This is a genomic window from Methylobacterium sp. J-070, assembly GCF_022829385.1.
Lineage (GTDB): Bacteria > Pseudomonadota > Alphaproteobacteria > Rhizobiales > Beijerinckiaceae > Methylobacterium.
Genome location: NZ_JAKSXX010000208.1, coordinates 55,716 through 111,874 on the forward strand (window position 1 = coordinate 55,716; position 56,159 = coordinate 111,874).

General features: G+C 69.9%; 52 protein-coding genes and 3 tRNA genes (1 of these 55 only partly in view). 30 read left to right on the forward strand and 25 right to left on the reverse strand.

Going from position 1 to position 56,159, the window contains the following annotated elements; genetic code table 11:
- On the forward strand, window positions 1-1,265 hold the final stretch of the coding sequence (locus tag MKL01_RS22430; RefSeq protein WP_243907396.1) for an EAL domain-containing protein. The gene continues 1,597 nt to the left of window position 1, outside the view; the window shows 1,265 of its 2,862 coding nt (coding positions 1,598-2,862); the start codon falls outside the window, past its left edge; it ends in the stop codon at window positions 1,263-1,265.
- 1,025 nt (window positions 1,266-2,290) lie between these two features.
- Here MKL01_RS22430 and MKL01_RS22435 read toward each other — a convergent pair.
- The 3 genes from MKL01_RS22435 to MKL01_RS22445 all read right to left on the reverse strand — a co-directional run bounded on the left by MKL01_RS22435 (window position 2,291) and on the right by MKL01_RS22445 (window position 5,015).
- Window positions 2,291-3,703 carry a hypothetical protein gene (locus MKL01_RS22435; protein WP_243907397.1) on the reverse strand — a complete coding sequence of 471 codons (1,413 nt, stop codon included), beginning with the start codon at window positions 3,701-3,703 and terminating at the stop codon, window positions 2,291-2,293.
- Between the two features lie 178 nt (window positions 3,704-3,881).
- Entirely contained in the window at window positions 3,882-4,310 is a 429-nt protein-coding gene (locus MKL01_RS22440; protein WP_243907398.1) for a hypothetical protein, read from the reverse strand.
- Window positions 4,311-4,941: 631 nt separating this feature from the next.
- Window positions 4,942-5,015 (reverse strand) — tRNA-Gln (locus MKL01_RS22445).
- Window positions 5,016-5,191: 176 nt separating this feature from the next.
- On the opposite strand from MKL01_RS22445, the gene MKL01_RS22450 reads away from it, so the two are divergent.
- A tRNA-Ser gene (locus tag MKL01_RS22450) sits at window positions 5,192-5,281 on the forward strand.
- Between the two features lie 64 nt (window positions 5,282-5,345).
- Here the strand turns inward: MKL01_RS22450 and MKL01_RS22455 are convergent.
- On the reverse strand, window positions 5,346-6,242 hold the full coding sequence (locus tag MKL01_RS22455) for a LysR family transcriptional regulator (RefSeq protein ID WP_243907399.1): 897 nt from the start codon (window positions 6,240-6,242) through the stop codon (window positions 5,346-5,348).
- Window positions 6,243-6,360: 118 nt separating this feature from the next.
- On the opposite strand from MKL01_RS22455, the gene MKL01_RS22460 reads away from it, so the two are divergent.
- The 7 genes from MKL01_RS22460 (at window position 6,361) to MKL01_RS22490 (ending at window position 14,580) form a co-directional block, all read left to right on the forward strand.
- Entirely contained in the window at window positions 6,361-7,311 is a 951-nt protein-coding gene (locus MKL01_RS22460; protein ID WP_243907400.1) for an ABC transporter substrate-binding protein, read from the forward strand.
- A complete protein-coding gene (locus tag MKL01_RS22465; RefSeq protein WP_243907401.1) occupies window positions 7,308-8,171 on the forward strand; it encodes an ABC transporter permease in 864 nt (287 codons plus the stop codon). Before MKL01_RS22460 ends, MKL01_RS22465 begins: the two co-directional genes overlap by 4 nt.
- Window positions 8,172-8,176: 5 nt before the next feature.
- Window positions 8,177-8,959 carry an ABC transporter ATP-binding protein gene (locus MKL01_RS22470; RefSeq protein WP_243907402.1) on the forward strand — a complete coding sequence of 261 codons (783 nt, stop codon included), beginning with the start codon at window positions 8,177-8,179 and terminating at the stop codon, window positions 8,957-8,959.
- A complete protein-coding gene (locus tag MKL01_RS22475; protein ID WP_243907403.1) occupies window positions 8,959-9,873 on the forward strand; it encodes a polysaccharide deacetylase family protein in 915 nt (304 codons plus the stop codon). Before MKL01_RS22470 ends, MKL01_RS22475 begins: the two co-directional genes overlap by 1 nt.
- A 31-nt stretch (window positions 9,874-9,904) precedes the next feature.
- Window positions 9,905-11,707 (forward strand): allophanate hydrolase, encoded by a 1,803-nt coding sequence (atzF, locus tag MKL01_RS22480; protein ID WP_243907404.1) that lies wholly within the window; start codon window positions 9,905-9,907, stop codon window positions 11,705-11,707.
- Window positions 11,708-11,847: 140 nt separating this feature from the next.
- The gene (locus tag MKL01_RS22485) at window positions 11,848-12,717 is read left to right on the forward strand and encodes an alpha/beta hydrolase (RefSeq protein ID WP_243907405.1); all 870 of its coding nucleotides are present in this window, start codon (window positions 11,848-11,850) and stop codon (window positions 12,715-12,717) included.
- A gap of 237 nt (window positions 12,718-12,954) precedes the next feature.
- Window positions 12,955-14,580 (forward strand): long-chain-fatty-acid--CoA ligase, encoded by a 1,626-nt coding sequence (locus MKL01_RS22490; protein WP_243907406.1) that lies wholly within the window; start codon window positions 12,955-12,957, stop codon window positions 14,578-14,580.
- A 108-nt stretch (window positions 14,581-14,688) separates the two neighbouring features.
- Here MKL01_RS22490 and MKL01_RS22495 read toward each other — a convergent pair whose 3' ends face one another.
- Window positions 14,689-15,654 (reverse strand): ABC transporter substrate-binding protein, encoded by a 966-nt coding sequence (locus MKL01_RS22495; RefSeq protein WP_243907407.1) that lies wholly within the window; start codon window positions 15,652-15,654, stop codon window positions 14,689-14,691.
- 283 nt (window positions 15,655-15,937) lie between these two features.
- Here MKL01_RS22495 and MKL01_RS22500 point away from each other — a divergent pair, with 283 nt between their 5' ends.
- The 5 genes from MKL01_RS22500 (at window position 15,938) to MKL01_RS22520 (ending at window position 21,689) form a co-directional block, all read left to right on the forward strand.
- On the forward strand, window positions 15,938-16,915 hold the full coding sequence (locus MKL01_RS22500) for an ABC transporter substrate-binding protein (protein WP_243907408.1): 978 nt from the start codon (window positions 15,938-15,940) through the stop codon (window positions 16,913-16,915).
- Window positions 16,912-18,942: an ATP-binding protein gene (locus MKL01_RS22505; protein WP_243907409.1), complete on the forward strand. Its 2,031-nt coding sequence runs from the start codon at window positions 16,912-16,914 to the stop codon at window positions 18,940-18,942. The genes MKL01_RS22500 and MKL01_RS22505 overlap by 4 nt, the downstream gene beginning before the upstream one ends.
- The gene (locus MKL01_RS22510) at window positions 18,939-19,337 is read left to right on the forward strand and encodes a response regulator (protein ID WP_243907410.1); all 399 of its coding nucleotides are present in this window, start codon (window positions 18,939-18,941) and stop codon (window positions 19,335-19,337) included. Before MKL01_RS22505 ends, MKL01_RS22510 begins: the two co-directional genes overlap by 4 nt.
- Window positions 19,334-20,599 (forward strand): adenylate/guanylate cyclase domain-containing protein, encoded by a 1,266-nt coding sequence (locus MKL01_RS22515; RefSeq protein ID WP_243907411.1) that lies wholly within the window; start codon window positions 19,334-19,336, stop codon window positions 20,597-20,599. Before MKL01_RS22510 ends, MKL01_RS22515 begins: the two co-directional genes overlap by 4 nt.
- Window positions 20,600-20,702: 103 nt before the next feature.
- Window positions 20,703-21,689 (forward strand): ABC transporter substrate-binding protein, encoded by a 987-nt coding sequence (locus MKL01_RS22520; protein ID WP_243907412.1) that lies wholly within the window; start codon window positions 20,703-20,705, stop codon window positions 21,687-21,689.
- Between the two features lie 297 nt (window positions 21,690-21,986).
- Here MKL01_RS22520 and MKL01_RS22525 read toward each other — a convergent pair whose 3' ends face one another.
- The 3 genes from MKL01_RS22525 to MKL01_RS22535 form a co-directional block, all read right to left on the reverse strand.
- On the reverse strand, window positions 21,987-23,417 hold the full coding sequence (locus MKL01_RS22525; protein ID WP_243907413.1) for a TAXI family TRAP transporter solute-binding subunit: 1,431 nt from the start codon (window positions 23,415-23,417) through the stop codon (window positions 21,987-21,989).
- Between the two features lie 706 nt (window positions 23,418-24,123).
- Window positions 24,124-24,783 (reverse strand): carboxymuconolactone decarboxylase family protein, encoded by a 660-nt coding sequence (locus tag MKL01_RS22530; protein WP_243907414.1) that lies wholly within the window; start codon window positions 24,781-24,783, stop codon window positions 24,124-24,126.
- A gap of 289 nt (window positions 24,784-25,072) precedes the next feature.
- Window positions 25,073-25,148, reverse strand: a tRNA-Glu gene (locus MKL01_RS22535).
- A 152-nt stretch (window positions 25,149-25,300) separates the two neighbouring features.
- Between MKL01_RS22535 and MKL01_RS22540 the strand changes: the two genes are divergently transcribed.
- The gene (locus MKL01_RS22540) at window positions 25,301-26,254 is read left to right on the forward strand and encodes an RluA family pseudouridine synthase (protein WP_243907447.1); all 954 of its coding nucleotides are present in this window, start codon (window positions 25,301-25,303) and stop codon (window positions 26,252-26,254) included.
- A 236-nt stretch (window positions 26,255-26,490) separates the two neighbouring features.
- Window positions 26,491-27,384, forward strand: coding sequence for an RNA polymerase sigma factor RpoH (gene rpoH / locus MKL01_RS22545; protein WP_243907415.1), 894 nt, complete (start codon window positions 26,491-26,493; stop codon window positions 27,382-27,384).
- Between the two features lie 56 nt (window positions 27,385-27,440).
- Here rpoH and MKL01_RS22550 read toward each other — a convergent pair whose 3' ends face one another.
- The 9 genes from MKL01_RS22550 to hemB form a co-directional block, all read right to left on the reverse strand.
- The gene (locus MKL01_RS22550) at window positions 27,441-28,850 is read right to left on the reverse strand and encodes a histidine kinase (protein ID WP_243907416.1); all 1,410 of its coding nucleotides are present in this window, start codon (window positions 28,848-28,850) and stop codon (window positions 27,441-27,443) included.
- Between the two features lie 338 nt (window positions 28,851-29,188).
- Complete coding sequence (locus MKL01_RS22555; RefSeq protein ID WP_243907417.1) at window positions 29,189-30,481, reverse strand: adenylosuccinate synthase; 1,293 nt, start codon at window positions 30,479-30,481, stop codon at window positions 29,189-29,191.
- A 143-nt stretch (window positions 30,482-30,624) separates the two neighbouring features.
- On the reverse strand, window positions 30,625-30,930 hold the full coding sequence (locus tag MKL01_RS22560; protein WP_243907418.1) for a hypothetical protein: 306 nt from the start codon (window positions 30,928-30,930) through the stop codon (window positions 30,625-30,627).
- Window positions 30,931-31,053: 123 nt separating this feature from the next.
- Window positions 31,054-31,911, reverse strand: a complete 858-nt coding sequence (locus MKL01_RS22565) for a D-amino-acid transaminase (RefSeq protein WP_243907419.1) — start codon at window positions 31,909-31,911, stop codon at window positions 31,054-31,056.
- Between the two features lie 52 nt (window positions 31,912-31,963).
- Window positions 31,964-33,271 carry an adenylosuccinate lyase gene (purB, locus tag MKL01_RS22570; RefSeq protein ID WP_243907420.1) on the reverse strand — a complete coding sequence of 436 codons (1,308 nt, stop codon included), beginning with the start codon at window positions 33,269-33,271 and terminating at the stop codon, window positions 31,964-31,966.
- 104 nt (window positions 33,272-33,375) lie between these two features.
- A complete protein-coding gene (locus MKL01_RS22575; protein ID WP_243907421.1) occupies window positions 33,376-34,122 on the reverse strand; it encodes an arginyltransferase in 747 nt (248 codons plus the stop codon).
- A 122-nt stretch (window positions 34,123-34,244) separates the two neighbouring features.
- Window positions 34,245-34,733: an RDD family protein gene (locus MKL01_RS22580; protein ID WP_243907422.1), complete on the reverse strand. Its 489-nt coding sequence runs from the start codon at window positions 34,731-34,733 to the stop codon at window positions 34,245-34,247.
- An 86-nt stretch (window positions 34,734-34,819) separates the two neighbouring features.
- Window positions 34,820-35,188, reverse strand: coding sequence for a hypothetical protein (locus tag MKL01_RS22585; RefSeq protein WP_243907423.1), 369 nt, complete (start codon window positions 35,186-35,188; stop codon window positions 34,820-34,822).
- Window positions 35,185-36,243, reverse strand: a complete 1,059-nt coding sequence (hemB, locus tag MKL01_RS22590; protein ID WP_243907424.1) for a porphobilinogen synthase — start codon at window positions 36,241-36,243, stop codon at window positions 35,185-35,187. Before hemB ends, MKL01_RS22585 begins: the two co-directional genes overlap by 4 nt.
- A gap of 207 nt (window positions 36,244-36,450) precedes the next feature.
- On the opposite strand from hemB, the gene MKL01_RS22595 reads away from it, so the two are divergent.
- Window positions 36,451-36,909 (forward strand): DUF6163 family protein, encoded by a 459-nt coding sequence (locus MKL01_RS22595; RefSeq protein WP_409566307.1) that lies wholly within the window; start codon window positions 36,451-36,453, stop codon window positions 36,907-36,909.
- A 161-nt stretch (window positions 36,910-37,070) separates the two neighbouring features.
- Window positions 37,071-37,583, forward strand: a complete 513-nt coding sequence (gene ldtR, locus MKL01_RS22600) for a transcriptional regulator LdtR (RefSeq protein ID WP_243907425.1) — start codon at window positions 37,071-37,073, stop codon at window positions 37,581-37,583.
- A 69-nt stretch (window positions 37,584-37,652) separates the two neighbouring features.
- Here the strand turns inward: ldtR and MKL01_RS22605 are convergent, their stop codons facing one another.
- A complete protein-coding gene (locus MKL01_RS22605) occupies window positions 37,653-38,255 on the reverse strand; it encodes an exopolysaccharide biosynthesis protein (RefSeq protein WP_279604798.1) in 603 nt (200 codons plus the stop codon).
- A 295-nt stretch (window positions 38,256-38,550) separates the two neighbouring features.
- On the opposite strand from MKL01_RS22605, the gene bcsS reads away from it, so the two are divergent.
- Window positions 38,551-39,276 carry a cellulose biosynthesis protein BcsS gene (gene bcsS, locus MKL01_RS22610; protein ID WP_243907427.1) on the forward strand — a complete coding sequence of 242 codons (726 nt, stop codon included), beginning with the start codon at window positions 38,551-38,553 and terminating at the stop codon, window positions 39,274-39,276.
- Here bcsS and MKL01_RS22615 read toward each other — a convergent pair.
- Window positions 39,256-40,845, reverse strand: a complete 1,590-nt coding sequence (locus MKL01_RS22615) for a cryptochrome/photolyase family protein (protein ID WP_243907428.1) — start codon at window positions 40,843-40,845, stop codon at window positions 39,256-39,258. The genes bcsS and MKL01_RS22615 overlap by 21 nt on opposite strands.
- Before the next feature lie 4 nt (window positions 40,846-40,849).
- On the reverse strand, window positions 40,850-41,584 hold the full coding sequence (locus MKL01_RS22620) for an SDR family NAD(P)-dependent oxidoreductase (protein ID WP_243907429.1): 735 nt from the start codon (window positions 41,582-41,584) through the stop codon (window positions 40,850-40,852).
- A 112-nt stretch (window positions 41,585-41,696) separates the two neighbouring features.
- Here MKL01_RS22620 and MKL01_RS22625 point away from each other — a divergent pair, with 112 nt between their 5' ends.
- The gene (locus tag MKL01_RS22625; RefSeq protein WP_243907430.1) at window positions 41,697-42,560 is read left to right on the forward strand and encodes a formyltransferase family protein; all 864 of its coding nucleotides are present in this window, start codon (window positions 41,697-41,699) and stop codon (window positions 42,558-42,560) included.
- 69 nt (window positions 42,561-42,629) lie between these two features.
- Window positions 42,630-42,971 carry a hypothetical protein gene (locus tag MKL01_RS22630; protein WP_243907431.1) on the forward strand — a complete coding sequence of 114 codons (342 nt, stop codon included), beginning with the start codon at window positions 42,630-42,632 and terminating at the stop codon, window positions 42,969-42,971.
- A gap of 80 nt (window positions 42,972-43,051) precedes the next feature.
- Here the strand turns inward: MKL01_RS22630 and MKL01_RS22635 are convergent, their stop codons facing one another.
- Window positions 43,052-44,098: a hypothetical protein gene (locus MKL01_RS22635; protein ID WP_243907432.1), complete on the reverse strand. Its 1,047-nt coding sequence runs from the start codon at window positions 44,096-44,098 to the stop codon at window positions 43,052-43,054.
- A gap of 391 nt (window positions 44,099-44,489) precedes the next feature.
- Between MKL01_RS22635 and MKL01_RS22640 the strand changes: the two genes are divergently transcribed.
- Entirely contained in the window at window positions 44,490-44,780 is a 291-nt protein-coding gene (locus MKL01_RS22640; protein WP_243907433.1) for a PilZ domain-containing protein, read from the forward strand.
- An 18-nt stretch (window positions 44,781-44,798) separates the two neighbouring features.
- Here MKL01_RS22640 and MKL01_RS22645 read toward each other — a convergent pair whose 3' ends face one another.
- On the reverse strand, window positions 44,799-44,978 hold the full coding sequence (locus MKL01_RS22645; protein ID WP_243907434.1) for a hypothetical protein: 180 nt from the start codon (window positions 44,976-44,978) through the stop codon (window positions 44,799-44,801).
- Window positions 44,979-45,209: 231 nt separating this feature from the next.
- Here MKL01_RS22645 and MKL01_RS22650 point away from each other — a divergent pair, with 231 nt between their 5' ends.
- The gene (locus MKL01_RS22650; RefSeq protein WP_243907435.1) at window positions 45,210-46,166 is read left to right on the forward strand and encodes an alginate O-acetyltransferase AlgX-related protein; all 957 of its coding nucleotides are present in this window, start codon (window positions 45,210-45,212) and stop codon (window positions 46,164-46,166) included.
- Between the two features lie 95 nt (window positions 46,167-46,261).
- Window positions 46,262-46,513: a hypothetical protein gene (locus MKL01_RS22655; RefSeq protein WP_243907436.1), complete on the forward strand. Its 252-nt coding sequence runs from the start codon at window positions 46,262-46,264 to the stop codon at window positions 46,511-46,513.
- Between the two features lie 247 nt (window positions 46,514-46,760).
- On the opposite strand, the gene MKL01_RS22660 is transcribed toward MKL01_RS22655, so the two are convergent.
- A complete protein-coding gene (locus tag MKL01_RS22660) occupies window positions 46,761-47,405 on the reverse strand; it encodes a peptidase inhibitor family I36 protein (RefSeq protein WP_243907437.1) in 645 nt (214 codons plus the stop codon).
- A gap of 493 nt (window positions 47,406-47,898) precedes the next feature.
- Here MKL01_RS22660 and MKL01_RS22665 point away from each other — a divergent pair, with 493 nt between their 5' ends.
- On the forward strand, window positions 47,899-48,063 hold the full coding sequence (locus MKL01_RS22665; protein WP_243907438.1) for a hypothetical protein: 165 nt from the start codon (window positions 47,899-47,901) through the stop codon (window positions 48,061-48,063).
- A gap of 13 nt (window positions 48,064-48,076) precedes the next feature.
- Here the strand turns inward: MKL01_RS22665 and MKL01_RS22670 are convergent, their stop codons facing one another.
- The gene (locus MKL01_RS22670) at window positions 48,077-48,289 is read right to left on the reverse strand and encodes a hypothetical protein (RefSeq protein WP_243907439.1); all 213 of its coding nucleotides are present in this window, start codon (window positions 48,287-48,289) and stop codon (window positions 48,077-48,079) included.
- 479 nt (window positions 48,290-48,768) lie between these two features.
- Between MKL01_RS22670 and MKL01_RS22675 the strand changes: the two genes are divergently transcribed.
- From MKL01_RS22675 to MKL01_RS22695, 5 genes are all read left to right on the forward strand, one after another.
- The gene (locus MKL01_RS22675) at window positions 48,769-49,188 is read left to right on the forward strand and encodes an enoyl-CoA hydratase/isomerase family protein (protein WP_243907440.1); all 420 of its coding nucleotides are present in this window, start codon (window positions 48,769-48,771) and stop codon (window positions 49,186-49,188) included.
- A gap of 504 nt (window positions 49,189-49,692) precedes the next feature.
- The gene (locus MKL01_RS22680; protein ID WP_243907441.1) at window positions 49,693-51,264 is read left to right on the forward strand and encodes an ABC transporter substrate-binding protein; all 1,572 of its coding nucleotides are present in this window, start codon (window positions 49,693-49,695) and stop codon (window positions 51,262-51,264) included.
- Window positions 51,265-51,278: 14 nt separating this feature from the next.
- Complete coding sequence (locus MKL01_RS22685) at window positions 51,279-52,781, forward strand: M81 family metallopeptidase (RefSeq protein ID WP_243907442.1); 1,503 nt, start codon at window positions 51,279-51,281, stop codon at window positions 52,779-52,781.
- A gap of 514 nt (window positions 52,782-53,295) precedes the next feature.
- Window positions 53,296-54,456 (forward strand): serine hydrolase domain-containing protein, encoded by a 1,161-nt coding sequence (locus tag MKL01_RS22690; RefSeq protein ID WP_243907443.1) that lies wholly within the window; start codon window positions 53,296-53,298, stop codon window positions 54,454-54,456.
- 97 nt (window positions 54,457-54,553) lie between these two features.
- Window positions 54,554-55,672, forward strand: coding sequence for a M20/M25/M40 family metallo-hydrolase (locus MKL01_RS22695; RefSeq protein ID WP_243907444.1), 1,119 nt, complete (start codon window positions 54,554-54,556; stop codon window positions 55,670-55,672).
- A gap of 317 nt (window positions 55,673-55,989) precedes the next feature.
- On the opposite strand, the gene MKL01_RS22700 is transcribed toward MKL01_RS22695, so the two are convergent.
- A partial coding sequence (locus tag MKL01_RS22700; RefSeq protein WP_243907449.1) for a helix-turn-helix domain-containing protein occupies window positions 55,990-56,159 on the reverse strand: 170 nt, incomplete at its 5' end.

Below are 56,159 nucleotides of genomic sequence, written 5' to 3' on the forward strand. Positions count from 1 at the left end.
TGCCGAATCGCGCGCTGCTGGCGGAGCGCCTGACCGCGGCTTTCTCGGAACACGCGCAGGGCGGCCGCGCGGTGGCGGTGATCTGCCTCGACCTCGACGACTTCAAGGGCGTGAACGACACGCTCGGCCATCCCGCGGGCGACGACCTCCTCCGGCAGGTCGGCGGCCGCCTGAAGGCGCTGAGCCCGCCCGGTTGCACGGTCGCACGGCTCGGCGGTGACGAGTTCGCCCTGGTCCTGTCCGGCTCCGATCTGCCGGACGGCGCGCTCCGTCTCGCGGAGGAGGCTCTGGTCCAGCTGAGGCGCCCGTTCCTGATCGCCGACCAGTTCGTCTCCGCCGACGCGAGCCTCGGGATCGCGGTCTCGTCCGCGGTCGACACCGACGGCGACGACCTGCTCCGCCGCGCCGACCTCGCCCTCTACGTCGCCAAGGCCGACGACAGCCGCCGGGTGCGCGCCTTCGAGCCCGAGATGGAGGAGCGCCAGAACCAGCGGCGCTGGCTGGAGCGCGAGCTGCGGATCGCGATCGAGAGCGAGCAGATCGAGCTGCATTACCAGCCGCTCTTCGACCTCGCGACGAACGCGGTGACCGGCTTCGAAGCGCTGGCGCGCTGGAACCATCCGGAGCGGGGCATGATCTCGCCGGGTGAATTCGTCCCCGTCGCAGAGGCCACCGGCCTCATCGACGCGCTCGGCGTCTACGTCCTGCGGACCGCCTGTGCGGCCGCGATGACGTGGCCCGGCAGCCTGCGCATCGCCGTCAACATCTCCCCGGCGCAGTTCCGCGAGGGCAAGCTCGACCAGCTCGTCGAGGAGGTTCTGCGCGACACGCAGCTGCAGAGCCAGCGGCTCGAACTCGAGATCACCGAGTCGGTGATCCTGAGCCAGGACCAGACGACCTACGACATGCTGACACGCCTGCGCCGCCTCGGCGTGCGGTTCTCGATGGACGATTTCGGAACGGGATACTCCTCGCTCAGCTCGCTCAACAGCTTCCGCTTCGACAAGATCAAGCTCGACCAGTCCTTCGTCCGGAACCTGATGGATCGCGACGAGGCCGCCGCCATCGTCCACGTCGTGGCCGAGCTCGGTCGCAGCCTGAAGATCACGACCACCGCCGAGGGCGTCGAGACCGCGGAGCAGCTCGCCCGGTTGCGGGCGAGCGGGTTCTCCGAAGTGCAGGGCTACCTGCTGAGCCGGCCGATCCCGGCCGCCGGTGTCGCGGCCTTCATCCTCGCCCAGAGCAATGTCAGCGCCGCGGCCTGACACCCGACAACGCGCAACCACCGACCGCAACCCGGAAAGGATCTCGCCGATCGACGCGGCCGAACGCCAAAGGCGTGCGGGCGGAGCTGGATGCCGTCTCCGCCCGCGGCAGAAGCACGGATCACCGAGCCGCGAGCAGGCGCAACCGCTCGGCGGACGGGCCGAGGCGCGCCTTGAGCATCTTCGGTTTGACTTGGATCACGCGCCTGCCGGACTGGGCGCGCATCCCCGCCCTCTTGCGGAGAGGGGTCAGGGGTGGGGGTTGGTGCTAAATGTGGCTCGGCGGCGCCTTCTGAACCACCCCCACCGCCAACTCATCCGCGCAAGGGGGAGGAGCGCGCATCGCCCTTCGTGATTCACACCAGAGAGAAAAAGCCCTCGGGCTGATTTGTTGCTGATCGGACACAACCGGGTCCGCGTGTGCCCCGGTGGGCCCGTGTTCGACTTTCCGCTTCAGAAAACTCTGGCATCCGGATCGAAATCTATCTATCGATCTGATTTCAGGGTTCGACCCGAATATATCTAGGTCTGTCGACGCGAATGTTTTTCACCAGTCTTATTTGTATCGTATTCGGTGTCGTCATAGCGCAGAATTCGGCGCGCTGGCCCGCGCGCGTTGTTGTATTGGAGATGGTCGGCGGAGGCCTTCTCGTACTCGGTCTCGGCCTCATCGGGTGTTGTCTTCCGGCCTTTCGCTGAAGTGCCCAACGGAAATGCGCCAGATCAAAGCGTTGCTTGCGGTCGAGCCGCGACCCTGAAAACCACGGCGTGCGGGATCTCGGGCGCCGGCAACGCACGCGGGTCGCAAACGCAAGCGGCCGCCTAGGCACCCGGTCCGATCGGGGACGGCCTTTGCCCGTGCGATCACGGCCGGAAGACCTGGGCTCCATGGGGGCCCTCGCTGTCATCCAGGCTCGGTGTCGAAGGTGTCCGCGACGGCCGGCTTCGCGGTTCCGACCGACTTCGCCCCTGCGTCGGAGAGGGCGGCGCCGGCGAAGGGCCGGATATCCGGTCTCGCACGAGCCTCAATAGAGAGAGGATGGACGCCTCGCGCGCAGGTACAGGGTCGCATTCGCCCCGTTGACATCCTTCTTGACCAGTACGATCGGCGATCCGGGGTCCGGCGCATCGAGGAATTCGTCGAACGAGTCGCCGGTCAGGGATCGTCCCGTGATCCGGATATTCGATTCATCGAGCGGGACGACGATCGGCGTCGGCTTTCCGTAATAGAGCTTCACGAACGAACTCGTGATCAGATCCGAGATCGGCATCCACTGCTCGCGCTTGACGACCAAGCGGTAGGCCTGGGGTTGAGCCGTCGCCTCGACACGACACGTCGCGCGCCGCCCGGAATCCGAGACGACGACGGGCGTCTGACCGCCGGTCGCGCTGCCGGGCGCGATCGGCCCGCAGGTCGCGCTGACGATCCGCACGTCACCGCCGACGCGCGGTGTCCTGTCACCGCCAGGGGCCGTCAGCGACAGGTCGCGGGGTGCCCCGGCCGGCTCGCCGCAGCCGTTCGCGCAGGCCGCGGCATCCGGTTGAGACGTGGTCGTGCTGTCGTCCGGGATCGATTTCCACCCGTAAGCCGGAGCGCTGATGATCAGCTTCGCCTCACCCGCATAGGACGGGTACAGGACGAGATGGACCTTCGCGGTGACACTCTGCCGTTTCTCGCTGGCGAAAAAGAAGAGCGTCTTGCCGGGGATCACGGTCTCGGCAATGAGCTCCGCGTCCACGATCGCCAGCGCGTCGGCGTTGAACAACGGCTTCAGAACGTCGTTCGGAATGGACAGCGACGCGACGTGGGCCTCCATCGGACTGACCGTGAGACCGGTCACCTCCCGGTCGGCAATCCTGAGCTTGAGGCTGGTCCTGGGTCCGTCGCCCAACGTTCCCACATACGATCCGACCACCAGCATCTGGTAGGCGCCGTCCTTCTCCAATTGCGTGAGGCCGACGATCCGCTGTATCGCGAACCGCTCCTGCGAGAAGGCGACCTGACCGAGAATGCCGGCGACATCGAGGGTCGCGGTGTCCTTCGCGGTATAGATCCTGTCGGCCAGTCGCGGTGCGGTCGTCTGCGCGCCGGCGATCCCTTCGAGCAGCAGGCGCTCCGGCTCCTTGAGCTTTTCCAGCGTGACGTCGAGACGGTCCGAAAAGACGGCGCTCGCGTCGAGGACGGCAACAGCGAGCTCGTCCGCTCCGCGCACCATCAGACCATTGCCGGTTTTCCGTCCGTCTTCCAGCAAGGTCGAGGCCGTCAGCCGCGCGCCGGTCAGGATGTCCCTGACCCGCTTCTTCATCAGCACCGGGCCCGCCACGGCCGAGATGGCGCCCAGCCCTTCCACGACCTGCGCCCGTGCCGGCACGTTTCCGAGCACCACGCAGCACGCGAGTGCCGCCGCCGATCCCGCTCCCAAGGCCCGACGAATCATTATTTGTATTTCCTCGTTGCAGAACGAATCTTGCCGAGATCAGCGTCGAACATCAACAGCCTTTGACGATCCGACGGGGCGAAGTCGACTTCGCTGCGTCAAGGGCGTTAAGAACTTTTGATCCGCCTCGACGGGACGCTCGATGCGGCGGATCGGGACGGCGCGGCCGAGGCTCCGGTCAGCACCCGGACCGGCACTGGACCCGGTCGACGTAGGGCGGAACGTCTGCGCTGAAGGTCCGGATCTCGATGAGGGCGCCGCCGCGCCGCCAGATCATACCGCAGCTCGCCAATCCGAATTCGTGACAGGTCTCGGCCTCGGGATAGGCCTCGCAGCGACCGGCGGATCCGTGGGCGCACCGATCATAGCAGCCGTTCGCGTCGCAATGCTGCGTGGCCTGCGCCACCGGCGCCCAGCCCAGCGAGACCAGGCTCGACCGTGCTTGATCGTAGGATGTGTTCTTGGAGAAGATCGGCAGCCGCTCCGCGGCAGTGGCGGATGCGGCAAGGAGCGGTGCACAGAGGGCGATCACGCTGCAGACGGCCCGGATGCCACGTGCCGAGGCGCGTCCCGCGGTGTTCGGGCCCCTGATGCGACCGGCACTCATAGCGCACGCCTTCAATTAACTTCGTTTCACTACCCAGGCCGTGCCTGCTGTGTAGTGATCTTGGAGACCTCTCGGATGATTTAAGTCAATATATGTATTGCGTTCTGTAACACCGCAGCCCAGAGGTCCTTCAACGGATGAATTGCCGCCCGCGTACGCAATTTCCTCTCGCGTCCGCCGTCTCGGCCGCACATTATCTGAGGCATCCAAGCAATATAAAATATCGACACGTTATCGTGAGCAATATTCGCAGAGTTGTGGCAGGCGTGCCCGGCGCGCGAAACTGCCTGGCCTCATCGTGAACGTTCGCCCAAGCGTCCGGTCGTCCTACGAAGCCGCCGCGCGCAACGTCAGCGACTCATGGACAGCCGGCTTCTACCATCGATCCGGTCCGGGAACGGCGGCGATCCGGACGCGACCTGCCATCCCGGGGCGGCCCAACTGCCGTGTCTGACTGATCGTCGGCTTTCGGGGGCGAGGCGATACGCCGGTGCCTCATCGGGTCCGGTCAAACCGATTTCAGGGCACACACTCGACTGGGCGCATCGCGCTAAGCCGGGGATAAGTCCCAACGGCAATCGAGGAGCGGGATATGTTCGGGCTTAGACGAGGTAACGGCAGATCAGAAAGGTGGCTGGGGGACCTGGATTCGAACCAGGACTAGAGGAGTCAGAGTCCACCGTTCTACCGTTAAACTATCCCCCAATCAGCTCTCGCGCAGAGCCGTCCGGTATGCTGTCGGCCTTGCGGGCCGACGCAGCGTGAGCGGCTTCTGGCGTGGGCGGTGGGATAGGCGGAATGTTCCGGCAGGTCAACCGCCCGTTCCACGGTTGACGCCAGGAGAGAAGCGGCCGAAACCGTGCCGTCGCGGATGCTGTCCGGGAAGGGTGGCCGAGTGGTTTAAGGCAGCGGTCTTGAAAACCGCCGTGGGGGCAACTCCACCGTGGGTTCGAATCCCACCCCTTCCGCCAGTGTCCATCGCATCCCGGGACGAATCGCGCGACCTGCGATGCTCCGACGCCGCGGCGCGGCTTCTCAGACCTGGTCCCGATTCAGCCGCAGGACGAGCTGGTCGGCGAACTTGGCGGCGGCCACCGAGAGCGACCGGCCCCGCAACTGGGCCAGGACCAGCGTCATCGGCGTGAGGTCGCGGGCGTCGATCGGCCGGCTGCGCAGGCGGGGATCGTCCGGGATGCCGCTGGGGATCTGCAGACTGATCACATCCTCGCGCAGGGTGAGGTTGCGCAGGAATTCCAGCGAGCCCGACTGGACGACCGGCCGGAGTTCGACGCCCCGCCGGGCGAGGGCGAGCTCGATGTGGTGTCGGATCGCCAGGGAGTGGTCGGGCAGCGCCATGGCGTGGGCGAGGCAGTCGCGGAGCCGGACCGGGCCCGTCCCGGCCGCCAGGGCGTGGCCCGTGCGCATCAGCGCGCACAGGGTCTGGTCACCCGAATAGAGCAGGTGCAGTTCCGCGGAGGGCGGCGGCTGCAGGATCAGCGCCAGGTCGGCCTCGAAGTTCGCCAGGGCGGTGACCGCCTGGGCATGGTCGCGCACCTGAACGGTGAAGCCCACCTGCGGGAAGCGGGCCCGATAGATCTCGACCTCCTCCGGCACCACCTGGGTGACGAAGGCCTGGCTGCAGGCCAGCGCCACCCGCCCCCGTCGCACCCCCGACAGGTCGGCGATCTGCGAGCGCACGCGCTCGAGATCCGCCGCCTGATCCCGGATGTGCCGGGCGAAGAGTTCGCCGGCCGCGTTGAGCCGCATGCCCTGCGGAAGGCGCTCGAAGATCGGCGTGCCGAGCTCGTATTCGAGGTCCTGGATCTGCCGCGTCAGCGCCGAGGGCGTCAGGTTCAGCCGTTCGGCCGCGCGCCGGATCGAGCCGGACCGGGCGACCTCGGCGACATACGTGACGGCGCGCAAATGCTTCACGGACGCATCCTGCACGCTGTTGCCGAAAACGCAACGACACGCTCGTGAAATAGCACTTCCTCGCAACAGCGGGGCGACCTAGCGTTTGCGGTGCCGAGACCGTCCGAGGAGCCGTTCGATGATCCGCCGCCGCACCCTTCTGGCCGGGCTCGGAGCCGGCCTCGCCCTCGGGCGGTCGTCCGGCGCGTACGCTCAGGGCGCCCCCGTCACGATCCGGATGGGGTCCCTCAAGCTCATCCACTCGATCGCGCCGAGCTTCTACGAGCGCTTCACCCCGGCGGGGGTGCGGGTCGAGGTGGTGCCCTTCGAGAGCCCGACGGAGTGCAAGAACGCCGTCGTGACCAAGTCGGTCGATTTCGGCACCTTCGGCATCGCCGCCGCGACGCTGGGAGCCGCCGCGGGCGAGCCCCTCGTGGTGATCGCCTCCACCTGCAACCGCGGGATGGCGGTGATCGCCAAGAAGGACTCCGACATCCACGCCATCCGGGACCTGCGGGGCAAGCGGGTCGCGATCTGGCCGGGCAGCACCCAGGAGGTGTTCGTCCTGGAGCGGATGCGCATGGAGGGCCTGTCGGTGAAGGACATCACCCCCGTGCGGGTCTCCTTCTCGGAGATGCACATCGCCCTCGCGCGGGGCGACGTCGATGCCTATGTCGGCGCCGAGCCCGGACCCGGCGTCAGCCTCGCCTCGGGCGTCGGACAGCTGGTGGAATACCCGTACGGCACCGAGATGGGCGCCCTGAACATGGTGTTCGGGGCCCATCGCGACACGCTGTCCGAGCGGCCCGACCTGGTCCGGACCATGCTGGAGATCCACCGCAAGGCCACGGATTTCGCCGCCGGCGACCGCGACGCGATGGTCGCCATGGCGGTGGCCAAGCTCGGCCAGAAGCGCGAGGCGCTGGAACTGTCGGCGCCGAACGTCGAGCTGACGTGGCGCCTCGGGCCGGACGAGGTCCGGCAGGCCGGGGCCTATGCCCAGCACATGCTCGCCCTCAAGCAGATCAAGCGCCTGCCCGCGCCCGGCTTCATCGACACCCGCTTCGTCGACGCGATGGGGCGGGCGTGAGCTCCGGGATCGAGACCGGCAGCCTGCCGGCGGCGGCGCCCGCGGCGCCCGCCCGCCGGGCCGACGGGGCCGGCCTCGGTCTCGCCCGCCTGCGCCGGCTGGCCCTGGCCTGCGTCGTGCCGGCCGTGCTGCTCGCCGTCTGGCAGCTCGCCACAGCCGGCCGATCCTACAGCCTGATCCCGCCGCCCGCCGAGGTCTGGGCGGAGCTGCGCGACCTCGCGGTCGGCGGCGTCAACGACGACGCCTTCAGCGGCACCCTGTGGACCCATCTGGCGGCCTCGCTCGGGCGCGTCTACGGCGGCTTCGCCCTCGCGGCGGCGGCCGCCCTGCCCCTCGGCCTGCTGATCGGCCGCGTCCCGCTGATCCGCGCGCTCCTCGACCCCGTCCTGCAGATCCTGCGGCCCGTACCGGTCACCGCGTGGCTGCCGCTGGCGATGATCCTGTTCGGCCTCGGGCCGCGCTCGGCCTTCTTCCTGGTGTTCCTCGGGGCGTTCTACCCGATCCTGGTCAACACCGTGTTCGGGGTGCGCTCGGTGGAGCCGCGCCTGTTCGAGGCGGCCGCGATGCTGGGCTGCACCGGGCCTGCGCAGTTCGTCCGGGTGGTGCTGCCGGCCTCCCTGCCGTCGATCTTCACCGGCCTCCGGCTCGGCCTGGGCTTCGCCTGGGTGGTGATCGTGGTCGGCGAGATGACCGGGGTCCAGACCGGCCTCGGCGCCATCATCATGGAGGCGCGCCAGCTCTCGCGCACCGAGATCGTGATCTGCGGGATGGCGGTGATCGGGGTCGCGGGCTTCATCTCGGACTGGCTGGTCATGCTGCTCGGCCGCCGCCTGCTCGCCTGGAGCCCGACCCATGGATGACGCCGATGGCTGAGCCCGCGCTGCCGATTCTCGACATGCGCGCGGTCTCGAAGACCTACGCGGCGGGCGGGCGCACGACGGAGGCCCTGCGCGAGGCCAACCTCGCCGTCGCCCGCGGCGCCTTCGTCTGCCTTCTCGGCGCCTCAGGCTGCGGGAAGTCGACGCTGCTGCGCGTCGCCGCCGGCTTCGAGGCGCCGAGCTCCGGCGAGGCGCTGATGTGGGGCAAGCCCATCGCCGGCCCCGGTCCGAGCCGCGGCATGGTCTTCCAGGATTACGGCCTGTTCCCGTGGCTCACCGTCCGTGACAACATCGGCTTCGGCCCGAAGGCGCGCGGGCGGCCCGCCGCGGAGGTCCGCGATATCGCCGAGCGCTACATCGCGCTGGTCGGCCTGCAGGCCTTCGCCGACGCCTATCCGCACCAGCTCTCGGGCGGGATGAAGCAGCGGGTCGCCATCGCCCGGGTGCTCGCCAACGAGGCCGAGGTGGTGCTGATGGACGAGCCGTTCGGGGCGCTCGACGCCATGACCCGGGAGCGCCTACAGGACGAACTGCTCGATCTGTGGTCCCGCACCGGCCTGACGATCCTGTTCGTCACCCACGCCATCGAGGAGGCGATCTTCCTGGCCGACCGCATCGTGATGATGTCGCCGGGTCCCGGACGGATCGAGGCCGTGCATGAGGTCGACCTCCCGCGGCGGCGCGACGTGTCGAGCCCGGCCTTCAACGACCTGCGCCGGATGCTGGCGGCGCAGCTCCACAGCCACCACGCCCCGCGGGCGGCCGCCTGATGGACATCGCCTCCGACGATCCCCGCCGGCCCGAGAACCGTGTCGCCTACCGCGCCGCCGTCGACCGGCCGGCGCTGACCCTGCCCGCGGGCAAGCACGTCGCCGTCTGGCCCGTGGTCAACGTCGAGCACTGGCTGATCGACCATCCGATGCCCCGCCAGATCCTGGTGCCGCCCACCGCCGCGGGCCTCCTGCCCGACCTGCCGAACTGGGCTTGGCACGAGTACGGCATGCGCGTCGGCTTCTGGCGCTTCCTCGACGCCTTCGCCACGCGCGGCATTCGGCCGACCCTGTCGATCAACGGCTCCGTCTGCACCGCCTATCCGCGGATCGCCCGCGCCGCCCACGAGGCCGGCTGGGAGTTCATGGCCCACGGCTTCCATCAGGTCCCGACACACCGGATCGAGGACCAGCCCGGGATGATCATGCGAACGGTGGCGGCGATCGCCGAGGTCACCGGCCGCGCCCCCCGCGGCTGGCTCGGGCCGGGCCTCACCGAGACCCTCGACACGCCCGACCACCTCCACGCCGCCGGCATCGCGTATGTCGGCGACTTCGTGGTCGACGACCGCCCCTGCCGGGTCGCGACGCGCACGGGCGACCTCGTGGCGCTCCCCTACTCGGTCGAGCTGAACGACATCCCGCTGCTCGCGATCCAGCACCACCGCGCCGACGAGTTCGTGGAGCGGGCGCTCGCCCATCTCGACCGGCTCGCCGCCGAGGCCGCCGGCCCCGGCCCGCTCGGGGGTGCCAGGGTGATGAGTTTCGCGATCCACCCCTACATCACCGGCGTCCCGCACCGCATCGGCCTTCTCGAACGCCTGCTCGACGCCCTGTCGGCGCGCAGCGAGGTGGTCTTCATGCAGGGTGGCGAGCTTCTCGACTGGTATCTCGCCACCGGCGACGCGTCCTGATCACCGAGCCGGCCCGAGCCGAGGAGCTGCCGTGCCCCCCTTCCCGACGATCCCGCTCCTGCATGCGGCCTACGCCGCTGGCCTCGACCCGCGCGACGTCGTGGCCGAGGCCTACCGCCGGCTGGCAGCGGTCGACGATCCCGGCATCTTCCTCGCGCTGGTGCCGCAGGACGCGGCGCAGCGGGCCGCAGCGGCGCTGCCGCCGTTCGATCCCGCTTCCCATCCGCTCTGGGGCGTGCCCTTCGCGGTCAAGGACAACATCGACGTGGCCGGCCTGCCGACCACAGCCGCCTGCCCGGATTTCGCCTACGTGCCGACCGAGACCGCGCCCGCGGTGGCGCGGCTGCTGGCGGCCGGGGCGATCCTGATCGGCAAGACCAACCTCGACCAGTTCGCCACAGGCCTCGTCGGCCTGCGCACGCCCTATCCGGCCCCGCGCAACGCCATCGACCCGGCCTACGTGCCCGGGGGCTCCAGCAGCGGCTCGGCGGTGGCGGTCGCCCACGGGATCGTCGCCTTCGCCCTCGGCACCGACACGGCGGGCTCGGGCCGGGTGCCGGCGGCGCTCAACAACGTCGTCGGCCTCAAGCCGTCCCTCGGGGCGATCTCCAGCCGCGGCATGCTGCCGGCCTGCCGGACGCTCGACACGCTGTCGGTCTTCGCCGGAACGGTCGCCGACGCCGACGCGGCCTTCCGCGTGATGGTGAGCCCCGACAGCGCCGATCCCTTCTCGCGCGCGCTGCCGGTGGGCGCGGTCCCCGCCGGTCTCCCGCCCGGTCTGCGGCTGGGCCTGCCGGATGCGGCGAGCCTGCGTTTCGGCGGCGACGATCTCTCGCGGACGGCTTTCGGCGCGACCGTCGCGGACCTGGAGGCGCTCGCCGGCGCGGCCGCGCCGATCGACTTCACGCCGATGTTCGCCGTCGCGGCCCTGCTCTACGACGGACCGTGGGTTGCCGAACGCTACGCGGCGATCAGTGCGGTGATGAAGTCGCGCCCCGGGATCCTGCATCCCACCACGCGGGCGGTGATCGGCGCCGCCGAACGCCACACCGCCGCGGACGCCTTCGCGGGGCTCTATCGCCTGGCGGAACTGCGCCGGGTCGCGGAGGCGGTCTGGGACCGCGTGGACGTGCTCGTCGTGCCGACCTACCCGCGCCCGCAGACCTGCGCCGCCGTGGCGGCCGACCCGATCGGGCCGAACAGCGAGCTCGGGACCTACACCAACTTCGTCAACCTGCTCGACTGGTGCGCCCTCGCGGTTCCGGGGCGGGCCCGCGCCGACGGGTTCCCCGCCGGCATCACCCTGCTGGCGCCGCGGGGATCCGACGGACTTCTCGCGGCGCTGGGCGCCCGCCTCCACGCGGCCTCCGCCACCCGGATCGGCGCCGGGACGATGCCGGTCCCGGCGGCGGAGCCGGGCCCGGCCCGCGCCCAGCCCGGAGAGATCGAGCTGGCGGTCGTGGGCGCGCACCTGTCGGGACTGCCGCTCAACCGCGAATTGGTCGAGCGGGGTGCGCGGTACCTGCGGACCGTGCCCACGGTCCCGGACTACCGCCTCTACGCGTTGGCGGGCGGACCGCCGCAGCGCCCGGGACTGCTCCGCGTCGCCACGGGCGGAGCTTCGATCGAGACGGAGGTCTGGGCGCTCGCGCCGGCGGCCTTCGGCGATTTCGTCTCCGGGATCCCGGCCCCGCTCGGGATCGGCACCCTGCGCCTCGCCGACGGGTCGACCCCGAAGGGGTTCCTGGTCGAGGCGGCCGGGCTGGAGGGGAGCGCCGACATCACGCGCCATGGAGGCTGGCGCGCCTACATCGCCCGATCGGCGGCGGCGTAGGGTTCCCGCGGCGGCGGCGTTCCGATCCGACCGGGCCTCCACACGGACCGGTTCAGCTGGCATACGCGGCCAGCGAAGCGGCCGCGCTGCGAAGCCGACCGCGACCCCGCCGCGGACCAACACGACCCGAGATGGCGTCCATGCCCAGCTTCATCCTCGACGACCCGACGCCGGCGGATCCGCGCCGCCATTGGGACAGGCTCGACACGGCCGCCCGCGGCGCCTGCTACGACAACACCGCGGCCGTGCCCGACAGCGCCGCCCAGGTCGCGGCCCGCAACGCGGCCTCGGCCCTGTACCGGGCCGCGCATCCGGCCGGCCTCGACATCGCCTACGCGGACGGGGCGCGAACGGGCTTCGACCTCTACCCGGCCCGCGAGGCGCACGCGCCCTGCCTGGTCTTCATCCATGGCGGATACTGGCAGCGGAACGCGCGGGCCGACTTCGCCTGCCTCGCGGAGGGCCCGAACGCCGCCGGATGGTCGGTGGCGATGCCGGGCTACACCCTGGCACCCGAGGCCGGCCTCGCCGGCATCGCCGCCGAGATCGGCGCCGCCCTGGATTGGCTCGCGGCCTACGGGCCGGCCCACGGGATCGCCGGCCCCGTCGTGCTCGCCGGATGGTCGGCGGGGGCGCAGCTCGCGGCCCTTCACCTCGGCCATCCCGCGGTGGCGGCGGGGCTGGCGATCTCGGGGGTCTACGACCTCGCTCCGATCCGCGAGACCTATCTGAACGAGAAGCTCGCGCTGACCGACCCCGAGATCGAGACCCTGTCGCCGTTGCGGCTCCCCGGGATCGGGAAGCCCATGACGCTCGCCTATGGCAGCCGGGAACTCCCCGCCCTCGTCCACGACGCGCGCAACCTCCACGCGCTGCGCAGCGCCGCCCACCTGCCGGGCGCGCTGCTGCCGGTTCCCGACGCCGACCACTTCTCGATCCTCGACGGGTTCCGCCGGTCGGACGGACTTCTGGTCCGGGCCGCCCAGGCGTGTCTGGGCGGCCTCCGGTAGGCCGAGTTCCGATCCGATCCGGACGGTGCGTCGGCGACCCGGCGGCGGTCGCCTGACCGGACCCGGTCGTGAACCCGGACGTCCGGCTCGGCTTGAGAGGCGAGCCCGATTGCCATCGCCGTCCCCTCCCCGGCCGCCCGAACTGCCTTAGACTCGCTGCCGGCGGCCCCGCCGCCCGACTGCGCTCCGGCACGAAGACCGGACGCCCGCGACAGGAACGGGAAGGAGCGGCACGCCATGATCGGCCTGATGCAGGACTGGCCTCTGCTCATCCACCGCATCCTCGACTACGCCCGGACGCAGCATCCGAACCGCCCGGTCATCTCGCGCTCGGTCGAGGGGCCGCTGCATCGCACGACCTACGCGGCGATCCACGAGCGGGCGCGGCGGCTGGCGAAGCGGCTGGATCGCGACGGCATCCGGGTCGGCGACCGCGTGGCGACGCTCGCGTGGAACACGTGGCGGCATTTGGAGGCGTGGTACGGGATCACCGGCGTCGGCGCGGTCTACCACACCGTCAATCCCCGCCTGAGCGCGCATCAGATCGCCTACATCGTCAACCACGCCGGCGACCGGATCCTCCTCCTCGACCTGACCTTCGTGGCGCTCGTCGAGCAGATGGCCGAGACGCTCCCGACCGTCGAGCGCTTCGTCATCCTCACCGATGCGGCGCACATGCCGGAGACGAGCCTGCGCAACGCGGTCGCCTACGAGACGTGGATCGCGGAGGCGGATGCGGACTTCGCCTGGGCGCGCCTGGACGAGAAGGCGGCCGCGGGCCTGTGCTACACCTCCGGGACCACCGGCAACCCGAAGGGCGTGCTCTACTCGCACCGCTCCAACGTGCTGCACGCCCTGGTGAACAACAGCCCGGACTACCTCGGGCTCAAGAGCAGCGACGTGGCGATGCCGGTGGTGCCGCTGTTCCACGCCAACAGCTGGTCGCTGGCGTTCCTCGCCCCGATGTCGGGCGCGGCCCTGGTGCTGCCCGGCCCCCATCTCGACGGCGCCTCCCTCCACGCATTGCTCGAGGAGACCCGCGTCACCCTGACGGCGGCGGTGCCGACCGTCTGGCTCGGGCTGCTCCAGCACCTCGACGCCACGGGTGCGAAGCTCCACCACCTCCGGCGGGTCCTCATCGGCGGCTCTGCCTGCCCGCGGGCCATGATCGAGCGCTTCGAGCGCGATTTCGGGGTCACGGTGATGCATGCCTGGGGCATGACCGAGATGAGCCCGATCGGCTCCTTCTGCGCGCCCAAGCCCGAGGTCGCCGGGCTGGAGGGCGACGCCCGCCTCGACCTCATGACGAAGCAGGGCTACCCGCCCTTCGGGGTGGAGTTCCGCCTCACCGACGATGCCGGCCGCGACCTGTCCTGGGACGGCACCACCTTCGGGCACCTCAGGGTGGCCGGGCCGGCGGTGGCGAGCGCCTATTTCGGCGACGATGCGCCGATCCTCGACGAGAACGGCTTCTTCGACACCGGCGACATCGCCACCATCGATCCGCACGGCTACATGACCGTCACGGACCGCGCGAAGGACGTCATCAAGTCGGGCGGCGAGTGGATCTCATCGATCGAGCTTGAGAATCTCGCGGTCGGGCACCCCGACGTCGCGGAGGCGGCGGTGATCGGCATCGACCATCCGAAATGGGACGAGCGCCCGCTCCTCGTCGTCGTGCCGAAGGCCGGCCGCACACCCGACAAGGCCGGCCTCCTCGCCTTCCTGCGACCGCGGATCGCCAAATGGTGCCTGCCGGACGACATCGTCATCGTGGAGGAAATCCCGCACACCGCGACGGGCAAGATCCAGAAGACGGCGCTGCGGGAACAGTTTCGCGATTACCGTTGGCCGACAGGCTAAGCGTCTTCCAGTTGACGCGGATCACGAAGCGCGCTCCCCTCCCCCTCGCTGGGAGGGGTTTGGCGCCCGGACCAATAAGTCAGTTATCCAATAGAACCCGAAAATAATCTAATCGAGCACTTCGTCGGCCATGGCGATCAGGTTCCGACTGAATTCGAAATCGATCGCCTTCGCAGCCGCCATGTTGATCACGAAGCGAAAGCGTTTCGGCTGATAGATCGGCAGGTCCCCGGGTTTGTCGCCCTTGAAGATCCCGACGATCTGATCCGCCACCCGGTTCCAGATGTCGGTCAGATCGATGTCGTGCGCCATCAGGCCGCCTTCCACGACATAGTTCCGATACGGAAACAGAGCCGGCAATCTGCTCGCTTCAGCCAGTTTGACGATCTGCGGTCCAAAGGTCCGGTTCTCGGCGGCACTGCTCACCAGCACGGCTTCGGCGCGGTCGGCCACGCCGAAGAACGCTTTGGCATAGTCGGTCTCGTGATGCGGGTTCTCGACCGGGGGACCGACCAGCTCGACACCGATCGTGCCCGCCGCGGCCCTGACACTCCTGCCGACCGACGTGGTCCAGGTCGTGTCCGGCGCGACGAAGAAGACCCGCTTCAATTCGGGAACGGCTTCCTTGAGGAGCGCCATGCGTTTGACCCAGATGTCGATGCCGGGATCGACGGAGGCCCCGGTCACGTTGCCGCCCGGATGGGACAGCGAGGAGACGACGCCGTAGGCAACGGGATCGCTCATCACGCCGACGATCGGGACCGTGTCGGTGAGGCGCTTCAACTCGGACACCGTCTTGCCGCTGATGGCAAGGATCACGTCGGGATGGGACTGGACGGCGGCTGCGGCGAGCGTGCGCAACATATCGGTCGAGCCCAGAGCGCAGTATCGCTCGATTTCGAGGGTCTGGCCCTCGACGAATCCGGATTTCTCGAGACGTCTCAGGGTATTGCCGACGAGGTTGCCGTTGGCGCGCGTCAGATTTTGCGGCGGTTCGGACGGGTGGACGATGGCGAGGCGGCGATTTGCCGATCCTGGCGCGCCCCACGCAGCTTTGCCGGAGACTGTCACCATGAGGCCAGACGCTATGAAATGTCGCCTCAACATCGTCTGACAGCCTGGGCCAGCCATTCATCCGCGTGAGATCTATCACGATGCGGGCAACGTTTCGCTCGCGTCGGCCGAGAGCGGTGCGCCGCTCAACGCGAAATCCGCGATAACCGCGATTCAAGCCCGGCGTGGTGAGGCGGTCGAGCTTGCGGTAAGCTCGCCATCCGGTTCGGCGGGTCGCGTCGGACGTCGGCGGCCAGAACCGCGCGGCATGGCGTCGTGGTGGTCGAACGGACTCGGTGATGGGATGAGGCGGCGGACCGTCATCGCAGGGTTGCCGTTGGTGCTGGCCGGCACGCCGTTGCCGGCGCTGGCGCAGGTGCCGGGCCGGGTGGCCGCCCTCTGGCCCTACACCCAGGAGAACGCCGAGGGGCAGGCGCTCTCGACCGCCTTCCGCGCGGCCCTGCGCGGACTCGGGCAGGACGATGGTCAGGTCGATGATCGCTGGGGGGAATCCGACGGCGATCGAACGCGCGCGGTCGCCGTCGATCTGATCGCCGCTAAGCCCCAGGTCATCCTCACGTATCTCAACGCGCAACTGAACGCCGTGTCCACGTTGACCCGCGAGATCCCGATCGTCTTCGTGGGCGCATCCGACCCGGTGGGCTTCGGATACGTGGCGAGCCTCCAGCGCCCGGGCGGCAACATCACCGGGTTCACCCTCTACGAGCCGCCGCTGGGCGGGAAATGGCTGGCGACCCTCAAGGAAGCCATCCCGTCGCTCCGGCGCGTCACCCTCCTGTCGAACTCGAGTTCCGGTACGGGGCGTCGCAACTTCTACGCGGAGTCCTTCCACGGCACTGCGGCCGCCCTCGGGATCGAGGCCGCCGTCGCGATGGTCGAGGACGCCGCCGCGATCGAGCCGGTGATCGCGGACCTCGCGCGCCAGGGGGATGCGGGCCTCATCGTGGCGCCAGGCACCTTCAGCGAGGCCAACGGGGATCGCATCGTCTCGCTGACCGGGATCCATCGGATCCCCGCGCTCTTCGCCATCCGGCGCTTCGCCTATCGGGGGGGACTGATGTCGTATGGTCCCGATCCGCTCGAGGCGGTCCGCCGGGCGGCGGGCTACGTCGATCGCATCCTGCGCGGGGACAAACCCGCGACGCTGCCGGTCCAGACGCCCATGAAGTTCGACTTCATCGTGAATCTCAAGACCGTGCGCAGCCTCGGCGTCACCATCTCGTCGGCGCTCCTCGCTCAAGCGGACGAGATCGTCGAGTGACCACGTCCCGCATCCTGGCCGCCCCGACAGGCGCGAAGAGCGCGCCCGGATGGCTGCGCCTGCGACTGTCGGGGAAATTCGCGGTCGCCTTCGTCGGGCTCGTGACGCTGGTCCTGCTCATCAACGGCGCCGTCGACCTGTCGCTCAACTTCGAGGAAGCCAAACGGACGGCGATCGAGGTGCAGCGCGAGAAGGCCAGGGCGGCCGCCGAGCGCGTCGAGGCGTTCCTCTCGGAGATCGAGAGCCAGATCGGCTGGACGACGCGGGCCGAGTGGCGGCGCGTCTCCCCGGAGCAGCAGCGCTACGACTTCATCCGGCTCCTGCGTCAGGCGCCCGCCATCACGGAGGTCGCCTATCTCGACCCGAGCGGCAAGGAACAGCTCCGGGTCTCGCGGCTGGAACCCGACGTCGTCGCCAGCGGCAAGGACTTCGCGGCGTCGCCCCGCTTCACCCAGGCGCTCAAGGACAAGACCTGGTTCGGCCCGGTCTACTTCCGGCGCGGGTCCGAGCCGTACATGACCGTGTCGGTGGCGCATGCCGGGCGGGAACCGGGGGTGACCGTGGCGGAGGTCAACCTGAAGCTGATCTGGGACGTGGTCAGCGCGATCCGGATCGGCGCGAACGGCTACGCCTTCGTGACCACCGAGACCGGCCGCCTGATCGCCCATCCGGATCTCAGCCTCGTCCTGCGCGACACCGACCTGTCCGCCCTGCCCGAGGTCGCCGCAGCGCTGCCGGGGAAGGCGCAGGACAAGGATTACGGGATCACCACCGGGCTCGACGGCGGGCTCGTGCTGGCGGCCCATGCGGTCATCCCCCGGGTCAACTGGATCGTGTTCGTGCAGCTGTCGCTGCGGGAGGCGATGGAGTCGCTGATCGAGTCCGTCATCCAGACAATCTCGCTGATGGGTCTCGGCGTGCTGCTGGCGACGGTGGCGGGGACCTTCCTGGCCCGCCGCATGGTCGTGCCGATCCGTCAGTTGCAGGACGGCGCGGAGCGGTTCGGCGCCGGCGACCTGTCGGAACGCATCGAGATCCGCACGGGTGACGAGATCGAGACGCTCGCGCGGCGCTTCAACCTCATGGCGAGCCGCGTGCAGGAATCCTACGAGACCCTCGAAGCGAAGGTCGAGGAGCGGACCCGCGATCTCAACAGGTCGCTCGACGATCTTCAGAAGGCGCAGAGCCGGCTTGTCCAGTCCGAGAAGCTCGCCTCGCTCGGCCAGCTGACCGCCGGCATCGCCCACGAGATCAAGAACCCGCTGAACTTCGTGAACAACTTCGCCTCGCTGTCGCACGAGCTCGTGGTCGAGTTGCAGGAGGCGCTCAAACCCGCTTCGCTTCCGCCGGACACGCGCCAGGAGGTCGACGAACTTGCCGACCTGCTGAAGAGCAACCTCGATAAGGTGGTGCAGCACGGGAAACGCGCCGACTCGATCGTCAAGAACATGCTTCTGCACTCGCGCACCGGATCGGGCGAGCATCGCCCCGTCGAGATCAACGCCCTCGTCGAGGAGAGCCTCAACCTCGCCTATCACGGCGCCCGCGCGGCGAAGCCCGGCTTCAACGTGACCCTCGTCCGCGACTTCGATCCCGCGGCCGGCATGGCCGACATCTATCCGCAGGAGGTGACGCGGGTGCTCCTGAATCTGATGTCGAACGGGTTCTACGCGACGGAGGAACGGGCCGGCAGTGCCGAACCGAGCTACGCGCCCACCCTCTCGGTGGCCACCCTGGACCGGGGCGACAGCGTCGAGATCCGCGTCCGCGACAATGGAACCGGGATCCCCGACAGCGCCAAGGCCAAGATGTTCGATCCGTTCTTCACCACGAAGCCGGCCGGCGAAGGGACCGGGCTCGGCCTCTCGCTGAGCCACGACATCCTGGTGAAGCAGCACGGGGGAACCATCGAGGTCGCGACGGAACTGAACCGCTTCACCGAATTCACGATCACACTGCCCCGTCGGGATGCGCGGGCGGCCGAGCCCGCGCATGCATCCCCGACCGAGTCGAAGAGCCCGCCATGAGCGTCCTGATCCTCGTCGTCGACGACGAACCCGATGTCACCGATCTGTTCCGGCAACAGTTCCGCCGCGAGCTGCGCGCCGGCCGCTTCGAGATGGCCTTCGCCCATTCGGCTCCGGAGGCCCTGACCTGCATCAACGCCTCGAACGGCCCGAACCTGATCCTGCTGTTCTCGGACATCAACATGCCCGGCATGACCGGTCTTGAACTGCTGCCGCTGGTGCGCGCCGCCCGGCCCGACCTGACGGTCATCATGATCACGGCCTATGGCGACGCGGAAACCCGGGACCGGGTCCTGGCCGCCGGCGCCACCGGCCTGATCACCAAGCCCATCGATTTCACGCAGCTGAAGGCGGAGATCGAGCATCGCCTGTCCGCGATCGCGGGGACGGAATGATCCCCGGCCTTCCGAGCGCCAAGATCCTCGTGGTCGACGACGAACCGGACCTCGAGGCCCTGATCGTCCAGAAATTCCGCCGGCAGATCCGCCAGGACCTCGTCACGTTCGTCTTCGCCCATGACGGGCAGGAGGCGCTGGACTGTCTCGCCGCGCATCCCGATGTCGACCTGGTGGTGTCGGACATCAACATGCCGCGCATGGACGGCCTGACCCTGCTCGCCAAGCTCCAGGACCTCGCCGACCGGCCGTCGACCATCATCGTCTCCGCCTACGGCGACATGGCCAATATCCGGACGGCGATGAACCGGGGCGCCTTCGACTTCCTGACGAAGCCGATCGACTTCGCCGACCTGGAAACCACGATCGAGCGGACCCTGCGGCACGTGGAGGCGCTGCGGGACGGGCGACGGCGGCAATCGCTCGCCGAGCGGGCGCACGCGTCCCTGGCGCGCTACTTCTCGCCGAACCTCGCCGAGCAGTTGGCCGGGGACGCCTCGGGCCTCGAACTCGGCGGCCACCGGCGCGACGTGGCGTCCCTGTTCACCGACATCGCGGGCTTCACGAGCCTGGTGGAGAGCCTCGATCCGGCGCTCCTCGCCGAGATCCTGAACGGCTACTTCGCCGAGATGACCGACGTGGTGTTCGCCCATGAGGGGACGGTCGCCAAGATCGTCGGCGACGCGGTCCACGTCCTGTTCGGGGCTCCGGGGGATCAGCCCGACCACGCCGCCCGGTCGGTGGCCTGCGCGCTGGCGCTGGACGGGGCCGCGGAGGGGTTCCGGGCGCGCTGGCGCGAGCGGGGGATCGAGATCGGCGCCACGCGGATCGGCGTGCATGCGGGACCGGCGATCGTCGGCAATTTCGGCGGCGGCCGGTATTTCGACTACACCGCGTATGGCGACACCATCAACACGGCGGCCCGGCTGGAGAACGCCAACAAGGCCTTCGGGACCCGGATCTGCGTCAGCGAGAGCGTGGTGATCCGCACCGGACAATTTCGCGGCCGCCCGCTGGGCGATCTCCTCCTGCGCGGCAAGCAGGAGGCGCTGCGGGCTTACGAGCCCCTGACCGAGACCGCCTATGACGACGCCGCGCTGAGCCGCTATCAGGTGGCGTTCGACCAGCTTGAGGCCGGTCAGGCCGGCGCGCTCGCGGCCTTCGCGGGCTTGGTCGGATTGCGTCCCGACGACGGGGTGGCGGCGTTCCACCTGAAGCGCCTCCTCAACGGGTCGGGCGGAACGCGGATCGAAGTCCGCTGAGCCGGCGGCCCTTCGATCCGCCGGCTGCCGAGACCGCAACGCGCCGGTTCCGGCGGAGACCTCCGGGCCGGCGGCCCGGACCAGCATGGGCAGGAGGCCCGGCATGAGGCGGCGCGACATCATCGCGGGCCTGGGCGGCGCAGCGGCGTGGCCGGCGACCGGCTGGACGCAGGCGGGTCGGCAGCGCCGGCTCGGCATCCTGCTGGTCTACGGCGCGAGCCATCCCGACACCCCGGTCATCGTCGAAACCTTGAAGGAGAGCCTGCAGCAGGCCGGCTGGACCTGGGACCAGAACCTCGCGGTCGACCTGCGCTTCGGCGACGGCGACGCCGTCAAGATGCGCCGGGAGGCGGACGAGATCCTCGCGCGCAAGCCGGATGTCGTCCTGGCGCAGGGTGTCGTCGGCGCCACCGCGCTCCAGCGGGCGACCACGACCACGCCGGTCGTGTTCATGATGCTTCAGGATCCGGTGGGCGCCGGATTCGTGACCAGCCTGGCCCGCCCGGGCGGCAATCTCACCGGCGTCACCAACTTCGAGTTCACGCTGGTGGGGAAATGGCTGCAGCTCCTGAAGGAGCTGAGCCCCGGCGTCACGCGGGCGATCGCCCTGCTCAACCCCGATTACGCCGCCCGGCTCGCGGGCTACACGGCCGAAATCGCCCGGATCGGGCCCGAGCTCGGCGTGGACCTGCGGATCGCCGGCGTGCACGACGCCGGCGAGATCGAGCGCACGATCGTCGCCTTCGCCGAGCTGCCGCAGGGCGGGCTGATCGCGCTGCCCGACGCCGTGACCAGCGTCTACGGCGCGCGGATCGTCGATCTGGCCGCGACCTACCGGATGCCGTCGGTCTACGCCTACGCGGCGCAGGTGCGGCTCGGAGGGCTCGCCGCCTACACCACCAGCGTGGAACAGGACGTCGAGCGGGCGGCCGACTACATCGACCGGATCCTGCGCGGAGCCGTCGTCGGCGACCTGCCCGTCCAGGCGAGCGAGCGGTTCTTCACCGTGATCAACCTGCGGACGGCGGCCGCCCTGAATCTGACGATCTCCCCCGCGCTCCTGGCCTCGGCCGACGAGCTGGTCGAGTAGGTCTCCTCGTCCGCCGGACGGGGGGCGACCCGGCGCGCGTCGATGCGGGTCGTCAATGGCGAGCGCGGTCTCCGTCGGGCCGATGGTGGCCGCGCCCGGCTCCGGCAGGACGGGCGTGCCGCATCCCCGTTGTTGACGCCGAGCCGGTCGGCGATCGCGTCGCCGTCCCCCTGCCCCGGCCACGGCCGGCAGGCCGCCGGCGCCGCCATCGCCGGGCAGCCCTGGCGCGCCGCGTCCGCCTTCCCGCGTCCGGGCTCATCGGCCCGGCCGATCCGGCGGTCGGCCGCCGCGGCTCCTTCACTCCGCGGTCGCGGAGGTCTTCGCGCCTGAGATCGTCGCGGCGACCGAATCTTCGGCTGCCGGCGAGGCCGCGTCGGCGCGCCGGCCGGCCGCGAAGGCGCGCTTGACCGTCGAACGGGCCGCGTCGATGGCGATGGCCGCGGCCGACATGGTCTTGGCCTCGGTCGGCCGTTCCAGGGCATGCTTGGCGATATCGCCGGCGAGGTCGTCGATTTCCCGAGCCAGGCCGCCGAGCCGCTCCAGATCGTGGGTGGTCTGCGCCTCGCGCCGGATCGCCAGGAGGCGATCGGTCGCCTCCTCGATCCGCTCGCGGCGCAGGCGGGACAGGCGCTGGCCGATCCAGGCGACGGCCGAGCCGAGGCCGCCGCCCATGAACGCGACCAGGTAGATCCAGGTCTCGTAGCGCTCGACGACGCTCTGCTGCTCGCGCTCGAAATAGTCGACGGCACCCGGATGGATCGGAAGCCGGGCGCTCGTCGCGCCGACCGTGCTGTCGTAGGCCGGGGCCTGGACGTAGTCGGCGGCCGGGGTCGTATTCGCCATCCCGCTGCGCAGCTCGAACAGGTGCTGCGTCACGTCGGCCGCCACCGGCCGCGCGAGGTTCGACCGCGCCATCAGGCGGTACGAGGCGCCGACGGTGCGGACGTCGGCGGCGGGGACCTTCGGGCTGCCGCCGAAGGTCTCGGCCGGCATGGTCACGACCTGCAGCCGCGGCATGCGCGCCACGAAGGCGTCCGCGTTCTCCATGTCGACGAACGAGACCTTGCGGTTCCGGCTCGCCGCCTGGACGATGCCGACGATGCGCTGGGCTGTCGGCGCGGTCGGCGCGGTGACGGAGATCACGGCATCGACGCGCTTGCGGGCGAAGGCGGCCGCGAGGTCGGCCTCGGCCATCTCCACCAGGGCCACGTGGCGGGGCGGCACCGGGGCGTCCGGATCGGTGGTGATCAGGGTCAGGCCATAATGATCGAGCAGGGCGCGGATCAGCGCCTCGTCGGCGTCCCGATGCGCGAGGATCGCCAGCCGTTTGCGGTCGAGATCGGGAAACCGGTCGATCCCGGAGGCCTCCGGCGCGGCGATGATCATGGCTTGGTCGCGCAGGATCGCGAGGGTCAGGCCGTTGTCGGGCAGGTCCACGTCCGGACGCACCACCGCGAGATCGGCACGGCCCTCGCGCAGGGCCTCGGCGCTGTCCCGGACATCGTCGAACGGCAGGATCCGCAGCCGGATCTCCTTGTGGCGCTTCGCCAGCGCATCCGCGTAGGCCTGGATCAGGGCCGGTTCGGTCCCGTCCCGCGGCGCGACCGCGACCGTCAGCACCGTGGCGCGCGAGGCCCAGTAGGCCACCGCGGCGCCGGCGCCCAGCAGGATCGCCAGGACCAGGAAGATGAATTCCCGCCGCATGAAAAGCGCGGTGAAACGCGACATCCGTACTGGTCCTCCGCCGTTCGCGTAGCGCGCTTTATCACGCTGTTCTGTCAGAGGGCCGGCGGATGCGGTGCACGCGCTGGCCGACCGCGATGGCCGGCGCGGGGGCGTGCGGCCCTGCGGCCGCGGTCGATTGGGTGATCCCCCCCGCACGCGGCCGCAGCCAGATCCCGCCGGGCTGCGGCGGAACTCTCGGCCCGGTACGGATCGGGCCGCCGGTGAGGCCACCCGCCGCGCCCTGCCCCCGTCCGCCGAACGCCCTGGCGGCGGCCGTGGGCCGCTGCGTGTCGACCCCGTCGTCCTCCGCGCGCGATCCCGCGGGAGATCGGACCGGTGCGGCCCGATCCCCGTCACCGCCTGATCGACGGGCCGCCGTACAAGGTGCTGAAACGGCCTGTCACCGGCGGCGGCATGACTGATCTCCCGCAAAGAACTCAGCGCGTCAGAAAGTCATTCGACGCGCAATAGCCGCATAATCTTCCTCGACAAACGTCATTCGACGGCGCGCGTCTGTCGATCGTCGGCTGCATTGCGCTGCCGAGTCCCGTGGATCGCCTTTTGTGTCAGGCCGAGGTCGGAGACGGCGAGCATCCCCGTCCGGAACGCTCGCCCCCCCTCCTGCGCAGCGGCGTACGCATCCGTAAGGCGACGGCTTCGACGGAGCGACGAGGCGCGGGGCGATCACACGACTCCTTCCCGGCGTCGCTCAGCGCTCTCCAGCCTTGAACGGCGGCTCCTTTCCGGGTGGCACGCCCTCCTGCGCCACGCTCAGCAGCATCGCGACCGTCACGTAGGTGCCGGTGAGGGTGGTCAGGTCGACGACGCCCTGCTCCCCCAGCACCGCCTTGGCGCGCGCGAAGGTGTCGTCCGAGACCGCCTGCTGCGTGGAGAGTTCCATGCAGAAATCGTACACGGCCGCCTCGTCGGGCTTCATGCCCTCCGGCCGCTTGTTCGCCTTGAGGTCGGCCGCGACCTGCTCGGAGAGCCCGGCTTTGAGCGCCAGCGGGTAGTGGGCATACCACTCGACCTGTGACCGCCAGAGCCGACCCTGGATCAGGATGGCGAACTCGTTCAGCCGGGTTGGGACCGAGGTGTGCCAGCGCAGGTAGTCGAGGAGATCGTACATCCGCTGCGCCATCTCGGGGCTGCGGATCATAGGATTGTACGGGCCGCCGATCCCGACGCTCGAAACCTTCATGATCTTCTCGCCGACCGGACGCTGGGCTGGCGTGAGTTGATCCATCGTCAGCTGCGGGAAGCGCGGTTCGTGTCCGGCCGCGCCCCAGGACGTCTGTGCTGCGAACCATCCTCCGGAGGCCGCCGCGACAGCGACGGCGGCGACAGTCGTGGCTCTGAAAAAGCCCATGGATTCCTCCCTGGCACGGGCGCTCTCGGCTGCGCCTCTGTGTGGAGAGGATAGTCGGCCATGCTTCCGCGAAGATCCAGAGGGCGGGGCCGGCTCGTACAGCCCGACCGGATCGCCTCGGCCCTCGCGTTGTCCGGCTACGTCACGCTGTTCGGACGGCTACGCAGGCACCGCGGCTGGTGCAGCCTCGAGCCACCCACTGGCGACCTATGCCGCAACGCTTATCAGGCTAGTGTTCGGCTTCCGAAGCGTCCGGCCCAGTAAAGGAGGGCCGGACGGCTGATGCGGCTGGCGCTCCCAAGGGGAATCGAACCCCTGTTTTCGCCGTGAGAGGGCGACGTCCTAGACCGCTAGACGATGGGAGCTTTCCGGCGGCGCGGGGGTGCTATAGCCACGACCCGCCGGAGGAGCAAGGGCCTTCGTGGCGAAATCCGCCGCGGGTGAGCCGGAAGCGTGTGCAGGGATCGTCGTGGACAGAAACGTGGAGGAACGGGTCGGGGTCGTCGCGGACGGCGGCATGCGCCTGGACCGGGCATTGGTCGCGCTGTTTCCCGACCTGTCCCGCGCCCGGCTGCAGGATCTCGTCCGGGCCGGTCAGGTCCAGCGGGACGGTGCGCCGGTGCGCGACCCCGCGCTGAAGGTCGGTGCCGGCGCCCGGATCGTGCTGAGCGTGCCCGCGCCCGTCCCGGCGGAGCCGGCGGCCGAGGCCTTGGATCTGCCGATCGTGTACGAGGACGAGGATCTGATCGTCGTCGACAAGCCGGCGGGGCTCGTGGTCCATCCGGCGCCCGGCCACGATAGCGGCACCCTGGTCAACGCGCTGATCGCCCATTGCGGCGCCAGCCTGTCGGGCATCGGCGGCGTGCGCCGCCCCGGCATCGTCCACCGCCTGGACAAGGATACGAGCGGCCTCATCGTCGTGGCGAAGAACGACGCCGCCCACCACGGTCTCACGGCCCAGTTCGCCGACCACGGCCGCACCGGGCCGCTGGAGCGGGCCTACGCGGCCCTCGTCTGGGGCCTGCCCCACCCGCGCACGGGGACCATCCGGGCGAGCCTCGCGCGGTCCCGCCACAACCGTGAGAAGATCGCGGTCGTTTCCGACGAGGCGGGGCGCCACGCCGTCACGCACTACGCCGTCAGCGAGGTGTACCCGCACACCGCCCTCGTCCGGTGCCGGCTGGAGACCGGACGGACGCATCAGATCCGCGTCCACCTCGCCCATGTCGGACATCCGCTCCTCGGTGACCCGGTCTACGGCGGCGGCTACCGCACGAAGGCCGTGCGCCTCACGCCGGAGGCGCAGGCCCGCCTGCGGGCGCTCGGGCGGCAGGCGCTCCACGCGGAGCTGCTCGGCTTCAGCCACCCGCGCACGGGCGAGACCCTCCGGTTCGAGAGTCCGATACCCGCCGATATGGCAGCCCTGGTGGAGGCGCTCCGCGCGGAGGCGACAAATCCAGCGCCCGCGTAACCGGGCGCACGCGGCGTGCGAAAGCTCACCCCGTACCGCGTCACATCGTGACATGGTACGACCAAATCGGCCGGTGGTGCGTTGTTGACGACGTGAGTGTCCTCAACCGCGACCGGCTTTCCCGGCGGCCCCTGACAGATGGGCAGCCGGCAGGGTCGGCTCAAGAGCGGCCCGAGTGGACGGCACTTTTGTCCGTCGCGTCCGCCCGACAGGGGGACTAGGTCCAGGAGATTGCCATGGCCGGTACGCTGCCCGTGCTCGCCAACGAAGGTGGCCTGTCGCGCTACCTCGACGAGATTCGCAAGTTCCCGATGCTCGAGCCGTCGGAGGAGTTCACGCTGGCCAAGTCCTGGCGTGATGCCGGCGACCGCGAGGCGGCGCATCGGCTTGTCACGTCGCACCTGCGCCTCGTGGCCAAGATCGCCATGGGCTACCGCGGCTACGGGCTTCCGATCGGCGAGGTCGTGTCGGAGGGCAATGTCGGCCTGATGCAGGCGGTCAAGCGCTTCGACCCCGACAAGGGCTTCCGGCTGGCCACCTACGCCATGTGGTGGATCAAGGCCGCGATCCAAGAATACATCCTGCGCTCCTGGTCGCTCGTAAAGATGGGCACCACGGCCAACCAGAAGAAGCTGTTCTTCAACCTGCGCAAGGCCAAGGGCCGGATCTCGGCCCTGGACGAGGGCGACCTCAAGCCCGATCAGGTGACGCACATCGCCACCCGCCTCGGCGTGCCCGAGCAGGACGTGATCGACATGAACCGGCGCCTGTCCGGCGACACGTCGCTCAACGCGCCCCTGCGCGAGGAGGGCGAGGGCGAGTGGCAGGACTGGCTCGTGGACAACGCCCCGAGTCAGGAGACCGTCCTGGCCCGGGAGCAGGAGGGGCAGAACCGCCTGTCGGCGCTCCGCGACGCCCTCGGCGTGCTGAACCCCCGCGAGCGCCGGATCTTCGAGGCCCGGCGCCTGGCCGAGGATCCGATCACGCTGGAGGATCTCTCGGGCGAGTTCGGCGTGTCCCGCGAGCGCGTGCGCCAGATCGAGGTGCGCGCCTTCGAGAAGGTGCAGGAAGCGGTCAAGCGCAACATCGCCAGCCGCGAGTTGCCCCGGGCTGGCATCGAGGCGCGCTGACCGACGCGCGAACCGGCGGGCGCCCGCCGGTTCCTACCGCCGGGCGCGGTCCGGCGTCATTGCCATGCGTCGAAGGCGCTCTGCATCACCTGCGTGCCCGCAGCGCCCTTCTCGAAGGTGAGCACCGCGCGGCGGCCGGACGTGTAGCGCAGGGCCAGGTCGAACCACGTCTTGTGGAGCAGCAGGTCGGTGTTGCGCTCCACGTCGTTCTGGAGCGACGACAACCCGATCAGGAAGAGGTTGTCGCGGACGCGGACGGGCAGCCCCGAGACCGGTGATCCGCGGGCGCTCTGCTCGTCCTTGGCCTGCAGCAGCCCGACATCCTGCACCGTCCGGACCGGGTCCGTGTTGGCGCCGCTCTGGCTGAAGGCCAGGCTCACCGTATGCGAGGCCGGCAGCGTCGCATCGAGGTTGCGCTGGATCGTCATCACCAGCGTCAGTCCCGCGTTCGGCACGGTCACGGTGGCCACCACGGCGTTCTGGAGCGGCTGGCCCTGCTCGCCGTTGACCGTATCGAGCCGCCACGTCACGCGTCCCGCGCTGGCCACCGGCTGGCCGTTGTCAGCCCCGGATGCCTCCTCGATCAGCTCGGCGCGCTGGGCCACCGCGATGGCCGGATCGGCCGGCGACCCGGCGGCGCGCGGCGGCGCGCCACCCTCCGGCCGGGGTGCCGCCTTCGGAGCCGCCCCGGCGTCGCCGCCGATGCGGTCACTGAACTTGGTCTCGCCGTCGGCCTGCTGCGGATCCGCTGCCTCGGTTCCGTTCGCCGGCAGGATCTGCGGCCGGTCGCGGAGCATGAAGGCCGCCACCGCAATCAGCCCGATCACCACGGCGAGCACGCCGCCGACGAAGACGTTGCGCAGCATCCGCGACCGGCCGGTCCGCGGCGGCACGACCTCGATGCGCGGGCGCTGGCGCCCGTTGCCAAGCTCCGTCGATGCGGGCGCAAGCTCGGCCGCGTCCGGGACTGGGCCGAGGCCGGGGGCCTCCGGTTCCTCGGGCACGATCGTTTGAGCCGGCCCCGGGCGCGGCGAGGTAATGGCGATGGCGGCTTCGCGCGGCTCGGCCTGCGCCTCCGGTTTGGGTTCCGGCGGCCGCACGGGTGCGACGAAGGGCGGGTCGGCGACCGGCAGGACCGGCTCGGGCGGCGGCGCAGGCCGCGCTTCGGGGGGCGACGGCTCCGGGATCTTCGGGTCCGACAGAACCGGCGCGATCGGCTCGGCCGTGCCCGCGGCGTCGTTGGCCGGCGCCGGCAGGCCGCCGTGATCCACCTCCAGGCGCTCGATCGCCGCGTCGAGGGCACGGCGCTCGAGGTCGATATCGGCTTCCGACAGCGGCGGGTCCAGCGAGCGGAGCTGGCTGATCAGGGCGTTGCGCGCGCGATCGTACACCGCCTTGCGCAGGGCGGGGGTCCGGTCGGGCAGCGCCTGGAGCGCGCGTGCCAGCAGCGGGTAGTAATCGGCCATAATGCCCTGGTCCGCCCCTTCGGCCGCCGTCCGGCAGCGCCGGTCGACGGCCGGGGACCGAAGGCCGGTCCCGCCCGTCCGGGTCGGTCGCAGCCCTCGGCCGGTGATGTCGTGACCTCACCGCGCGAAGCCGCATCCGCACGGTGATGGTCCTGACGGCTGCGCGCAGTCGGATCCCATCGCCCCGCTACACGCTCTTTCTAGATGATGCCGGCGCGGGCTGGATACGGGCCGACCGGTCGAAAAGCTGCATCGTCAACGGGAGACAGCGTCGTCCCGAAGGGCGGCTGCAGGCGCCCCGACCGGGGCGCCGCCCTCCGGCAATCGGGCGCGGATGGTCAGTCCTCGAACGGGTTGTGCATGAGGATCGTGTCGTCGCGCTCGGGCGAGGTCGACAGCAGCGCCACCGGCGCCCCGATCAGCTCCTCGATCCGGCGGACATACTTGATCGCCTGCGCCGGCAGATCGGCCCAGGAGCGGGCGCCCGCGGTGGTCTCGGACCAGCCGGGGATCACCTCGTAGATGGGCTCCACCCGGGCCTGGGCGGCCTGGCTCGCCGGCAGATGGTCGATGATCTGCCCGCCCAGCCTGTAGCCGGTGCAGACGTGGATCTCCTTGAAGCCGTCGAGGATGTCGAGCTTGGTCAGGGCGATGCCGTGGATGCCGGACGTCCGAACCGTCTGGCGCACCAGGACGGCGTCGAACCAGCCGCAGCGGCGCTTGCGGCCGGTATTGACGCCGAACTCGCGCCCGCGGCTGCCGATGGTCTCGCCGATCTCGTCGTGGAGTTCGGTGGGGAACGGGCCCTCGCCCACGCGGGTCGTGTAGGCCTTGGCGATGCCCAGCACGTAGCCGATCGCCCCCGGACCGAGCCCCGAGCCCGTCGCGGCCTGCGCCGCCACGATGTTGGAGGAGGTCACGAAGGGATAGGTGCCGTGGTCGACATCCAGAAGAGCGCCCTGGGCGCCCTCGAACAGGATGCGCTTGCCGGCCCGCCGCTCCTCGTCGAGCAGCGCCCAGACGGTGTCGGCGAAGGGCAGGATCTTCGGGGCGATCGCCGTCAGTTCGGCCAGGAGCGCCTCGGCGTTCACCTCGGCGATCCCGAGACCGCGACGGAGGGCGTTGTGATGGGTGAGCACCCGCTCGATCTTGGCCGGCAGCGCGCCGGGGTCGGCGAGGTCGACCACCCGGATGGCGCGACGCCCGACCTTGTCCTCGTAGGCCGGCCCGATCCCGCGCTTGGTGGTGCCGATCTTCAGGCCGGCATTGGCGGTCTCGCGGAAATGGTCCAGCTCGCGATGGAGCGGCAGGATCAGCGTGGCGTTGTCGGCGATCCGCAGGGAGGCGGGCGAGACCTCGACGCCCTGCGCCTTGATCCGCTCGATCTCGTCCACGAGGTGCCAGGGATCGACCACGACCCCGTTGCCGATGACCGAGAGCTTGCCGCCGCGCACCACGCCCGAAGGCAGCAGCGCCAGCTTGTAGGTCACGCCATCGATGACCAGCGTATGGCCGGCATTGTGCCCGCCCTGGAAGCGGACGACGATGTCGGCCTGCTCGGAGAGCCAGTCGACGATCTTGCCCTTGCCTTCGTCGCCCCACTGGGCGCCCACAACGACGACGTTGGCCATGCCTGCCTGCTTACCCGCGACGGAAACCGGGACGTCGCCGCCCACGGGTGCGAGCGGCTCACGTCGTGAGCCGTTTCCGCGATCCGGACAGCGAAATCAAGCAATCCCGCCTGGACTGCCGCCGTCGTGCATCCGCGAAGCGGCTATTTCGCCTCGGTGCCGGGGGCGCGACCCGGTAATTCCTGAGGCTTGATCACCGGCATGGAGCCGCTGTCGTTCGGCTTCACCACGGTGCCGGTCGTCCCAGTCTCGGGCGGCTTGATGACCCCGTCGTTCTGCTGAAGCTTATCGCTCAGCGACTGATCCTTCGGCGGCGCGTCGGCATTCGGCCTCACCCGGTCGGGCGGCGTCTGGCTCGCCGGCGGCAGCGTCGGATCGGACGTCTGCGCGCAGGCGGGCGCCGCCGTCAGCGATGCCGCGAGCGCGGCGAGCAGAAGGGTCTTCGGCACGTCGGGCCTCCCCGTTTCCGGTTACGCGTTCGGGGAGGAACAGCCGGATGCGGAATCCGTTCCTGCCGCACGCGCAGGCCATCACGGGCGCCGGCCGGCCGGATCCGGCGGGCGACGCCCCCCTCACCGGCCGCGCGCGGCCTCGATGTACAGCTCGCGCAGGCGTCGGGTCAGCGGGCCGGGGCGTCCGTCTCCGATGCGCCGGCCGTCGAGCTCCACCACCGGCATCACGAAGGCGGAGGCGCTGGTGTAGAAGGCCTCCTGGGCCTCGTAGGCCTCGGCCACGGGGATCAGGCGCTCCTCGATCCGCAGGTCGGCTTCCCGGGCGAGGTGCAGCACCGAGGCGCGGGTGATGCCGGGCAGGAGGGCCGTCGACAGCGGCCGGGTGACCAGCACCCGGTCGCGACTCACGATGAAGGCCGTGGAGGACGAGCCTTCCGTCACGGCCCCGTCCTCGACCATCCAGGCCTCGGCGACGCCGGCCTCCGCCGCCTGCTGCTTGGCGAGCACCTGCGCCAACAGGGCCACCGACTTGATGTCCCGCCGCTTCCAGCGCAGATCCTCGACGGTGATCACCCGGGCGCCGGTCTCGACGAGCGGGTTGGCCAGGACGGTCTTGGCCTGGGTGAACATCATCACGGTCGGTGCCGTGTCGACCTTCGGGAAGGCGAAATCGCGCTCGGCCACGCCGCGGGTGACCTGCATGTAGACGAGCCCCTCGGTGACGCCGTTCCGGGCGACGAGCTCGGTCTGAAGGCGCTCCCAGCCCGCCGCGTCATGCGGGTTCCGGATCCCGATCTCGCCGAGCGACCGGTCGAGGCGCGCGAGGTGGGCGGCGTTGTCGACGAGCCTGCCGTCGATGATCGCCGAGACCTCGTAGATGCCGTCGGCGAACAGGAAGCCGCGGTCCATGATCGGGACGCGCGCCTCCTCGAAGGGAAGGAACGCGCCATTGAGGTAGACGATGCGGGAAGCGGTCACGGGTTGCCTTCCTGTGTTCGTCGCGAGCTCAAGCAGGAATCGTGCGGCGCGTTCAAGCCGCTCCGAACACCCGCGCGAAGATCGTGTCCACGTGCTTGAAATGGTAGCCGAGGTCGAAGCACTCCTCGATCTGCGCGGGCTTGAGCGCGGCGGCGACCTCGGGGTCGGCCTTCAGGAGCGCCAGGAAGTCGCCCTCCCCGCGCCAGACCGGCATGGCGTTGCGCTGGACCAGGCGGTAGGCATCCTCGCGCGAGACGCCCGCCTGGGTGAGCGCCAGCAGCACCCGCTGCGAATGGACGAGGCCGCCGAGCCGGTCGAGGTTCTTCTGCATGGTGGCCGGGTAGATCAGCAGCTTCTCGACCACCCCGGTCATGCGCGCCAGCGCGAAATCCAGGGTCACGGTGGCGTCCGGGCCGATCATCCGCTCCACGGAGGAATGCGAGATGTCGCGCTCATGCCAGAGCGCCACGTTCTCCAGGGCGGGCGTGACGTAGCCGCGGACCATCCGGGCGAGCCCGGTGATGTTCTCGGTGAGCACCGGGTTGCGCTTGTGCGGCATCGCCGAGGAGCCCTTCTGGCCCTCCGAGAAGAACTCCTCCGCCTCCAGCACCTCGGTGCGCTGGAGGTGGCGGATCTCGATCGCCAGGCGCTCCAGCGACGACGCGACGACGCCGAGGGTGGCGAAGAACTGGGCGTGCCGGTCGCGCGGGATCACCTGGGTGGAGACCGGCTCGACGGTGAGGCCCATCTTCTCGGCGACGTACTGCTCCACCCGCGGATCGATGTTGGCGAAGGTGCCGACCGCCCCCGAGATCGCGCAGGTGGCGACCTCCTCGCGGGCCGCCACCAGCCTGCGGCGGTTGCGCTCGAACTCCGCGTAGGCCTGGGCCAGTTTCAGTCCGAAGGTCACGGGCTCGGCGTGGATGCCGTGCGAGCGGCCGATGGTCGGGGTGAGCTTGTGCTCGAAGGCCCGCGCCTTCAGGGCGCCCAGCAGCGCGTCCACATCCGCGATCAGGATGTCGGCGGCCCGCACGAGCTGCACGTTGAGGCAGGTGTCGAGCACGTCCGAGGACGTCATGCCCTGGTGGACGAACCGCGCCTCGGGCCCGACGATCTCGGCCAGATGCGTGAGGAAGGCGATGACGTCGTGCTTGGTCACGGCCTCGATCGCGTCGATCCGGGCGACGTCGAAGACGGCGTCGCGACCCTTGGCCCAGACGGCCTCGGCCGCCGCCTTCGGCACGATCCCGATCTCCGCCAGGGCGGTGGTGGCGTGCGCCTCGATCTCGAACCAGATCCGGAAGCGCGTCTCGGGCGACCAGATCGCCGTCATCGCGGGACGGCTGTAGCGGGGGATCATGGGGGCCTCGGCACCGGCGGGACTGCGTGCGGGCCCGGTAGCACGCGGCGCACCGGGGGCTCAATGCGGATCGGGCATGCCCCGGCGGCAGAGGACGCGGAGCGTCAGTCCGCCCGCACCCAGCCCTGCCCCAGGAGCCGTTCCTGCGGCCGGAAGCGGGACTTGTAGTCCATCTTGCGCGAGCCCTCGACCCAGTAGCCGAGGTAGAGGTACGGCAGACCGAGCCGACGGGCCCGGTGGATATGGTCGAGGATCATGAAGGTGCCCGGCGATCCGCCCGCCTCCTCGGGATCGTAGAACGAGTAGACCATCGACAGCCCGTCGGCGAGAACATCGGTCAGGCAGAAGGCCAGCGGCGCACCAGCCCCGCGCCCGGTGATCGCCGAATCCGGACCGCGCCGCCGATAGGACACGAGGTGCGTATCGACGTGGCTGTCCTCGATCATCATGGCGTAGTCCAGCACGGTCATGTCGACCATGCCGCCATCGCCGTGGCGCGCGTCCAGGTAGCGGCGGAACAGCGCGTATTGCTCCGAGGCGGGCCGGTTGGGCTCCGGCGTGCCGATCCAATCCCCGTTGCGGGAAAGGATGCGCCGCTGACTCGCGCTCGGCATGAACTCGTCCACGACGACCCGCACCGATACACAGGCCCGGCAGATCTCGCAGGCGGGACGGTAGGCGATCGTCTGCGAGCGGCGGAACCCGCCCTGCGTCAGGATCTCGTTCAGGTCCCGGGCGCGTCGCCCCACGAGGTGTGTGAAGACCTTTCGCTCCTCCTGACCCGGAAGGTAGGGGCAGGGCGAGGGAGCGGTGAGGTAGAATTGCGGCGTATCGCGGGGATGGCTCGTCACGCGTCTGTTCGACCCTGGGCCGGGACATTCCACCGGCGCCGGCAAGCCAGTGTACAGGCGCCGCGCCCGGGCTCAATGCCCCAGCCCGGCGCCGCGCGAGATTTTACCGCGCGCCCGATCGGTCAGCGCGCGTGGACGACCGCAACGCCGAGCAGCAGATCATGCCCGAGGCGGCGGTCGGTTCGGGCAAGCCCGAAGACGATGTCGACGCACCAGAGCAGGAAGGTCGAGATCGCCACGTAGAACAGCAGCGCGTGGACGGCCGCCGTGATCATGTCGACCCGCGCACCGCTCTCGGGCGCGATCACCCGCAGGCCCATCAGCCGCTGGCCGATCGTGCTCTGCTTGGGGCCGCCCACGGTCAACGCGCTGTAGATGATGCCGCTGGCCGGAAGGATCGCGAACAGCGTCCAGCCCAGCCCGAACGTCACCACGCCCACCACCGTGATCAGCAGGGTCAGAAGCACGGTGAAGCCGAAGATGAACACGATGTCGAGCAGATAGGCCAGGGCGCGTCCGCCGAGGCTCGCGCGCACGAAGGGCACCGGCAGCGAGGCTGTGAAGCCGGCCGTGTCGAAGCGCTGCGCGTAACCGGGTTGAGGATTCTGCATGGTGTCGCGTCCTGCAAGCGAGGCTGCGAGCGGAGAAGTGGGTGCATGCCGCGGCGGCCGCAAGGGGATCCCGGGATCGGGCTCCGTCAGCGATGGGCGGGATCGTCGGCCGCGGCGTCGGGTGTATCGAGATAGAAGCGCCTCAGCATGTACAGGGACGGCCCGGACAGGCTGGCGCCTTCGCTGACGAGGGCGACCAGCGTCGCCCCCGCGTCGAAGCGGCAGGTCAGCCAGTGCTGGCGATCCCCCTCGGCGTAATCGACCCGCACCGTGTCGGCGGCCGGCCCCGGGGCGGCGCGCAGGAGCCGGATCTCCGCCCGCGGCGCGATGGCCGGCAGGGCCCGTCGGCAGGTGGCGACGCGCTCCTGTCGCAGCGTGTCCTGGCAGGCGGCCAGCCCTCCGAGGAACCCCGCCGTCACCGCCGCCGCGAGGAGCCAGCGGTGCGCCGACTTCACGGCTGTCTGCGCAGGCGCTCGGCGACCCGGGGGGCGTGGTAGGTCAGGACACCGTCGGCGCCGGCCCGCTTGAAGGCCAGCAGCGCCTCGACCATGGCACGGTCGCCGTCGAGCCAGCCGTTGCGGGCTGCGGCCTCGATCATCGCGTACTCGCCGGAGACCTGGTAGGCGAAGGTCGGCACCTGGAACGTGTCGCGCACCCGGCGGATGATGTCGAGGTAGGGCAAGCCCGGCTTCACCATCACCGAGTCGGCGCCCTCGTCCAGGTCGAGGCGCACCTCGCGAAGGGCCTCGGCCGAATTGCCCGGATCCATCTGGTAGGTGCGCTTGTCGCCCACCAGCGCCGCCTTCGTGCCGATCGCGTCGCGGAAGGGCCCGTAGAAGGCGCTCGCGTATTTCGCCGCGTACGCCATGATCTGCACGTCCAGGAAGCCGGCCTTGTCGAGGCCGGCGCGGATCGCGCCGACGCGGCCGTCCATCATGTCGGACGGCGCGATGATGTCGGTCCCGGCCTCGGCCTGGATCAGGCTCTGCTCCACAAGGACCGCCACGGTCTCGTCGTTGAGGATCGCGCCGTCCCGCATCAGGCCGTCATGGCCATGGCTGGTGTAGGGATCCAGCGCCACGTCGGTCATGATCCCGACATGGGGCACCGCCCGTTTCACGGCGCGGACCGCCTGGCAGACGAGGTTGTTGGCGTTGAGCGCCTCCGAGCCCGTCGGGTCGCGCAGCGCGACCTCGGTGAACGGGAAGAACGCCACGGCCGGGATGCCCAGTTCCGCCGCGCGCTCGGCGTCGCGCACGATCTCGTCCACCGAGAGGCGCTCGACGCCGGGCATGGAGGCGATCCGCTCCCGGCGCCCCGCGCCGTCGATCACGAACATCGGCCAGATCAGGTCGTCCACCGTGAGCGTGTGCTCGCGGACGAGCCGGCGCGACCACTCCGCCTTGCGGTTGCGCCGCGGCCGCTGGGTGATCTTCAAACCCTCGACGCGGCCGCCCTCGCGGGCGGCCTCCCGGGCGATGGGGCGCGGCTCTGGCAAGGTGTCTGACATGCGGCTTCGCTACCGTGTGCGGCCGGGGCCGCGGTTCGCGCGGCGCACGGGCGCCGGGGGCGCCGGATTAGCACACCGGGAGGGTGCGGCGAAACCCGACCGTTGACGCAGAGCGGCGGAACCGCTTCAACCCGGCCCGTCCCCCGTTCCACTAGGATCCCGGCCGCCGATCATGAACCGGACCCCCTCATCGACGAGCGCGCCTTAGTGGCCGGCTACCTGCCGACCCGGCGCAAGACGCCCCGGCCGGGCGAGATCCCCACAGACCGGATCGAGCGCAGCCAGGGCCCGGCGCCCGGAACTTGGGATACCGTGCTGATCTGGTTCATGCGGCTCACGGCCCTCGTGTGGCTGGTCAAGAGCGTCCTGGCCTGGGCGACCATCCTCGACGTGCTTCCGGGCTCCCGGCCGTTCGAGGCGGAACCCTTCGGCCGGCAGGCGGCGATCGTGTACTTCGCGGTGATCGACGCGGCGGCGGCCATCGGCCTGTGGCTGACCAGCGCCTGGGGCGGCGTGATCTGGCTGCTCGCCGTGACCTCCGCCATGACGCTCGCGGTTCTCACGCCGCAACTCCTGCCGATGCCCATCCCGCTGTTCGTATTCGGCATCTGCGTCGTGGCACTGTACTTCCTGCTCTCTTGGATGGCGGCCCAGGAAGCACGGTGAACGAACTGTTCTCATCTTCGCTTCAGTTTGTCATTACCGCGAAGAGTAAATCGCGAATTCATCCTGTCGCTTAAATCGCCTTTCATTCCCGAGCCGTAGCTTAGCCATCATCAGCGGCACCGCATTGACGGGATGCCGCAACATCGGATGGCGAGGCAGAGATGAAGACCCAGAGCGCACGCGTCACGACGATCGAGGCCCCCGCGGAGGCGTCCGCCTCGAAGGGCTCCTATCTGGAGGCCCTGCACCTGGTCGAGCGGCTGCATCGCCGGCTTCTCGACGTGATCAAGGACGAGTTCGAGCGCCGCGGCCGCGAAGACGTCAACAGCGTCCAGGCCCTGCTCCTCTACAACATCGGCGACAAGGAGCTGACCGCGAGCGAGCTGCGGACCAAGGGGTATTATCTCGGCTCCAACGTCTCCTACAACGTGAAGAAGCTCGTCGAGGCCGGCTACCTGCACCATGCCCGCTCGAAGACTGACCGCCGCTCCGTCCGGATCAGCCTGACCGACAAGGGTCGGCAGGTGCACGAGATCATCCAGGGCCTGTACGACAAGCACGCCCGCACGATCGCGCCGATCGGCGGCATCTCGGAGGACGATTTCAGCCGGCTCAACCAGGCCCTGGGCCGCCTGGAGCGCTTCTGGACCGACCAGATCCGCTACCGGCTGTGAGGAGAGACCGCGCCGCCGTCGCTCGTCCCGAACAACGACCCGATGCGCCGCCGCCCGTGATCGCGCCGCTCAGAGGTTGAGAAGTCCGACGATCCCCGCGACGACCGCGTAGGCGAAACCGGCGTTGATGGCGACGCCGAACAGCCCGATGACGAGGCCGCCGATCACCACGAGGCCGTCCCGTTCGACGAGGCCCAGTCCGACGAGACAGACCGCCAGTCCCAGCGGGATCTGGCCGACGATGGGCGCGGCCACGATCAGCGCCAGGGCCAGCGCCAGAAGTGCGATCCCCATGCCGCGCATGCCCAGCGCGGTCTCGAACACGCTGACCCGGGGACGCGACCAGCGCTCCAGGCGCTGCAGCACCGGCACCGCGCGCGTCACGGCCCGCCGCACGTCCGTCAGGGCGATGGAGCGGCCGAGCAGGATCCGCGGCAGCCAGGGTGCCGACATCCCGGCCGCGATCTGAATGGCGACGAGCAGCAGCAGCAGGCCGCAGATCAGCGGGATCGGCGGCGGCATGGGCAGGCAGTTCGGCAAGCCGAGCAGGACGACGAGCAGCGCGAAGGCGCGATCCCGCAGAACCGATACGATGTCTCCCACCGTCAGGCGATCGCCCTCTTGGCTCGCCAACACCGTGAGGACGTCCGACGTTCGTGCACCGGAGGTCAAGGATCCGCCAACCTTCGCTGTCCCGCGGGGGGCTCTATCCGAGAACGTCTGGCACGCCAAGCACGGCAGATTCGCGACAGGTCGTTTGGGAAGGGCTGCGCGCTCGAGGGCACCTGAGGTTGGCCGAAGCGATGTAAGCAAAGCTCAAGTCATCCTCGCGACAGATCGAGGATAAAATCGCTGGCCGGTCGCTCATTCGCAGTCTTTAATCGGTGCACATCCGTTCTGCGCACGGATTTTTCTTGGGCGCTGCTGCACGAATTCGGCATGATGTCGTCGATTCGAAGGCGTCGACGTGCGTGATTCACTCATCCGTCTCCGGAGCGGCAAGACCGCGGTGGCTCTGGCCGTTGGGATGCTCGCCCACACCTGTACCGCCGCGGCGGTCCGGGCCGGGGAGATCGACGCGCTCCTGTTCGGCAGCCTGGATGCGGGCGCCGCACAATTCCTCACCGTCGGCGCAAAGCTCGGCCTCGACGCCCTGGAGCGTGAAGGCTTCGTCGCGCTGGCGAGCCTCGGCGGCGGACGGCGCGACGAGCGCGCCGGCGCCGGCCCCCGCCAGCGCTACACGGTCGGCGGCGCCGCTGTCGTCGGGTACCAGTGGTTCTTCGATTGGGGCGTCGCCGCCGCCTATGCGGGTCCCGAGATCGCGATGGAAATGCTGGCGGACGGGCGCAGCTTGACGCCCCTCCCCGCGCGATATGGCCTCCGCCTGCACGGTGAGATCTGGGCGCGCCCGAGCGAGACGACGCTGTTGCAGGCGGCCCTGGTCGCCGGCTCAGCCCGGGAGAGCCTGTGGATCCGCGTCGCCGGGGGCTACAGGCTCTGGGGCGCTTATCTCGGCCCGGAGGTGAGCGCCTATGTGGATGCCACCGGCTACGCGAAGTGGAACTTCGGTCTTCACGGGACCGACTTCGACCTGGGCCGGTTCAGCGCCCGCGTCTCCGCGGGACTCCAGACGGAGAGCAGGCGGCGTACCGCCTGTCCCTACATGACGCTCTCAGTCTGGACCCCCTTGTGAAACGGGAGCGGGCCGGCCGCCGAGGGAGGCCAGAAAGGTCGCGGCGTCGTGGCGGATCTCCCCGCGACGCCGATCCGTCATGCCGCGCAACGTCCGGTATGGCATCGACATCCGCTGGTTGCCCGCGAGGCGATCCTCGTTCTCGATCAGGAAATTCCAGTACAGGTAATTGAACGGACACGCCCGAGGTCCGGACTTGACCTTCACGTCATAGTTGCAGGATCCGCAGTAGTCCGACATCCGATCGATGTAGGCACCCGATGCGGCGTAGGGCTTCGATCCCATCACGCCCCCGTCGGCCCAGAGCACCATGCCGTGCACGTTGGGCAGCTCGACCCACTCGTAGGCGTCGGCAAAGACGATCAGGTACCATTCCTCGACCTGCGCCGGATCCAGGCCGGCGATCAGCGCGAAGTTGCCGGTGACCATCAGGCGCTGGATGTGATGGGCGTAGGCATGGGCACGGGTGTCCGTCACCACCTGCGCGATGCAGTTGAGCCCGGTCTCACCCGACCAGTAGAACCAGGGCAGGTCCCGGCCGGCCTTGAGAGCGTTGGTGTCGCGATACTCGGGCATCCGCGCCCAGTAGACGCCGCGCACGTATTCCCGCCAGCCGAGGATCTGCCGGATGAACCCCTCGACGGCGTTGAGCGGTGCCGCGCCCTCCCGATAGGCCCGTTCGGCGGCCCAGCAGGTCTCCTCGGCGGTGAGGAGGCCGGCATTGAGGGCCGGCGACAGCAGCGCGTGGTACAGGAACGGTGCGCCGATCTTCATGGCATCCTGGAAGTCGCCGAAGGTCGGAAGGCACTGCGCGATGAAGTGGCGGAGGGCGGCCAGCGCGTCGGACCGAGTGACCGGCCAGGAGAATTGGGCGAGGTCGCCGAAATGCCCGGCGAATTCCTGCTCGACCAGGGCGATGACCTCTCGGGTCATCGGGTCCGGCTGGAAGCCGATCCTGTCGGGCGGGCGCTGCCCCTTCGGCAGGCGCTTGCGGTTCTCGGCGTCGAAATTCCAGCGCCCCCCGGCGGGCTCGCCCGCGTCCATGAGAAGGCCGGTGCGGCGGCGCATGCCGCGATAGAAGGTTTCCATCCGGAGGTGATGGCGGCCCTCCGCCCATCGCGCGAAATCCTCACGCGGACACAGGAAGCGGTTGTCGCCGCGGATCTCCACGGGCACCGGCAGCGTCTCGCGCCAATCCTGCATCATCTGCAGGACCCGCCACTCGCCGGGCTCGGTGACGACAACCCGGTCGGGCCGGTGCCGCGCGACCGCCCGCTCCAGTTCGCCGGTGAAACTGCCGGCGTTGTCCGGATCGGTCAGCCGGACATAGTCGACGGCGATCCCCTCCGCCTCCAGCTCGGCCGCGAAATGGCGCATGGCGGCGAACAGGAAGGCGATCTTCTGCTTGTGATGGCGGACATAGGTCGCCTCGTCCCGCACCTCGACCATCAGCACGACGTCGTGCTCCGGATCGAGGTCGATCAAGCTGGACACCGGGCGCGTGAGCTGGTCGCCGAGGACGAAGCGGAGCGTCCGCCGAGCCCCTCCGGTGCGCCGTCGCGCGGCCATCGCGTCAGCCCTTCGTCCGCAGGGCGGACCGCCCGCCGTCGACGCCGATCACCTGACCGGTGATCCAGGCCGCCTCGTCCGAGATCAGGAACGCCGCGAGGGCGCCGACATCCTCGGGCCGGCCGAGCCGCTGGAGCGCGTGCATGGCGGCGATGCCCTGGACCAGGGTCTCGTTGCCCGTGATCGCGGCGGCGAGCGGCGTTCGGGTCAGCGAGGGCGCCACGACGTTGACGCGGATCTGGGGGGCGAGTTCGGCGGCCAGCGACAGCGCGAGGCCTTCGACGGCGCCCTTGGCCATCGCCACCGAGGCGTGGGCGGCGAAGCCCTGCGCAACCGCGACGGTGGAGAACAGCACGATCCCGGCACCGGCCTCGCCGGCCCCGGACTTGAGCGCGCCCGCGGCGGCCTGCACGGCCGAGAACGCGCCCAGCGCGTTGATCCGGAAGTCGCTCTCGACATCCGCCCGCGTGAGGCGGCTCAGCGGCCGCAGGTTGATGGTGCCGACCGCGTAGACGAGACCCGCGACGCCGGGCCCCGCCGCTTCCGTCGCTGCGGCGAACAGGTCCGGATCGGCGATATCGCCGGCGCTGAACGTGGTCTCGCCGAGGTCCTCGGCGGCGCGGGACAGGCGGTCGCCCCCTCGGGCAACGAGATGCAGGGCATAGTTCCGGTCGCGCAGGGCCCGGGCGGTCGCGAGGCCGATGCCGCCGGTCCCGCCGTAGATGATGACCCGTCGCACGTGGAATCCCCCTTGCTACCCATCCCGACGTGAACAAGGTAAGGCCGGTGGCTCCGCCGGGCAGGCGGCAGGCCCGCGCGCTCCACGTCCACAAGGTCGCAGGCTCGCAAGCATGAAGTTCGCGTTCGCCGGCATCGACTTCCTGGGCGGCGTCTTCGAGGGGCTGCTGGAGGCCGGCTGGACGCCGGTGAAGCTGTTCACCCGGCCCTGCGACGGGATCTACGACCACAACGAGGTGATCGTCACGCGTGCCCGTTCGTTGCGCGTGCCGATCCAGCTGTCGCGGATCCGCGAGCGCGACATCGAGGCCCTGCAGGCGGAGCACGGCAAGGACTGGGCCCTCGTCGTGGCGGGCTACCCCTGGCTGGTCCGGGGCTGGCGCGGCCGGGCCGCCTACGGCCTCAACATCCACCCCTCCCCGCTTCCGACCGGGCGCGGCCCATACCCGCTGTTCCGTGCCGTGCTCGACCGCTACGAGACCTGGGGCGTCACGGCCCATGTCCTCGCCGACGGCTTCGACACCGGCCACATCCTCGCCCAGGACATCTTCGAGCTCAGTCCGCTGGAGAGCCACGAGACGCTGCTGGCGAAGTGCCAGATGGCGTCCCGCCGCATCGCCGTCGGGCCACTCGGCCGCGATCTCCCGAGCCGCTGGCGTCGCGCCGAGCCGCAGGGCGACGGATCCTACTGGGCCCGCGCCACCGACGCCGACCGGACCCTCGACTTCCGGCAGGACGTCGAGTCGATCCTGCGGCGGGTCCGCGCCTTCGGCACCGTCGAGACCATCGCGCGCCTGGGCGAGGCCCGCGTCTTCGTGGCGGAGGCCCATGGGTGGAAGGAGGCCCACCAGCACAGTCTTGGCGCCATCGTGCATCGGCATCGCCGGCACGTCGTGATCGCTGCACTGGACGGGTACGTGCAGATCACCCGCTGGTCGCCGGTGGCCCAGACCGAGGCCGCCCAGGTCGGGCGCTGAGCGGGGGGCCCGGGAACCGATCCGGCAGCGGCCGTGTTTCCGGCAGCCCCTGACGCCACGGAACCCGACATGTCAACACGCGCAAGCCTCGCCGCAGCCCTCGGGTTCGCCGCGCTGTTCTCCGGCTCCGCCCTGGCACAGGCCGTCATCGTCGGGCCCGACGATTTCGGCCCCGACGATGACGTGGTCGTGCGCGACTTCATCGTGCGCCGGCCGGTCGGCCCTGGGCCGATTGTCGGGTCGATCCCGCTGCGGCCCGGCAGCATCGTCCCGGCCGACGTGGAGCTGGCGCCGTTCACGGATGCGCCCAATCCCCGGCTGCGCCGGTTCGGCTATTTCGTGGCGCCCGGCGACAAAGTCGTGGTGGTCGATCCCGCCACCCGGGTGGTCGTACGCATCCTCGACCGTTAGCGGTCTCGGAGCGCACGCCCGGGTCCGATCACTCCGCAGACGCCGCCGATTGCCGCCGCCCGCTGCGCGAGGGGTTGCGCCTACCAGTCGCTTAGGGCCGCCCGTTTCCACTGGTCCGGTGCGACGCAGCGGTACTCGAAGGCCGCGTCCCAGGCGTGATCGCCGGGAACGCACGGCTCCCGGCTGCTCAGCGGCGGCCGCGGACGAGTCTCGCGCACCGACGCGGCCTCGACATGGCCGCCATCACTCACCCGGAAGACCGAGCCGCTCCCGGTCCCGTAGACCAGCTCGTGCCCGTCGAAGCCGAGGCTTCGGGAGAAGTCGCCCTGTCGGGTGCCGTCGAGGCCGATCGCTTGTCCGGCCGCCAGCAGCAGCGGCACGCCGGTAAAGCGCGCCGCCGCGGCATCGATCCCGATGCCGTAGACGCCCTCGCCCTGGAACGAAAAGCCCCGGTCCGTGACCGAGCCGGTGAGGTTGCCCATCAGGATGCCGTAGCCGGTATGGGCACCCGGAACGCCGCCCGTGGAGATCTGCAGCCCGACCCGCTGGCGGTTGCCGTCCGTGGTCGGCGATTGCGCCGAGACGTCGACCTCGGCGCCGATACAGGATGCGACCGGATCGGCTTCGTCGGTCGTGTCCACGCAGTTGAAGTTGCCCGCCCAGGACGGTCCGACCGGACCGAGCCCGTTAGCCTCCTTGAAGACCGTGCCGTTCACGGCGACGTTCTGCGCTCCGGTGGTGGCGAGGGCTCGGTTGTGCAGCTCGCCGGTGATCGTCCATTCGTAGCCGGCATTGTGCGGCCCGCTCGACCCCAGCGCCCAGAGCGCCTTGTAGGTGTGGGTCGCCGTGCCCGAACCCTCCGGCACGTGCCGGTCGACCCGCAGGGTAGAGGCGGGATCGAAGCCCTGCGGCCGGTTCCACAGGAAGACGTGGCCGCCGTCGACGCCCGGCAGGCCGCTGCCCTGGACGCTGCGGGAGAAGTTCGGTGGCCAAGCCGGGGCCGGCGCCTCGACCTGCGGCTGCGCGGCACTCTCCGCGACTGCGGCGTGCGGCAGGGCAGACAGGAAGCCCGGTGCGAGCGCCAGCAGCAGGACGGGCGGACGCGTCAGATTCGGGCCGGTGCGCATGGTCGTCTCCAATCATCCGAGCGACCAGATAGGTCCGGCCCCGGCGCCGGCGACTGCAGGATCCGACGCTGGAGACACCGCCGATCCCGGCGCCGATCGCGAGCCGAGAGGGTCGTCCTCGGTCGCTTCCGGCGTCTAACAGGCGCAGCTGCTGGACGGCCCCGTGCTCAGCGCAGCTTGGGGCGACCGCGCCAAGATCAGCCGAAGACGATGGCCGCCGAAACTCCCGGGCCTTCGGCAAGACGCGCATCGGGTGCACCTGGAGGCGCCGATGTGATCGCGCCAACAGAATATTGGGGCGGATGTTCAATTCTAAAATAAGTATTAGCAATTTCGGCGCATTTTGATCGACATCGCGCCAGGTCGGCCGACTGGGTCAGGAACTTCGGCCATGTCCCATAGCGGCAGGCATAGCGGCGCAATCGTGGAGCGACGCGCGGCCGAGCGGAAGCCGACGGCCTTGCTGGCCTTCGCGCAGCACCCGAACGGGACGCGATTCCCCTGTCAGGTCAAGAACATCTCCGACCGGGGCGCGATGCTGGAATTCCTCGGCTCGCACGCACTGATGCTGGAGACCGTCTTCGATCTCGTGCTGGCCAACCCGGAGATGCGCTACGCCGTTAAGCTCGTCTGGCTCAAGGACCGGACGGCCGGCGTGGTGTTCTGTTCGCAGGCGGAGTGAGGGGCTGCGGCCCCGGGCTCACGTCGCCAGCGCCGCCATCAGCGTGAGGCCGGCGGCGGGAAGCGCCAGTGCCAGGACTGCCAGGGCGTCGAGGGGCGCGGGCCGACCGGCGGCAAGCCAGCGGCGCTCGGCACATTTCTCGGCTGCGAATCCTCCGAGCACGAGGAGACAGCCGATGAAGGTCATGAGCGGAGACATCGACCGCCGCCTCTCCGAACGTCGCGCGGGATCATGCGCCCAGGCGGAGTACCCGCCGAACACCGGTAAGGTTTCACCGCTGGCGGCGGCGCGGGCGAAAAAATGGCGCCGGCGCCCGCGTCGGCAGGGCCGATGGGCGCGCGGCCTTGCAATCCCGCCCGGATCCGGCGAGGCCCATGACCGGCCCCGCGCGCGGAACGTCGCGGAGCCGACGGGAGATGCGGACGCGACATGAAGAGCGGGAACGGCGTGGCCGTCGGGCGCGAGGGCTGGCTGTACTGGATCGGACGGGCCCGGGAGGTGGAGACTTTCTACGGCGACACCGCGCTGTCGCGCCGCGTGCTGGAGCGCTGGGCGGCGCGGATCGACCGGCGGGCGCGTCGCCTGGACCAGCTCGGGATCACCCACGTGCACACGGTGGTGCCCGACAAGCTTGCGGTCTACCCGGACCTGCTCGGCCGTCCGTTTCCCGGGCTCGACGATCCGCCCGGTGTCCGGCTCGCCCGCCTCCTGGCCGGACGCAGCGCGGCCCCGATGGTCGACCTGCTGACCCCGCTCCTGGCCGCCCGCGCCGACGAGCCGGTCTATCTGCGGACGGACACCCACTGGACGTATCGCGGCTACCTCACCGCCTACCGCGCCCTCTGCGAGGCCCTGGCCGCCCCGGTGGCCGAGCACGTCTTCGCGGGCACGCGAGCCCAGGAGCGCTTCACCTTCGACCTCGGCGAGAAGCTCGACCCTGCGGTGGACGAAACGTATGTCGCCTACGATTTCCCGCGCAACGCGGAGCGGGTCGATGCGAATGCGCTGGTGCACGTCCGCGAGGCCGGGCGGGCCGTCAGGCCGCGGGGGCTGTTCGTCGGGTCGCGCGTGGTGCTCAGGAACCACCGCGCCCCCGACCCGCGCCGGCTCGTCCTCTTCGGGGATTCCTACATCTACAGCCCTGGCGCGCGCCTCACGGCCATGCTCGCGGAGACGTTCAGCGAGGTGCACGCGATCTGGTCGGCCAATATCGACTGGGCCTACGTCGAGGCGGTACGTCCGGACGTGTTGATCTTCGAGATCGCCGAGCGCTTCCTGCGCCAGGTCCCCACGGACCGGATCCGCATCGACGCCTTCGCGGAGGCGCGGGCGCGGCGGGCCGTCCGGCTGCCCCTGCGGGAACGCCTCGGACGCTGGCTCCGGTAGGCCCCGCCCGGACCGGGCTCGAGCCACGCCCGGCCTTAACCTTTTGTTAACGAGGGCGCGCTCCCCTGGGCTCCGAACCGTCTCAGGGTAAGCCCATGCCCAACGTCGATCTTCGCACCGAATTCGCCAGACTGTGCGCCGCGGAACCCTCGGGCGAGGCGGACGGGACCACCTACGAGGAGGTGCTCGGCCTGGCGGTCCAGCGCCTGGTGCTCCGAACCCGCGACACACGGTGCGGTCGCGCGCCACGCCCGCGCTACGAGCACGGATCGCCCGCGAACGACTGCCCGTTCATGGTGTCGGTCATGACCCTCCCGTTCGAGCGCGTGCCGCAGGGTCTTCGCTAGGGCCGCATCCGATTGGGTCGCAACGGGATCGTCGGCTGCGCCCATGCCGAGGCGGGCGCGGGTCTCCGCCCGCGCGGCAGAGGGAGCGTGTCGCGCCACTTACGGACCGGCCATGTCCGTTTGCTGGACTGGTGCGACACGATCGGGACCGGCTGCAGCACGGAAGTGCGAGCGCGCGGGACAGGCGCCCCCCGGACCGGCGCACGGCTGCGGGATGCGCGGGGAAGCGCCCCGACGTCGAGATCGGTCAGCCGGAACGACGGTTGCAGCGGACATAGGCTGAGGTGCCCCAGGCGCTCGACCAAGTCAGGCGGTCGCCGTCGACCACGAGGCGCACATGCGAGGACCAGCGGCGGTCCCGGTCGCTGCAATCGGCAGCCATCGCCCAGGCGTTGCCGGTGCGATGCGTGTCGCGGAAGCTGCAGACGGTGTCGCCGGCCTTGGCGCGATCGGGCGTGATGGTGGCCTGGAACAAGCCGTGGCGGCGTGCGGGCGCGCCGCAGGCATCCGCTGTGGGTCCCCAGGTGCCGACGTAGTCGGCGCCCGCGACCGGGCGCGGCGTGGCCGGCGCCATCGGGGTCTGGGCCGTCTGGGGTTGAGCGATCTGGGCCGCCGGTGGCGGCGGCGACAGGGCGGCGGGTGCCGCTGCGGCGGGCGGTTCCGGCGCGGCCACCGCGATCAGCGGGCGCGGCAGATCCCCGGTCTGATCGATGAGCGGTTCCCCGATCATCTGGAGCGACGGCCGTCTGAACGGCATGTCCTCGGTGAGGTAGGCGGCGCAGTAGGCAAACAGGCCGATCCAGCCGACGGCGAGAAGAAGCGGTGGCGCGATGCTGCGCCGGTCTCCTGCCCACGGCTCGACGGTCAGATCGACCGAGGCTCCCGCCGCCATTTCGTCCTCCTCCGATCCTCGGGCGGCCTTCCCGCCCACCGATCCAGGCTGGTCCGGGAGCCGTACCGGCGCGCCCCAGCCATCCGCTACTCAACGTTGAATGGTTGAGCGTTCAATTACCGTCGCGCGGATGGTTAAGATTGCGTTAACGCACTGCGCTTGCGTCAACGTTTTGGAGAGAGGCGCGGGCCATCGCGGCAGCGACCGGACAAGCGTCGGACACCGCCGCGGGCCGGGCGAATGGGGTATGCCGGGCCCCCGTCCTCGCAAAGGCCCGGCCTGTCGCTCGCTCTGTCGGCGATGCAGGTTTCGCGGCGGTCGTCGCGGGTCTCGCGGCCGGGACCTGTCCCGACGGGCGATCCGAGCGAACACCTGGGCGGGAGGCGGCCGGGGCCGCGCATGCGGCTCGCCGCGTCCGCGAGATGGCGCTTTAACGATGCGTTTACCGTGCGCCCACAAGCATCGTCTTTTTCAGGGGAGCACCGGTCCAGCCATGCTCGACATCGTGTTCTGGTGGTGCGCGCTCGTAGCCCTTGCCGGGTCGGCCGCGCTGGTCGGTGTCGCCCTGCTGTTCGGGCGCGGGCCTCAGGCGGTCCGGGTGCGGGTGAGGCCGTCCGCGCAGACACCGTCGGTGGTGCGCCGCTTCGGCCGGGCCTAGGACGCCGGCACGGTCAGTCGTCGGATTCACCCGCGCCGGCATCGTCGCCCGTTTCCAGAAGCCAGTCCGGCAATCCCGGGATCACCTCCCCGGCCACCGCCCCCGCCGTCTCGAGGGCCTTGCCGGCTTTCGCCTCGGGGCTCTCGGCCCGGACCTCGGCGAACAGCTTCCGGGCCAGACGGTCGAGTTCCTCCTCCGACAGATGCGGTTCGTTCGGGTCTGTCATGAGACGTCTCCTCAGCGCGGACGTCCGCTCGGCTCGGCCCCGTCTGCGCACGGGGACGATGGGGAGCGCCCGCTCTCACCACTCCGGCCCGTCACGCACCGGGCCCGGGCGCATGATGCGCGCGCGCCGTTAGCGCCGGGTAACCGCTTCCGCGCGATCGTCCCCTCATGGCTCAACAGGCGCTCGTGGATAGCTCACCCTCCGGGTACGCGTCTGCGTGGAAGCGCGCCGCGCAACCCGACACGGTCGCCGAGCCGCGGCCGCGATATCCGGCGGAGGGGCGAGCCATCATCGCGGGAGGATCGATGGCGTGTCTGTGGTGGCCCCGGTCCCGGGCGAGCGTATTGCGGAGCTCACGGCGCATCGTCCGAGCAATGGAAATACCTGCCACGCCATCGACCGAGAGGGTTGAAGCTGTGTTGAGCGCGCTGGGACCCGAACCCAGGACCTATAGATTAAACGCGATTGCCGACTGTCCCGTGCCCATTGTCGCCGCGATCCAGGGGGCCCGCTTCGGGGCGCCGGTCGGACGCATGGGTTTCCCGCTGGCGCTGGGTGAGACGGAAGGGCTGTTCCGCCTCGTCGGGCCGTCCGTTTCCGCGGAGTTGTTGATCGAGGGGCGGCTGTTCGACGCCCGGACCGCCCGCGAGAAGGGCTTAGTCACCAGGGTCGTCGAGGCGGAGGATTTCGAGGCCGCCATCGCCGAGACGGTCGAGAACATCTGTGCGAGCGGCATCCTGGCCGCCCGATCGCACAAGCGCCAGATCAGGCGGCTGATGCGGGATGCGGCCCCCGTGACGTCCGCCGAGCGAATGGAGGTGTACGGCTTCGCGGAGAGCGACGAGTACAGGCGCGGCGTCGAGGCGTTTCTGGCCAAGGCGACCCGCCGAGCCCGCTGAGCGGCCTCCGGATCACCGGCTCGAACGCGAGGCCCGCGCCCGGGATACGCCGGTCAATCATGCTCGCGCCGCCGATACAGCAGGCTTTCCCGGTGAAAGGATGCTCCGGCTGTTCGGCGGAAATTTTTTTGCCGGGCCTGTGACTTAAGGGAAACCTGTCGGTTTGCCGCTCCCGAAGACGCCCTCTGTCGTATCTCCCTGAAAACCGCGGAGCACGCCGTTCCCGCCGTCAGGTAGCGGCCCTCCGCGCGCTGGGCTGACGTGAAATTGGAGACCGGTTCGCTCCACGAGCGAAGACGGGCGTTCGTCGTGATCAACACGGGGGCGGCCTCGGATCTCGGGTCGGGTCGAGGGCCGCCGAGCCGTGTCTCCTTCGACCTCCTTCCGGCCGCTGACCTCGCGTTAGCGGAGTGGACCGCCTGAGTTGCCTCGCCGCTGCCCCACGACCACTATGCGGCACGGAACGAGGTGATCGATGATGACGCCAAGCATGATCGACCGCGCATGAGGCGCCGCGATGTTCTCGGAGCCTTGGCAGCGGCCTCCCTCGCGCGGCCCGCCGTCGCGAAACCCGCCAAGGTCCTGCGCTTCGTCCCCGAGAGCGACGTCGCGGTGATCGACCCGATCTGGACGACGGCGACGGTGACGCGCAACCACGGCTACCTCCTCTTCGACACCCTCTACGGCCAGACCGCGCGCTACGACTTCGAGCCGCAGATGGTGGAGGGGCACACGGTCGAGGCGGACGGACGGCTCTGGCACCTGACCTTGCGCGAGGATCTGCGCTTCCATGACGGCGAACCGGTGCTGGCTCGGGACGTGGTGGCGAGCATCCGCCGGTTCGCCGCGCGCGATGCCTTCGCCAGGGCGCTGATGGACGCAACGGACGAACTCACCGCGGCCTCCGACCGCGTCGTGCTGTTTCGGCTCAAGCGTCCCTTCCCACTCCTGCCCGCAGCCCTGGGCAAGACCGGCACCTCGATGCCCTGCATCATGCCGGAGCGCCTGGCGAAGACCGACGCAAACACGCAGGTCACCGAAATGGTCGGCTCCGGCCCCTTCCGCTTCAAGGCGGACGAGCGGGTCCCGGGGGCGCTCACCGTCTACGAGCGCTTCGACGGCTACGTGCCCCGTCGCGACGGGACGGCGAGCTTCACCGCCGGCCCGAAGCGGGTGCATTTCGACCGCATCGAGTGGCGGATCGTTCCCGACGCCTCCACCGCCGCGAGTGCGCTCGCCGCCGGGGAGGTCGACTGGTGGCAGAATCCGACGCCTGACCTGCAGGGGCTGCTTAAGGGCAACGCGGCCCTGAAGCTGGAGGTGCTCGATCCTGCCGGCGGCGTCGGCTGCCTGCGCTTCAACCACCTGCACCCGCCCTTCGACAATCCGGCAATCCGCCGGGCGCTGCTGGGTGCCATCGACCAGACGGAGTTCATGAGCGCGGTCGCGGGCGACGAGCGGTCCTTGTGGAAGGACCACGTCGGCGTGTTCAGTCCCGACGCGCCGATGGCGACGCGCGAGGGCACGGACGCGCTGGTGGGCGCCCGGGACTTCGCCGCGGTGAAGCGCGCCCTGGAGCAGGCCGGCTACCGCGGCGAGCGCGTGGTCATGCTCGATCCCACCGATTACCCGGCCACGCATCCGCTGGCGCTGGTGGCGGCCGAGGCGTTTCAGAAGTGCGGGCTCGCCGTCGACCTCGTCGCGATGGACTGGGGCACGCTGGTCCAGCGCCGGTCGAGTCGCCAGCCTCCGGACAAGGGCGGCTGGAACACGTTCGTCACCTACCTCAACGGCACGAACAATTTCGATCCCGCGGCCCAGCTGGGCATCCGCGGCAACGGCGACCAGGCCTGGTTCGGCTGGCCCCGCGCCCCGCGGCTCGAGGAGTTGCGGGCGCAGTGGTTCGCCGCGCCCGACCTCGCGGCGCAGAAGGCGATCTGTGCCGAGATCCAGCGACAGTTCTTCGTCGACGTGCCCTACCTGCCGCTCGGCGCCTACTACGAGGCCACGGCCTATCGCGGGCTGGCCGGCGTGCGCAGCGGATTCCCGCAATTCTACGACGTCAGACCGGCTTGAGGAGACCCACGGGGATGCGCATCGCCGTGCTCCAGTTCACCCACGAGACCGTGACGTTCCTGCCGAACGACACGACCCTGGAGGATTTCGTCTATCCGGGCTCGCCTACGGGCGGTGAGGCGCTTCTCGCCACCGATCCCAAGGGCTACATGGGCGGCTTCGTCCAGGTCGCGCGGGAATACGAAGGGGTCGACCTGGTCGGGATCACGTCGCCGCTCTGGCCGCGCACCGGGATCGGTTCCGGCTGGGTGACGCGCGAGGCGTTCGAGCGTTTCCTGGGCGTGATGCTGTCGGAGCTGCGGGCAGAGACGGCCTTTGACGGAATCTACCTCGCGCTGCACGGGGCCATGGGCGTGCGCGGGGTACCGCGCCCCGAGGCGGAGATCGCCCGGCGGGTGCGGGAGGTCGTCGGGTCGGGCATTCCCATGACGGCGACCTTCGACCCGCATGGCAACGAGGACGCGGAGTTCCTGCGCCACGCCGACATGGCCTTCGCGGTGAAGTACTTCCCGCATTACGACATGCATCTGCAGGGGCAGCGCGCGGCGCGCATGCTGGTGCGGACCATCCGCGGCGGCTTCCGGCCGGCGCACCGGACGATCTCCGTGCCGGTCATCGCGCCGACGGTCGTGATGTGGACGGGCGCCCCGCCCTGGTCCGACCTCGTGCAGCGGGCGCTGGTCTGGGAAGCCCGGGAGCCCGACGTCTTCGTCAACGTGTTCTTCGGCTTCCCGTGGTCGGACGTGCCCGATGCCGGGATGGCGATCCAGGTCCTGACCAACGGCGATCCCGATCTCGCCGACCGGGTCGCCCGGGACATGGCGTCTTGGACCTGGCGGCATCGGGAGGCCCTGGTGTCGAGCGTCGCCATCCACCCGATGCGCGACGGGGTCGCCCGGGCGGCGCAAGCCGTGCGGGAGGGCGCCGCGCCGGTGGTGCTCGCCGACTACAGCGATCGCTCCGGCCGGGCGACGTGGCTCCTGGCGGAGGTGCTGGCGCAGGATCTGGCGCGCACGCTCGTCGGCACGGTCGCCGCCCCCGAGGTCCTGCGCCGGCTGCTCGCCGGCGGCGTGAAGGCCGGCGACGCGTTCGACGAGGCCGTGGGCGGACCGGTCGAGGGCGAGGACGATCCGTCCGCCGGAAGCCCGGTCCGCGTCACCGGGACGGTGCTCTCCGTCGCCGAGGCTACGGCCGGCCGCGGCAGCGGTGACGTCTGGCTGTGCGTCGGCTTCGGACAGGGCAACGTGCTGGTGCTCAGCCCGTACCTCGTCCAGATCATGGAGCCATCGGAGCTCTGGACCCTCGGCTTGGACGCGGCGGATTTCGACGTGGTCGCGATCAAGTCCCGGGTCCATTTCCGCCGGGGCTTCGACGATTCGGGCTACGCGCGGACGATCCTGCTTGTCGAGCCGCCCGAGCCGTTCCTGGGTACGGTGCATCTCGACGCTCTCGCCTACGAGAACCTCAGGCTCGGCGACTACTATCCCTACGGCAGTCCCGCCTTCGACGCCGCCTGAGGCAATGCGCCGATACACCGTTCTGCACCGGGCCGTCGCGATAAGTCAGCTGCGATCCCTTCCAACCGAGCGCAACACTGTCGTTCCGGCACGCCTGGCACCGATGTGTGAGCAAATGACGGCACTGGACGTCGCCGATCCGGGTTGTGCACGGCGCCTATGACCAGGTCTCATATCCTCAAAAGGCTCGGCTTAAATTTGGTTCTTGGAAGTCGTTTTTGTGCTACATCTATTTCCGCCGCTCGTGATTTATACAGGATACTTTGATTAAATTATCGAACACTGAAAACTATGTTATAACTGATACTGAAATAGTACCCGAAATCAAACATCGCAGCGATTCAGACTTTTTCGATGGTCCCGAGGATCCGGCCGCTTGGATGACGCCTGTAAGACGTCAAGGACTTTTAGGAGCCAATCGGCACCCGGGCCCGGCGGCAGGCGTGGGTATCGGCGACGATGGCATCCCGCCGCGTCTGTTCGGCGCCGCGGCCGGGCGCTCTATACCGCTCCCATGCGCAACGGCCCGACCTTCTCGCTCCCGCTCCTCGATCGCCTCGGCGCCCGGCTGGAAGCCGATACCGCCGCGGGCGCCATCCCGGGCGCGGACCTGCTCATCGGCGGCACGGGCGGCGAGATCTGGCGGCGGACCGTCGGCTTCCGCGACAGCGTCGCCGGTGATTCCCTCAAGCCGGACGCGGTCTGGCGCATCTACTCCATGACCAAGGTCGTGGTGTCGGTGGCCACCCTCGTCCTCGCCGAGCAAGGCGACCTCCGCCTCGACCAGCCGGTCGCCGATTTCATCCCCGCCTTCGCGCACCTCGCCCGGCTGGGTCCGGGCGAGACCCGTGTGCCGGCCGCCGCGGCGCCGACCATCCAGGACCTGCTGCGGCACACGGCCGGGATCGCCTACGGCTATCTTGGCGACGGGCCGACGCGCCGGGCCTACGAGGCCGACGGCCTGCTCACCGAGGATCTCGACAACGAGGCCTTCGCCGGGCGGATCGCGCGCCTGCCGCTGGAGCACGAGCCCGGCACGGTCTGGCACTACTCGCACGCCACGGACGTGCTCGGCCGCGTCCTCGAGGTGGCGGGCGGAGCGGACCTGCAGCGGGTCCTCGACGACGGTCTCCTCGGGCCGCTCGGCATGGCCGAGACCCGCTTCCGGATCCCGGCCGAGGTGGCGGGGCGGGTGGCGCAGCCCCTGCCACAGGGGCCCGGGCAGCGGCCGGCCTTCCACGATCCGACGCTGCCCCGGCGTGGCCAGCGCGGCAACGGCGGCCTCGTCTCGACCGTGGCGGACTATGCCGCCTTCCTGCGCATGATGCTGAACGGCGGCAGCCTCGCGGGCGCGCGCCTCCTCGCGCCGGCGACCGTGCGCCTCATGACTGCCGACCATCTCGGGACGGCGATCGCGAAGGGCGCCTACTACCCGCCGGGACCCGGCTACGGCTTCGGCCTCGGGGTCGCGGTCCGGCTCGCGGCGGGCGAGGCGCCGTTCCCGGGCAGCGTCGGCGACTGGTTCTGGAGCGGCGTGGGCGGCACCTATTTCTGGGTTGATCCGGCGGCGGGCTTCTTCGCGCTCCTGATGATGCAGACCGCCTCGGCCGCGCAGCGCCAGCACTACCGCACGCTGACCCGCGCGATGGTCTACGCCGCGCTCGCGGCGCCATGAAGCGGAGGAGCGACCCTGCGGCGTATCGGCTTGGGTCCTCAAAGCGGAACTGCGACGTGGTGGTGATCCCGACGCCCTCTCCATCTAGGATCGCGCGATGTCGTCGCCACTCTCAGAAATCATCGCCCTCGCCGCACAATTGATCGCCCTCGACACGCGCAGCAGCCGCAGCAACCGCGCGCTCGCCGAATGTGTCGTAAGCGCGCTGCCGGGCTTCGCGATCGAGCGCCTGGACTTCACGGATTCGGACGGCGTCGGGAAAACCGCGCTGGTCGCCCTGCGCGGGCAGGCGGGTGGCTGTCTCGCCCTCTCGGCGCACATGGACACGGTGCCGCCGGTGGGCTGGACGCGCGATCCGTTCCGGCCCGCAGTCGAGGACGAGCGGCTCTACGGCCTCGGGAGCTGCGACATGAAGGGGCCGATGGCCGCGGCCATCGTCGCCGTCCGCAGCCTGCCCGCCGATCGCGCCACGATGCTGCTGCTGACCTGCGACGAGGAGACCACCAAGGCGGGCGCGCGCCGCATCGTCTCCGAGAGCCGGATGCTCAAGGCTCACCCGCCGGCCGGCATCCTCGTCGTCGAGCCGACGGATCTGCGCCCCCTGCGCGGGCACCGCTCCGACGTCCAGTTCACCGCCACCGCACGCGGCGTCCAGGCCCATTCCTCGACCGCGAACGGGTTGAACGCCAACATCGCCCTGATCCCGTTCCTGTCGGAGATGCGAGATCTCCATCTCGCCCTGCGCACCGAGACCCGGCTCCAGGATCCGAGCTACGTACCGCCCTGGTGCGATCTCAACATCATCGTCGACAACCACGGCACAGCGACCAACATCACAGCCCCGCTGGCGACCTGCCGGATGAAGTTCCGCTACTCGAAGGCGATCGATCCGGCATGGGTGATCGAGAGCGTCGAGGCGGCCGCACGCCGTAACGGCCTGGACCTCGTCGTTCGTCAAGTGGGCACGCCGCCCGAGCTGCCGGTCGATCATCCGTTCGTACAGCGGGCCGCAGCCGTCACCGCAGCTTCGCCCGATGTCGGAGCTTTCGGAAGCGACGCCTCACAATTCGCCACGGTGGCGCCGACGCTCATCCTCGGCCCGGGCTCGATGGAGCAGGCGCACAAGCCGGAGGAGTTCATCGCTCTGGAGCAGCTCGAGCGATCGATCGCGATCTTTCAGCGGCTGGCCATCGAGCAGCCCATGGTCGCTGGCTGATCCTACCCTTGACGGCGTGCGGAGACTTTGAGCGACCCAGCCTCGCGTCCATGATGGGCGTTTCGTGCTGATGCGAAACAGCCGATACTGGCCGGACGCGGAATAGCGGTTTCCAAGTGCTCGACCCGTCGAAGCAAAAATGATTTGATAATCTTCCATCTATTTGTTAATTTTATTCCGGCCCTAATCTATATTAGGCAACGGAGAATAGCAGTTTTCGAAAGGCTCGACCTCTCTCCAACCCGGGGCGACGCTTCCGGCGCCCGATGTCCCGACCGCCCCCGCGATGAAGTCCGGGGGTATTGTTCCGGCGTGTTTCAACGCTCCGAGGATGGGCTGCAGCCGAACTGAGACCGGTAGCTGCGCGCGAAATGGGCCGCGCTCGAGAAGCCGCAGGCCGTGGCGACCTCCCCGATCCTGAGCGGGCTCTGGCGCAGCAGGCGACGGCCATGGGCGAGGCGGATGGCCCTGTACTGGGTCGAGAAGC

Coding starts and splice junctions, on each gene's coding strand:
- MKL01_RS22460 (WP_243907400.1), top strand. CDS start 6,361: ATGATCCGCCGCCGCACCCTTCTGGCCGGGCTCGGAGCCGGCCTCGCC.
- MKL01_RS22690 (WP_243907443.1), top strand. CDS start 53,296: ATGCGCAACGGCCCGACCTTCTCGCTCCCGCTCCTCGATCGCCTCGGC.
- MKL01_RS22510 (WP_243907410.1), top strand. CDS start 18,939: ATGAGCGTCCTGATCCTCGTCGTCGACGACGAACCCGATGTCACCGAT.
- MKL01_RS22665 (WP_243907438.1), top strand. CDS start 47,899: ATGCTCGACATCGTGTTCTGGTGGTGCGCGCTCGTAGCCCTTGCCGGG.
- MKL01_RS22470 (WP_243907402.1), top strand. CDS start 8,177: ATGGCTGAGCCCGCGCTGCCGATTCTCGACATGCGCGCGGTCTCGAAG.
- MKL01_RS22475 (WP_243907403.1), top strand. CDS start 8,959: ATGGACATCGCCTCCGACGATCCCCGCCGGCCCGAGAACCGTGTCGCC.
- MKL01_RS22645 (WP_243907434.1), bottom strand. CDS start 44,978: ATGTCTCCGCTCATGACCTTCATCGGCTGTCTCCTCGTGCTCGGAGGA.
- MKL01_RS22670 (WP_243907439.1), bottom strand. CDS start 48,289: ATGACAGACCCGAACGAACCGCATCTGTCGGAGGAGGAACTCGACCGT.
- MKL01_RS22695 (WP_243907444.1), top strand. CDS start 54,554: ATGTCGTCGCCACTCTCAGAAATCATCGCCCTCGCCGCACAATTGATC.
- MKL01_RS22515 (WP_243907411.1), top strand. CDS start 19,334: ATGATCCCCGGCCTTCCGAGCGCCAAGATCCTCGTGGTCGACGACGAA.
- MKL01_RS22580 (WP_243907422.1), bottom strand. CDS start 34,733: ATGCAGAATCCTCAACCCGGTTACGCGCAGCGCTTCGACACGGCCGGC.
- MKL01_RS22520 (WP_243907412.1), top strand. CDS start 20,703: ATGAGGCGGCGCGACATCATCGCGGGCCTGGGCGGCGCAGCGGCGTGG.
- MKL01_RS22555 (WP_243907417.1), bottom strand. CDS start 30,481: ATGGCCAACGTCGTCGTTGTGGGCGCCCAGTGGGGCGACGAAGGCAAG.
- MKL01_RS22540 (WP_243907447.1), top strand. CDS start 25,301: ATGCGCCTGGACCGGGCATTGGTCGCGCTGTTTCCCGACCTGTCCCGC.
- MKL01_RS22485 (WP_243907405.1), top strand. CDS start 11,848: ATGCCCAGCTTCATCCTCGACGACCCGACGCCGGCGGATCCGCGCCGC.
- MKL01_RS22530 (WP_243907414.1), bottom strand. CDS start 24,783: ATGGGCTTTTTCAGAGCCACGACTGTCGCCGCCGTCGCTGTCGCGGCG.
- MKL01_RS22495 (WP_243907407.1), bottom strand. CDS start 15,654: ATGGTGACAGTCTCCGGCAAAGCTGCGTGGGGCGCGCCAGGATCGGCA.
- MKL01_RS22660 (WP_243907437.1), bottom strand. CDS start 47,405: ATGGCGGCGGGAGCCTCGGTCGATCTGACCGTCGAGCCGTGGGCAGGA.
- MKL01_RS22615 (WP_243907428.1), bottom strand. CDS start 40,845: ATGGCCGCGCGACGGCGCACCGGAGGGGCTCGGCGGACGCTCCGCTTC.
- MKL01_RS22500 (WP_243907408.1), top strand. CDS start 15,938: ATGAGGCGGCGGACCGTCATCGCAGGGTTGCCGTTGGTGCTGGCCGGC.
- MKL01_RS22655 (WP_243907436.1), top strand. CDS start 46,262: ATGCCCAACGTCGATCTTCGCACCGAATTCGCCAGACTGTGCGCCGCG.
- MKL01_RS22685 (WP_243907442.1), top strand. CDS start 51,279: ATGCGCATCGCCGTGCTCCAGTTCACCCACGAGACCGTGACGTTCCTG.
- MKL01_RS22640 (WP_243907433.1), top strand. CDS start 44,490: ATGTCCCATAGCGGCAGGCATAGCGGCGCAATCGTGGAGCGACGCGCG.
- rpoH (WP_243907415.1), top strand. CDS start 26,491: ATGGCCGGTACGCTGCCCGTGCTCGCCAACGAAGGTGGCCTGTCGCGC.
- MKL01_RS22440 (WP_243907398.1), bottom strand. CDS start 4,310: ATGAGTGCCGGTCGCATCAGGGGCCCGAACACCGCGGGACGCGCCTCG.
- MKL01_RS22550 (WP_243907416.1), bottom strand. CDS start 28,850: ATGGCCGATTACTACCCGCTGCTGGCACGCGCGCTCCAGGCGCTGCCC.
- ldtR (WP_243907425.1), top strand. CDS start 37,071: ATGAAGACCCAGAGCGCACGCGTCACGACGATCGAGGCCCCCGCGGAG.
- MKL01_RS22525 (WP_243907413.1), bottom strand. CDS start 23,417: ATGTCGCGTTTCACCGCGCTTTTCATGCGGCGGGAATTCATCTTCCTG.
- MKL01_RS22650 (WP_243907435.1), top strand. CDS start 45,210: ATGAAGAGCGGGAACGGCGTGGCCGTCGGGCGCGAGGGCTGGCTGTAC.
- MKL01_RS22630 (WP_243907431.1), top strand. CDS start 42,630: ATGTCAACACGCGCAAGCCTCGCCGCAGCCCTCGGGTTCGCCGCGCTG.
- purB (WP_243907420.1), bottom strand. CDS start 33,271: ATGATCCCCCGCTACAGCCGTCCCGCGATGACGGCGATCTGGTCGCCC.
- MKL01_RS22625 (WP_243907430.1), top strand. CDS start 41,697: ATGAAGTTCGCGTTCGCCGGCATCGACTTCCTGGGCGGCGTCTTCGAG.
- MKL01_RS22490 (WP_243907406.1), top strand. CDS start 12,955: ATGATCGGCCTGATGCAGGACTGGCCTCTGCTCATCCACCGCATCCTC.
- hemB (WP_243907424.1), bottom strand. CDS start 36,243: ATGTCAGACACCTTGCCAGAGCCGCGCCCCATCGCCCGGGAGGCCGCC.
- MKL01_RS22680 (WP_243907441.1), top strand. CDS start 49,693: ATGAGGCGCCGCGATGTTCTCGGAGCCTTGGCAGCGGCCTCCCTCGCG.
- MKL01_RS22635 (WP_243907432.1), bottom strand. CDS start 44,098: ATGCGCACCGGCCCGAATCTGACGCGTCCGCCCGTCCTGCTGCTGGCG.
- MKL01_RS22435 (WP_243907397.1), bottom strand. CDS start 3,703: ATGATTCGTCGGGCCTTGGGAGCGGGATCGGCGGCGGCACTCGCGTGC.